The sequence below is a fragment of the uncultured Mobiluncus sp. genome (assembly GCF_963511525.1).
GTDB lineage: Bacteria > Actinomycetota > Actinomycetes > Actinomycetales > Actinomycetaceae > Mobiluncus.
The window spans coordinates 1-57671 of record NZ_CAUPIY010000004.1 but is presented as its reverse complement, the minus strand read 5'-3'; the positions used below and the strand labels follow the sequence as shown (position 1 = coordinate 57671).

Genomic DNA, 57671 nt, shown 5'->3' with positions numbered 1-57671 from the left:
CCTGCAAGACATCGCCGAGGCTCTGACCACCAACGAGACTTCATTTTTCCGTGATGTCACCCCGTTTAAGGGTTTGACGGAATCCGTAGTTCCCAGCCTGGCCGAGGCCGGTCACCGCAACCTCTCGATTTGGTCCGCGGCTTGTTCCACCGGTCAGGAACCCTATTCCATTGCGATGAGTCTGTTAGAGATGGATCAGGCTCCGAATTTTTCCATCGTCGCTACTGACATTTCGCGGGCAGTGTTAGCCAAGGCCAGGCAGGGTTTCTATACCCAACTGGAGGTGAACCGTGGCTTGCCGGCGCCTATGCTGGTGCGCTACTTTGCCCGCGAGGGCGCCAACTGGGTTATTAGTCCGTCGCTGCGGTCGCGGATTAACTTCCAGGAACACAATCTTTTGTCGACCCCGCCCAAGGGCGGTCCTTTCCATATCGTGTTTATTCGCAATGTGTTGATTTATTTCGACATCAACACAAAGCGAGAAGTTTTGCGTCGTGTGGCGCATTCTATGGTGCCTGGCGGATATCTGTTCCTGGGCGCGGCAGAAACCACGATGGGGATGGATCCCGTATGGGAGCGCATGACGTTGACAAAAGGTGCGGTATACAAATTGAAAGGGGGCGGGAAATGAAAGCATTAGTCGTTGACGATTCCCGTGCTATGCGCAAAATTATCGGCGGTATCCTGCGCCGTGAAGGCTTTGAAATCCTGGAAGCCGCAGATGGTGAACAGGCCATGGAAGTCTTGCACGACCCCGCCACGGGACGCGTCGACTTGGCGACAATCGACTGGAATATGCCGGTGATGAACGGGTTGGATTTGGTGGTGAATATCCGCGCGGAAAAGGAACTGCGCAATATCACCCTGATGATGGTAACCACCGAGTCGGAGCACTCACAGATTGTGCGTGCTTTGGCGGCCGGGGCGCACGAGTACCTCATCAAACCTTTTACTCCCGAAGCGGTCAACGAAAAGCTCATGCTGTTGGGCTTGGGAACTTGAGGAACTTTCAAAGCCCCGCGGGACAGCCGGTGAAACCGAGACCCCGGAGTCTTTCGCCAGTAAGGAACACAAGGAGAAATAATGGATCAGGAAGTTCGGGAAGCGGTGCTGAACATCGCTAACGATGTCTTTTATGCTCTGATTGATAAACATGAAGGCACTGTGATCGAGTGGCTCGATGAAATCGAGCCCTTTCAGAATCCGGTTTATGCCTGGGTGGATTCACAAGGGGATAAGCAGCTGCGCGTCATGCTAGAGATGGAAGATTCCACGGCAAAGGACCTGACCAGGGCCATGTACAGACTGGGTGAAACCGATGAGGTCACCGAGGAAGATCAGCAGGACGCTTTTGGGGAAATCGTCAATGTTATTGGTGGAAACATGAAATCTATTGTGGAAGATTCCGGAAACCTGATTCTTCCACAGGTTAGAAAGGAAAAACCGGTAGAACCAGAATCGCCTTTAATTAGCGTAAACCTCTACTGGAAAAGCAAATTCCTGGTAGTCTCAATTAGTGACCTTAATGCCACTCGGGATGCGGCATAAGGGCGAACACGGAGGTAATCGATGCGTATTATTGTTGCAGACGATTCGCGAGTGATGCGACAGATTGTGGTGCGTACCCTGCGCCAAGCAGGATTTGATTGGGAAGTTATGGAAGCTGAGGATGGCGCCCAGGCTTTGCAGTTGGCACTATCGGAATCCCCTGATTTGGTTCTTTCTGACTGGAATATGCCGAATATGCTGGGTATTGAGATGCTGCAGCAGCTGCGGGCGACCGGGTCAAAGATTCCGGTCGGGTTCGTGACTTCCGAGGGTTCCCCTCAGATGCGGGAAATCGCACAACAGGCGGGTGCAAACTTCCTGATTCAAAAACCTTTTGATGCCGCCACGTTCAAGTCGATTTTAGGAGCGTTTAACCGATGAGTGCCACCCCTTTGCCTACTGGAAAAGAAATCCGTGACCTGTTTGAAATGCTGTTGGGGCGAACCGTTGAGCTGTCCCCGGACTATGAAATTTTGAAGCCTGATGAGGAATTCGGTTGCTGCGTGGCGTTCTTTAATGATGCTATGGACAACGTGTGCGCCGCCTGCATTATGGATCTCGATTTGTGCGCTTATGCCGGTGCCGCACTCCAGCTGATTCCCGCTGCCGGCGCGCAAGACGAAATCAACAACGGCATTCTCTCTGACAGCTACATTGAGAATGTCTACGAGATCCTCAACATTTTCTCTGGCCTGTTGAACAAGGAAGGTGCCCCGCACGTCACCATCGGGTTGATGTATACCCCTGGCGAGGAACTGCCAGCTAACGAGTACAAGATGGTTACCTCCTACGTGGAGCGCCGCGATTCCATCCTCGACATCGAAGGCTACGGCAAGGGCCGCTTCGGCGTCTTGTGCTTTAACTAGCTTTCGCCGCTGGGATTTTCCCGGCGTTAATCCTATTAATTCGGTTCGGTGTGCCATATATGGCACACCGAAGCGTTTAAATCGGTTTTATTGCGGGTTATCCGAGGAATTTAGGGGCTGTTTGTTACCGGGTTTCGGGGTGTGCGGAGATTATAGGGGGAGAATAGCCGGGTAGCTGCCAATAATGGCAGCTACCCGGCTATTCTCCACCTTTAGGCACAACCCAGCTAGTATCCCCCGATTTTTTCGGCCGTCTATACCCAGATTTTGCCGACGTCTACATACTCGCCACCAGCCCTCGCGGCAAAATCTAGGCTAGACGAACCCCCGCAGAGTGGTTTGAGGGGGCTGGCGCTTGTGTGAAAGAATGAACGCATGGCTGATTTTGTAGCTCCAGATTATGTTCCCAGTGACGTTCTCGAGCACCCAGTGACTGAGATTCCAGACATTCCCGGGTGGAAAAAGGCAGCGGCAGGCAAAGTCCGGGAAATCTTTATTCCCGAAGACGCCGCCGGGATTTCGACCGCAGACCGTTTGATGTTGGTGGCGACCGACCGGATTTCGGCTTACGACTTTATCCTCGACACCCCGATTCCCGGTAAGGGCGCGGTGCTGACCCAACTGTCTCGCTGGTGGTTTAACCAGCTTAACGGCCTGGTCAACACCCATTACCTGGGAGTTGACGTGCCGGCGGAGGTCGCAGGGCGGGCGATGATTACCCGACGGTTGGAAATGTATCCGGTCGAATGCGTGGCTCGCGGCTACCTGACCGGTTCGGGGTTGGCTGAATATAAGCAATCCGGCGCGGTGTGTGGCATTGCCCTGCCACCGGGATTGCGCGAGGCCTCGAAACTGTCCGAACCGATTTTCACTCCCGCTATCAAGGCTGAACTGGGCGAACACGATGAAAATGTTTCCGCCTCCCGCATTGCCCAGCTGCACGGTCGGGCGGTAGCAAAGAACCTGACGGACCTGACCCTGCAGATTTACCGCAAAGCCGCCGAAATCGCGGCTGAACGCGGGATTATCCTGGCGGACACGAAGTTTGAATTCGGGGCGCTGCCCGGACACTACGTCCACGGCGACACCCTCGATGACGCCGCCGCGTCTTTCGTGCTGGGCGACGAAGTCATCACCCCGGACTCCTCCCGTTTCTGGCCCGCGGATGCCTGGGTGGAAGGCCAGGTCACCCCCAGTTTCGACAAACAGTATGTGCGGGACTGGCTGACGGGTCCCCAGTCCGGGTGGGATCGTCACGGCGACGCCAAGCCTCCGGCTTTGCCTCCCGAGGTGGTCCAGCGCACCAGCGAACGCTACTTGGAGGCTTACCGGATTCTGACCGGCCAGCCCCTTATCTAAAACTCTGAAACGCTTGCCGGAATCCCGGAAAGCCCCCTATCCACGGAAAAAAGGAAGAAAAATGGGAAAAATCGTTGTTGAGGTTATGGTGAAACCAGAGATTCTCGACCCGCAGGGCAAAGCCATTAAAGGCTCGCTGGCCCGGCTGGGAATCGACAACTTTGTGGACGTGCGCCAGGGCAAACGCTTCACCTTGGACACCGCTGGTGACGTCACCGAAGCGGACCTTGAGGCAGCTCGCCAGGCCGCGCAAACCCTGCTGTCCAACCCGATTATCGAGGACGTTGTGGCTGTCAAAGCCGTCACGGAGGCGCAAGCATGAGCGCAAAAGTTGGGGTCGTGACGTTCCCGGGGACCCTCGACGACCAGGACGCGCGCCGGGCGGTGCGTTTGGCTGGCGCCACGCCGGTTCGGTTGTGGCACCAAGACGCGGACTTGCACGGGGTTGACGCCATCGTCTTGGCGGGCGGGTTTTCGTACGGGGACTATCTGCGGTGCGGCGCGATTGCGCGTTTTGCCCCGGTGATGGAGTCAATCGTCGAGGCCGCCGGTCGGGGTATGCCGGTGTTGGGGATTTGTAACGGGTTTCAGGTGCTGACCGAGGCCCATCTGCTGGATGGGGCTCTGATGCGTAACGAGCATAAAAAGTTCATCTGCCGCGACCAGGTGCTGCGAGTTGAAAACAATCACACGGCTTGGACCAGCGCTTTCAGCGCGGGCGAAGAAATCCTTATTCCTCTGAAAAACGGGGAGGGCAATTTCCGGGCCGACCCACACACCGTGGAGCGCCTCGAGGGCGAGGGCCAGGTCGTGTTCCGCTACGCCGGTCCGTTGGGCAACCCCAATGGTTCGCTCAACGACATTGCCGGGATTACGAATGCACAAGGTAACGTGGTCGGCTTGATGCCGCACCCGGAGCACGCCGTGGAGCCGGGTTTCGGTCCCACCCCCGGTCAGGATAATCGGATCGGCACTGACGGCCTCAAGTTCTTTACTTCCGCCATTAGCTCAGTGCTGGTCTAAGCGAAGGCGCGGTGTGAGGACACTCAAAAAACCGCACCGCCAAACCCCCAAATCAACTAATAAAGGAAACCACTCATGACGACTTATGACACTGTTGAAAATGCCCAACAGACCCCCGACGAGCCGCAAGATTACCGGGCTTTAGGGCTGAAAGACGGGGAATACGCGCATATCAAAGAGATTCTGGGACGCCGACCCACCGCGGCGGAACTGGCGATGTATTCCGTCATGTGGTCCGAACACTGCTCGTATAAATCCTCAAAAAAGCACCTGAAGGAACAGTTCGGCGCGAAGACCACCGCGGAAATGAAGAAACACCTGCTGGTCGGCATGGGCCAAAACGCGGGGGTTATCGACATCGGGGACGACTATGCGGTGACGTTTAAGGTTGAGTCGCATAACCACCCCTCTTTTGTGGAGCCGTATCAGGGCGCTGCTACCGGGGTTGGCGGTATCGTGCGTGACATCATGGCGATGGGCGCGCGCCCGGTGGCGGTCATGGACCAGATGCGTTTCGGGTCAGTAGACCACCCCGACACGGCTCGCGTGGTGCACGGCGTGGTCGCGGGCGTGGGCGGCTACGGCAACTGCCTGGGACTGCCCAACATCGGCGGCGAAACCGAGTTTGACCCCAGCTACCAAGGAAACCCGCTGGTCAACGCCTTGTGCGTGGGGGTGCTGCGTCACCAGGACATTCACCTGGCGAACGCGACCGGTGTGGGTAACCACGTGGTGCTGTTCGGGGCGCGCACCGGCGGGGACGGCATCGGCGGGGCCTCCATCCTCGCGTCCGAGTCTTTCGAGGACGGTATGCCCACGAAGCGTCCCAGTGTCCAGGTCGGCGACCCGTTCATGGAAAAAGTCCTGATTGAATGCTGTTTGGACCTGTTTGACGCCGGCGTGGTGGAGGCGATTCAAGACCTCGGCGCGGCGGGGATTTCTTGCGCGACCTCGGAACTGGCCGCCAACGGAGATTCGGGAATGCATGTGGACCTGGAGAAAGTCCTGCTGCGCGACCCGACTCTGACCGCTGGGGAAATCCTCATGAGCGAATCCCAGGAACGCATGATGGCCATCGTCTCCCAAAGCCACCTCAGCGAGTTTGAGGACATTGTCCGCAAGTGGGACGTGGAATACGCCGTGATTGGCACGGTGACCGGGGACGGACGCTTGACCGTGGACCATCACGGCCAACGCATCGTGGACGTGGACCCGAAAACTGTCGCCATTGATTCCCCCGTGTATGACCGGCCTTATGCGAAACCGGCTTGGCAAGACGCCTTGAACGCAAACACGGTACTGGAAGCGATGGCGCGTGACGAACTGGCGATGCCGGGGGACACCGACGTGGCGAAACTGCGCCAAGAAATCCTTGACGTGTGCGTGACCAGCCCGAACGCGGCAGCAAAGTCCTGGGTCACCGACCAATATGACCGTTACGTGCGCGGCAACACCGCACTGTCCCAGCCTGATGATGCCGGGGTCATCCGCGTGGTCGAAGAAACCGGGCGCGGGGTGGCGCTGTCTACGGACGCGAACGGGTGGTACACGAAACTCGATCCCTACGTAGGGGCCCAGCAGGCGCTGGCGGAGGCTTACCGCAACGTGTGTACCGTCGGGGCGCGTCCGGTAGCGATTACAGACTGCCTGAACTTTGGTAACCCCGAGGATCCGGACGCGATGTGGCAACTGGTGACGGCGATGACGGGTCTGGCTGACGGCTGCGTCACCCTGAAAGTGCCGGTGACCGGCGGTAATGTGTCGCTCTACAACTCGTCAGGAGACACGATGAGCCAGCCGGATTCTTCCATCAACCCGACCCCGGTGGTGGGGATGCTGGGGTTGATGGACTCGGTGACGCGGGTGGTGCCCGCCGGTTTCGTGGGCCAGGGTCAGCCGATTGTGCTGTTCGGCGCCAAAACGGCCGCGGAGCTGGACGGTTCGGCGTGGGCTCGGTTCCACGGTCATTTCGGTGGGCGTCCGCCGGTGGTGGATTTCGCTGCGGAACAGGCCTTGGGAGAAGTTTTGATTTCCGGCGCGAAACGTGCGTCTCACCTGGGGGCGCACGACCTCTCGAACGGCGGTTTGGCCCAGGCTCTGGTGGATATGGCATGCCGTTTCGAAACCGGAGCACGCCTGGATTTGCGCCAGTTGGAGGCCGAAACCGGGCTGGGCGCCACCGCGCTGCTGTTCAGTGAAACTCAGGCGCGAGCCGTGGCTTGTGTCCGCGAGGATCAGATAGACGCGGTGTGCCACTGGGCCGAGGCGGCCGGTGTCGGCGTGTGGCAAATCGGCGAAAGCGGCGGATCCGACCTGTCGATTACCCTCTCGCAGGGCGAAGTGCGTTTCTCGGTCAGGGAACTGGCCGACGCCAGCGCCCAGGTTCTGCCCAACCTGTTTGAGTGAGCCGTGCCGAGGGGTTATAACCGCGTAAGCCTGCATATTTTGCGGCTTTCGCATAGAATTACCACGTCAGCGGTAAGTGCTGACTCTAAGTCCAGAGGAGATAAACGATGGCGATTTTGACTATTGGTGATGAGTTCCCGGAGTACGACTTTCAGGCCGTAGTGGGCGGTGTACTCTCTGAGCTGCCCGTGAACAAGGAAGAAGACTACTTCACTCGGGTGCGCTCCGCTGACGTGCCGAAGGGCCAGTGGCGCCTGTTTATCATGTGGCCCAAGGACTTCACTTTTGTGTGCCCCACCGAGCTGGCCGGAATTGCCGGAGTGTACGAAGACCTGCAGGACCGCCACTGTGACGTGGTGGCGGTGAACACTGACTCCGAGTACGTCCACTTGGCTTGGCGCTCCAAGGACGAGCTGCTGAAAAACGTGCCGTTCCCGCTGGCCAGCGACCTGAGTCAAGAATTCGTGAAAGCTGTCGGGGTGTTGAACCGCGATGGCGTGTGCGACCGGGCATCGTACCTGGTCGACCCCGATAATCGGGTGCGTTTCGTCTCGGTCGACGACGGTTCGGTCGGGCGTAACGCTGAGGAGCTGGTGCGTCAGCTCGATGCCTTGCAGTCCGGCGGCTTGACCTCGTGTGGCTGGCATCCGGGCGAACCGACTCTCGATGTGTTCGAAGCGGCCACGAACTTGGTGTCGCTGTCTATCTGATTCTGTCTTCATCTTCATGACCGGGGAACCTCACGGGTTTCCCGGTCATTTTTTTGGTTTCGCGGCGTTCACAAGGGCGGTAGTGCGGCTGGCCCGGAACGTCGCGGAGCGTGTCCAAGATGCGGAACGATTCTTTTGTCAAGTGAGACAGGTGGTATATTTGGCGCAACAAAATTATTTAAACCAAAGGAGCGTAAACTCATGCATCCTAAACTAGAAAAAGTATTACAAGAAACTGATCATCGTAACCCCGGCGAACCGGAGTTCCTCCAGGCCTTGACCGAGGTACTCATCTCGCTGGATCCGATTATCGAACGGCACCCCGAATACGCTGATTACGGCCTGTTGGAGCGTCTGACCGAGCCGGAACGCCAGATTATTTTCCGGGTTCCCTGGGTTGATGACCACGGCGATGTCCAGGTCAACCGCGGCTACCGCGTGGAGTTCAACAGCGCGCTCGGCCCGTACAAGGGCGGCTTGCGTTTCCACAAGTCGGTGAACCGCAACATCATCAAGTTCCTGGGGTTCGAGCAAATCTTTAAGAACGCCTTGACGAACCAGGGTATCGGCGGCGGCAAGGGCGGTTCGGACTTCGACCCGCACGGCAAGTCGGATAACGAAGTCATGCTGTTCTGCCAGTCTTTCATGACCGAGCTCTACCGTCACATTGGCGATAAGACCGACGTTCCTGCTGGTGACATCGGTGTGGGCGGCCGCGAGATTGGCTACCTGTTCGGTCAGTACAAGCGTCTGACCGGCGTGCACGAGGCCGGTGTTTTGACCGGGAAAGGTCTGGGCTGGGGCGGTTCTCTGGTCCGTACCGAGGCGACCGGTTACGGTCAGGTCATGTTCGCCCGCTTCATGGCCGAGGATCGGGGCGAATCCCTGGAAGGCCGGACCTGCGCGGTTTCCGGTTCGGGCAACGTGGCGATCTACGCCATCGAAAAAGCCCAGCAGCTCGGCGCTAAGCCGGTGACCTGTTCGGATTCCAACGGCTGGGTGTATGACAAGGAAGGTATCGACCTGGATTTGCTCAAAGAGATTAAGGAAAAGCGCCGCGGTCGGGTTTCCGATTATGCCGCGCAGCGCCCCAGCGCGGAGTTCCACGATTCCGGTCGGGTTTGGGTCGTTCCCGTTGATGTGGCTCTGCCTGCCGCGACTCAAAACGAAATCGATGAAAACGACGCTCGGACCTTGGTTAAGAACGGCTGCAAGTACGTGGCGGAGGGCGCGAATATGCCCTCGACTCCCGAGGCTATTGATATCTTCCAGGCTGCTCCCGGAGTTTCCTACGCTCCGGGCAAGGCCGCTAACGCCGGTGGCGTGGGGACTTCCGCTTTCGAGATGGAACAGAACGCCTCGCGTTCCCACTGGTCTTTCGAGTATGCCGAGGAACGTTTGGAAGCCATGATGCGCGACATTCACACCGACTGCTTGGCCACCGCTGAGGATTACGGCAAGCCCGGCGACTACGTTTACGGTGCGAACATCACCGGTTTCCGCCGCGTTGCTGACGCCATGCTGGCTCACGGCGTCATCTGATTTTCGCCTGACGGGTATATCTTCGGGGGCATTGTCGCTTAGGGGCGCTCGCGAGAGGCGGAAGGGGGAGGGCCCCCGCGCTCCTCACCCCCAAGTTGCCGAGGTAAAAATCCCGATGAATCGCCGCTTATACTAAAAAAACTGCTCGGTATGCCGTATGGCATACCGAGCAGTTTAAACCGGTTTCACAGATTCTGAGCTGGTTTTGGCCAAATTATCCAAGGCGAAATTGATTTATAAGGTGGGATATGGGCAGTAGCTGCCATTATTGGCAGCTACTGCCCATATCTCCCTAGTTAGCCACACCCGCGCGGGGTATTGAGCTAATTTTCCAGCGTCGGGTTACAGGTTTTTCAGTTGAGCCAGGGCGGCCGCGGGGGATAGGTCCGAGGGGAAGTTGAATCCGGCGCGGGGCGACAGCGTCATGCCCTCCCAGATGACGGGCCCATCGACAGAGGTAGAGCGCTTGTACTGCTGGGTCAGGAAGCGGCGGTAAAACACTTCCAGCCATTTCAGTACTTCCTCGCGGGTAAAGTAGCGGCCCTCGTTTGACCAGTCGCCCGCGGAGTCTTTCGTGTCCCCGGCATCATGGCACTTATCCGCGGTGTCCTGACACGTACACCCCTCTGGTTTGGTAAACGCCGCCAGCGCCAGGAACCCGACCAGATCCGGTCCGGCTCCGCGCAGCGTGTGGTACAGGAAGAAATCGTGCAACAGGTACGGCCCGATTGACCCCTCGGTGGTCTGGTGTTGAGCCGTCCCGCCGCTCTCGTGATCCGGAATCAGCTCCGGGGTGACATCGGTGGCGATGATGGATTCCACCGCGTCCAGCAGACCCGCGGGGTCGGCGACCAACTCGCGCTCGATGAGCACTTCGGTGGCCTCGCGAATCAGATCGGGCATCATCGACTTGGGCACGCCGCAGTTCACCGAATAGTGGCTCATGTGGTCCCCGACTCCGTAAGTCGTCCACCCCAGCGCACTTTCGGACAAATCCCCGGTCCCCAGCACGAATCCGCGGCGCTGATTGGCCAGCCGGAACAGGTAATCGCTGCGCAGCCCGGCTTGGACGTTTTCAAACGTGACGTCATAGACCGCCTCGCCGTATCCGGCGGGGTGTCCCATCGTCTTCAGCATCTCGGTCGCAGAAGGCCGGATGTCGATAAGTTCGCAGCCCACCCCGATGGCGTCGGCCAGTTTTTGGGCGTTGCCTTTCGTGTGTTCCGAAGTGGCGAAACCCGGCAGGGTAAAAGTGAGGATATCCGCCTTGAAATCTGCACTGTCGCGGGTGTTTTCAAGGTGCTCCGCCGACTCATGCGCTCTCGCGCTGTGGCGCGTGGCTTTAGCCGCCGTTGCGACCAACAGGGCCAGCGTAGAGTCCAGACCGCCGGAAATCCCCAAAACAATGTTCGAATCCCCCAATGCCTGCAAGCGCCGTACCAGGGCATCGCGCTGTATATCGAAGGCTTCGCGCAGGTCAGCCCGGTAGCGCCGGTCCGTCACGGGAACCAGGGGACGCTGCGCGGGCGGCTCCAGCAGGGGAATCTCGGTGTCCAAATCCAGCGCCACCTCGAAGTTTCCGTATCCGGTCAGCTCGGTATAGCCCGGGCCGGTGTAGCGCACCGCCCGTGCCAGTTCCGGCAGCACGATGTCAGCCAGGGTCAAACCGGCACTGCTCAGGTGCGTTTCCGCAGCCAGGACCTGACCATCGGCGGCTATAAATCCGCTGGCGCTGTAAGCCCCGTCAGTGGAGGATTCGCCGTGGGAGCCAATCGTTTGCACGACTGCCAGGTGCAGGTCACGAGAGAGGGTGCGAGCCGCGCGGTGCAGGTGACGGGTGGAGCCGACCGTGTGCGCCGGTGCGGCCAGGTGGGCGATGACGGTGGCGGTCGGCAAGGAATTGCCTGACATGGCCGCGCCGAAAGAATTGCAGGTATAAAAGCTCACCGGAGCCGGATTGTCGGCTACGGCCAGCCGGTTCAGCGAGCCTACCACCGGCAAAATATGCAGGCCCGGCAGGTTTGTGGCCGAAAATCCCCAGCTCTGGTCCAGGTCGTCGTGAGCCTCTCCGCCCCAAATAGACACGGCCCGCGACACCCCGCCGAGCCTGGCCCCGACGATGATGACTATCGAAAGGTCCGCGGTCTGGGTCGCAATCCAATGCAGCGCCGAAACGGTGGCGTTGGCGACCGCGGTGTTCGCTCCCCAATCCCCGAGGGTGACGCCGGTCAGGCAGTCTTGGGGGAACACCACCAGGGCGGCGTGTTGGGCGGCGGCGGCCCGAGCCAATTCGACGATTTGGCGGGCATTGGCGTGGGGGTCTCCCAGCTGGATAGTAAAAGTCGCGCTGGCTACGCGCGCGATTCCGTGAGCATAGATGTTATCCATGAAACCAGTTTAGTCGCCCCGTGCCGCCCGCGGTCCTATCCGCCGTTCCACCAATCCACCAATCCACCAATCCACCAATCCGCCCCCGGCCGCACGTACCGGCACTCCGCGGTTCACCCCGACTGACCCAGATATTGGCACATACCCCCACTTTGGCCGCGCATTCCGCTTAGAATTAACCCGAAAGGGGTACGCGATGGAACACCTAGTACGGAAAACTGCGATAAAACTGGCTGATGGCCGCGATTTGTTCTATTTTGATGATTCTGAGCCCTATGTTTCCGGGCGGGCCACTCGCCGCAGCGACGATCCGCGTCCGCTGCCGCCTCGGTTTGAGTCGGTGGACGGAACGGCGGTGTCGGGCCCGATTATGCGCCGCGACCCGTTGACGGGGGATTGGATTCCGATGGCGGCTCACCGCATGAACCGCACTTTCCTGCCGCCCGCCGACGCCAACCCGCTCGGGCCGGCGCGTCCGGGCGCGACCTACCAAGACGGCGAAATCCCGGACACCGACTATGACGTGGTGGTTTTTGAAAACCGTTTCCCTTCCCTGCTGGAAGTTCCCGGCGCAAACAACGCCGAAACCCACCCAGATGGACAGGACTTGTTCCGCGAGCGTCCCGCCAACGGGCGTTGCGAAGTCGTGTGTTTCGGCCCGGATTTGCACACGAACTTGGTTTCGATGGGGCCGCACCGGATGCGAACGGTCATTGAGGCCTGGGCGGACCGCACCGCCGCGCTGTCGGCGTTGCCCCAGATAAAACAGGTTTTCGTGTTTGAAAATCACGGCGAGGACATCGGGGTCACCCTGTCTCACCCGCATGGGCAAATCTATGCTTACCCTTACCTGACGCCGAAGACCGCGGCGATGTTGCGCCAGGCGCGGGCTTTGGCGGATAAAACCGGCGACCCCGAGGCGAACCTCATCGCTTCGGTGCGGGACGCAGAAGTCCGGGCGGGCACGCGCCTGGTCGCAGAAAACGCTCACTGGGTGCTCTATGTTCCGGTTGCGGCGCGTTGGCCCCTCGAGTTTCACCTGGTGCCGCGGCGAATCGTGCCGGATTTTGCGGCTCTGGACGCGGCTCAGCGTGAGTCGCTGGCCGACATTTACCTAAAGATGATGATTGTGGCGAACCATTTTCATCGCGAGCCGGCTCGCGGCGAGGACGCGCAACCGGGGCCATATTTGCCGGTCAACTATATTTCGGCGTGGCATCAAGCGCCGGTGTCGCCCGCGGACGGTCGCGTTCAGCTGGGCCTGCACTGCGAGTTCTTCTCTTTCTTGCGCGCGCCGGGCAAACTGAAATACCTGGCGGGTTCCGAATCTGGCATGGGTGCCTGGATTTCCGACACGACCCCGGAACGGATTGCCACCCGCGCCCGCCAGGCGGCTCACGAGTGCGTGGAACTGGACGCTTTTGCGGGCCTGGATTACCCCACGACTTTCCACTAGACCCCCACTCCCGCCCCCGGTACCCGTCCGAACGGTAAACCAAGTCAACCGCCCTTCTGAACTTAATCCGAAATCCACACCATGAAACGAGGCAAATCATGAGCGACGCCACCCCCGCCACCCCCGCCAATCCGGGCAACACCCCGGCCACCCCGGACCAATCCCAGCCGCTATTCATGAACCCCTACACGTTAGAACAGGGCCGGACCCGCGCCGCCGGCTTGTTTTGGAAAACGTTTGGCGCCGAGCCGGCCGGCGTGTTTCGCGCGCCGGGGCGGGTCAATGTCATCGGGGAACACACGGATTACAACGGCGGAGTCGCGCTGCCGATGGCTCTGCCTCACGCGACCTATGCCGCGATGAGCCCGCGCCCGGACCGCCGGTTACGCCTCATTTCGGCCCAGTTTGACCCGGACAGCGAGGCTCTGGAACTGGACTTGGACGAGTTTTCCCACGGTTTGACCGATGCGATTCCCGAGGACGGTTCGCGCCTGGTGCGCGGCCCGGCGGCTTATGTGGGCGGCACGATTTTGAGTCTGGAGGACGTGTTGGAACGCCCGGGGGCGGCGACCGGTTTCGATATTGCGGTGGATTCCTGCGTGCCGCTAGGGTCGGGGCTGTCCTCGTCGGCGGCGCTGGAGTGTGCCGTGGCGGTCGGGGTTGACGCGCTGTGCGGTTTCGGCTTGGCTGATTCTATTCCAGGCCGCCACCAGCTGGTTGATGCGGGTCGGCGGGCGGAAAACTTCTATGTCGGAGCGCCCACCGGCGGGCTGGACCAGGCGGCGGCGCTGCTGAGCCACCCCAACCAGGTGTTCCTGTTGGATTGCCGGACTTTTGAGACGATAGATTTCCCGTTTGCGCTGGCCCAAGCGGGGATGGAGCTGCTGGTCATCGATACGCGGGCGCGTCACGATTTGGCTGACGGCCAATATGCGGCGCGCCGTCAGACATGCGAGATTGCGGCCGCGGCGATGGGCGTGGAGTTCCTGGGCGAACTGGCCGGGGTGCTGCAGCCCTCTGATTTCGACCGACCGCTGGAAAACCCTGATATTGCCACGATTTTGCCGCGTTTGTCCAAGCGTCTGGGCGAGGGCGAGGCGGCGGCGGAGGTGTTTCGCCGGGCTCGCCATGTGCTCACCGAAATCGTGCGGACCCGCAACTTTGCCTACGAGTTGATGCGTCCCACGGTGGATTGGCGCAAACTGGGCCGGATGATGAGCGAGTCTCACGAGTCTCTGCGCGTGGACTACGAGGTCAGCTGCCCGGAGTTGGATTTGGCGGTGCAGGCGGCGATGCAGGCCGGCGCGTTGGGGGCGCGTATGACAGGCGGAGGTTTCGGCGGCTGTGCTATCGCTCTGGTTGACCTGGATGACGTGGATCGGGTTGCTAGTGCTGTGACTGCCGCCTTTAGTCAGGCTGGTTGGCAAGCGCCGGCGTTCTTGGTCGGCGAGCCTTCCGCTGCCGCCAGCCAAGTTTAGTTCGCTGTCGGCTGTCACAAGCCCGGACAGCGAAAAGGCCGGCCCTGCAAAAGGACCGGCCCTACGCGTCTGTGGTGTTTTAGTTCATCAACAACTTTTGAGCGGCAGCGGTGCTGATGCTTTGCGCCGCAGTCGCGGCTTGCGGTGCTGCGGCGATAGCGGACTTCGCGTCCCTCGCGGCCGCGCCAGCCTGGTCGGGAGTCATGGCCGGTCCGCCCAGTTCGTCCAGGTTGCCGGTCAGGGAGTTGAACAGCCCGCCCAGCGCGAAGGTTTGCGCCGCGATTTGAATCTTGGCGTGGGACACCAGCAAATCAGCGCGTTCCACGGATTTCATCGAGGTGTCCTTGTCGTCCAGGTTGATGGCCGCGATTCCGCGTCCGCCGGTGGCCAGCAGGGAGGCCAGGTCGCGCAAATCCGGGGAGCCGACCGAAACGGTCACGCCCGCGCCGTGCGCGCCAGGGGCGATGGAAAAGTCGGTGCCGTCCAGGACGGTTTCGCCCTGGTAGCGAGCCCCGTGCAGGGTCTGATCCAGTTTCGCCAGTCCGTCAGCCAACGCCAAGCGGGCGGAGGGGTCGGATTTACCGGCGGCAACTACGCTGTGAATCCACTCGAGATGTTTCGCGGCGGTATCCAGGTTTTCGTTGGCGACACGCAAAACTTCCACCCCGCGCTGGGCGGCGTTCAGTGTCTGGTGGGTCTGGCCGACTTTGGCCGCCAGCGGGTTCGCCCGCAAATCCAAGGAATCCACGCGGCTGGGCGCAGCGGCTTGCTGGAGCGACTCGGCTTTCTGAGCCGCAGCGCTCTGTGCTGCCTGCTGCATCGCCAGCAGGCTGGCATTGGTATTGGTGGTGAGTTGAACAACCATGATGGCCTTCCTTAGCGTGTATCGTCGTTCCGGTTAATCCTGGGACATAAAGTTTGTTTTTGGTGACCCGCCTGGTCACCAAGCTGTTGAATCAATGATAACATCCTGAAAGCAACCTGGGAATAGAAAGATTTTATATTCGTGGCAAAGAAGATTTCTGACACGGTCGGTCGGACCGCGGTTTTCGCTTGGATTTCCGGGGTTTGCGGCGTTCCCGAGGTCGGTTCCGGCGAGCCTGCGCTCTCGCCGTGGTCCCCGGATTTGATAGGACATTTGCCTGAGTTGAGTGCGTCAGTGCCCCGGGCCACGGTGGCGACCGCGGTTCGGTTTACCCTGCAGCTGTTGGAGGCGCGAGCGCCGGGCCAGGCGGTGGAAGTGCGGGTTCCGCCGTTCGGGGCGGTGCAGATTCTGCCGGGGACGACGCATCGGCGCGGGACCCCGCCGGCGGTTATTGAGATGCCTGCCGAGGTGTGGCTGGCGTTGGCGGTCGGGGGTTTGCCCTGGTCGATGGCGATTTCACAAGGGTTGGTGGCGGCTTCGGGGAATCGTGCGGACTTGGGGGAGCTGTTGCCGCTGCGGATCTAAACCGCCGCGCACGCCCCCACGCCCCCGCTCGTCCCCAAAAAGGGCGACGGAACTACCTTGTGCAGTGTGAGCGGCGAGAACGCCCGCAACGATGAGAGTGCGCCAGCAAAGAAAAGGGCGTCGCGCGGGGAAACTCGCCCCCAAGAATCGGTGGCAGCGGCCAGGTTAGGACAGTAACCGCAGAGCGGAAGACATCGCCGTGTTCGCTTGGGCGGTGAAAGCGGCGGCGCCGGATTGAGCCAGTTGCGCTACCGTGTTGGCGACCAGGTTCTGAGCCAGAGCGGGGGTACCGCCGATGGCAGCGCCCAACAGCTTGGAGCTGGAGTTCATCGCGTCTACGGTCGAGGCGGTCGCGTCGCTCAAACCGGTGCGGACCTGGGCGACCGCGCCTTGGGCGATGTCTAAGCTCTGCGAGACTGAGGGGTTGGCGTCGCGGATAGCGTTCGGGGTGGCCAACAGGCCGGCGAAGTCCTGGAGTCCCAAGCCCTCGGTGTTGAAACCTTTGCCGTTGGGCAGGGTGGCGTCGATGGTGACGCGGGCGGAATCGCCGACGGTGAAAGTGGCGCGGAACCGGCCGTCCAGCGTCTTGTGACCGGCGAAAGATTCGTCGTCGACCAGGCTGTCCAGGCGGTGGGCCAAGGTCCCGAAGGCTTCGGTCAGTTCGGCGCGCCGGGTGCCAGTCAGGGATTCGTTCGACAGTTCCGTCACGATGGTTTTCATGCCGGCGAGGACTTCATCGGTTTTGCCCAAGGATTCATTGACCGCGTTGGCAGTGGTGACCGCGGCTTGGGCGGTCTGGGATTTAAAGTTTTCGGTGGCGACTTCCGCGCGAGTGTTGGAAGTGGGGGAAACTTGGACTTCATCGCCGAAACCGTCAATCTTCCCGGAATCAGCGTTGACCTGCGTGGTTGCGGGGGCAACCGGAGCAGCCTTGGCGGCTCCCCGTAGGGCGTCCAGACCGGCACTCAGCCCGGAGGTTCCCTGGTGCGCGGCGGCGAGTTCTTTGGAGGTCGCGGCATTATTCCACGGGGTAATCAGGTTGTTCGCCTGGTAATTGCCCAAACCATTCAGCTGCATCTACGACTCCAATATAGATTTGTTCGGCTTTACTAGCCTCGGTGACTTACACCTAACATGTTCGGCAGTTTTCGTCGCCGTATTAGAAATTTTATGGAGCATTTGCGCAGGAAATCGCCATTTCAGGGAATTGTTAGGACAATTAGACTCGGCGTGTTGCCTTGACCTTTGCTAACGCTAACCGGTAGTGGGAAAAATTACCGCCTGGTAAGGAACGAAATTATTGCAAATTCAAGGAAAACTCGGTTTTATTTCAGCCATTTTCCAGGCGCGAGCGACCCTGTTTTACCCCTCGCGCCAGGCGGCTTTTGGGAGTACAGTTTTATACAGATTCTATAAGCTTTATTGACCTTTTCATGGTTAAGTTTCACCGAGGAGTTTGCGATGTCTCAATCAGCGAAAGGAATGGGAATCAAGGTCAGCGCGGGCGGGCCGTACCTGGTGACCGGCGGGGTGCCGTTGCGAGAGGCGCGGATTCACCCCGAGGGGCCGGGCTACACCTGGGATCCGGGGCGTGACTTGCCCCAAGGCGAAACCTATGCCCTGTGCCGCTGCGGATTGTCCTTTGACAAGCCGTTTTGTGACGGTTCGCATCATCAGGCGGACTTTGTGGGGACGGAAACGGCCAATCACCAGCCCTATACCGAACGCATCGACATTGTGGAAGGTCCCCAGCTGCGCATGGGCGACGACGGACGCTGCGCTTACGCTCGGTTTTGTCACGGCCCTGCCGGGGACGCGTGGACGCAGGTCGCCGCGGCGCAAACTCCGGCTCAGGTGGCGGCGGCCACCAAAGTGATTGACGAATGCCCGGCCGGCCGCTTGACGCGCTTGGATTCCCAGGGCGCTGTGCAGGAACCGGACTTGGAGCCGCTGGTGGTCGTCACCCAAGACCCCCAAAATGAGTGCTCCGCCGGAATCTACGTCCAGGGCGGGATCCCGTTGACGGACGCGAACGGGCAGACTTACCCGGTTCAAAATCGCTACGTGCTGTGCCGCTGTGACGACTCCAAGAACGCCCCGTTTTGTGATGCCAGCCACGTGAACATCGTCTTTGACGACGGGCATATCAACGGCTGAAGCCGGGCGGATGAATCGTGGGTTGGCGGGTCTGAAACGTACTGCTTGTTGTCGTGGCCTGCTGGTAGGTCGACCGCGGCCAACAGACAGAGCCCGATATCACGGCTGGTGACCGCCCTGGTGCGCCGGGTCTGCGCGGGGCGAACGGGTACCTTGGGGTGCGCATCGCTGGGCGGGCGCTACACCGAACCGGCCGACGCTTTGCGCTTCCAAATCGGCGCGAACGCCACCGACATGGACACCATCGCCGTCACCTTCGTTGACGTGGTTGACATTGCCCACGCGCAACTCGGCTACATCCCCCAGGACGCCAATCACGAAGCCTTCCGCAAGGCCATCGGAAACATTCACACCCAGATTACGACCATATCCAGTGCCCGCGGCGAACTCGGTGCCATCCAGGCCCGCTTCGAACACACGATTAACAACCTGAACGTGATGGCGGAAAATTATGCAGCAACGAGCTCCCGAATTAAGGACGCCGACATGCCAGCCGAAGCCGTCAACTTCATGCGTGTCCGCATTTTGTCCCAATCTTCCAACGCGATGTTGACCCATTCCATCAACAACCCCCGTGGCGTTCTGGCCCTGCTCAACGCCGCCTGACGCGCGCCACGTTTCCCCGCCTCACGCATAACCCGCCCCGATTTTTCCGTTCAATAGCAGCGATAATCCTGCGGATTACCGCGCAACCTCCTGGGGTTCGGTAATGCTAGAGCAAGCTCTGGATTACACTCGCCCTGCGTCGTTGTCCCCTTGGTTGCGTTCTCGGGTTGGTGCTGGTTTTTAGGTTCCCGCACACAACAGAAACACATGATTGATTTAATTCCTGTTTTTGTGCTTCTTTGGAGAGTATTTGTACCTATTCTTTCGGAGCAAATGCTCAAGTCCATTGTTTCCGTTTTACTAACGCGCTTGTTGGACGGCGCTGCGAACCAGTTTGTAGTGCGGGGTGTTCCTTGTTTGCCGGCTTGGGTAGCGCACGACTTTGCTAGTGATATGGCACCGGTTTTTCGACGAATTTGCGCACTTAGTCGCGGCACTTGCAGATTTCTTACGTTGGGGCTGCTTGGTCTCGGCGGGGGTGATTTGTCCTTTTTCCTTGTGTATATTGGCCTCAGGTGGCAATCCGATGCTATTAGTAAATAACCCTTGAATTAATCGTTCAAGTACCCTAGTATTAATCCATGAAACGCCGCGACTTGCTGAAACGCCTTGCCGATATCGCAAGCCGCAAAGGCGAATCGCTGGAACTCGAAGAAGGCGGCAACCACACCAAAGTCCGCATAGGGCAATGGTCCGAGCCAATCCCGCGCCACCGCGAAATCCAGGAACACCTTGCTAAGGGCATTATCAGGAGGGCAAGCCGATGACCGTAAAAACCCCAAAAACCTCGAAAACCCAGAAGATGACCGACATCACCGCCCATGCTATCCGTGAAAACGGCTGGTGGGTGGCCGACTTCACTTGCGATGGCAAGGAATACGGCACACAGGCGAAGCGCCTGGATCAGCTGGTGGACATGGTCAAGGACGCTTCAGCCCTGATGACCGGCCGCCCGGAAGACACTTTCGATGTCCACATCGTTGTCGACATGGCTGAATACATTAGCGAAGTTGAAAAATATAAAGAGGCTGCCGCGCAAGCCCGCGATGCCGAGGCGAAAGTTGCCGCCGCTTCGCGTTCCGCGGTCGCAAAACTGAAAAAGGCCAACCTCGGCGTGCGCGACATAGCCACTTTGATGGGGGTCAGCCCTCAGCGCGTGTCCCAACTTGCCCATGCCTAAGGCGTGTCCTCCTGTTCAATAGGCCTTTTGGGTGCATTCCCCGGGCGGGCGGCATTTGTCCGGTCATTTGTACAAGCCGAACTGGGCTATTCACATTTCCCCCACCACCCCTTACACTAAATTTTGCGGTGTAATTTCGGGAAAACCGAAATCCGCCCCGCCCGAGGGCAAGGAATGTTCCTCGGTGATGGGTTGACGCTAGGCGTTTGGCCCCTCAGAAATGACCCCAAGGATGGTGGGAGCGATGACCACGTTAATTGTGGATGGATACTCCGTCGCCATGTCGCCAGGCATGTCAGCGGCGGGTTTTTCTGCGCCCGGCGCCGGCTCTTCTAATCAGTCTGGCGCCTCCGAACTCCCCTCGCCCAGCTCGGAACCCAGCTACGCACCCTCGATTGATACTTCCGGTATGCCCTCTCACCTGGCTTATGCCGTGAACAGTTTCGTGTCCAGCGATGGTGGTGCGGCGCCGATTCGCACCAGTTATGCAGCTGGCTCCGCGTCGAGCCCTCGAGACAGTTTGATGCCACGAAGCCGGATTTCTGGGGAAGCTGTGGGTTTGTCAAAGTTTTCCTCCCCGCCACCCTCCAGTTCCAAAAATGTGCGAGCGGGAGCCGCCCAATCTATCCAAACCAACACTATGGCTCTAAACGCCTACCGAAATGTGTTTTCGGCCCAGCAGATCCTGAACCAGTCCCTGCAGCGACTCTCGACGGGACGCCGGATCAATACGGCAGCTGACGATGCGGCCGGATTGGGAGTTGCGGAAAGTGTTAAATCCCAAGTGTTGGGCACCAAACAGGCGGTCCGTAATGCTCAGGACGGCATTTCGCTGGTGCAAACGGCCGATGGGGTATTGGGAACCGTGCACAGTTTGTTGCAGCGGATGCGAGTCCTCGCGGTGCAGGGCGCAAATGCTAGTAATACCGATGCAAACAGTACCTCTATAGCTGGCGAGATGGACGCGCTGCGCCAAGAAATCGGGCGTATCGGCCAGGCTACCGAAGCGATGGGCCGGAAAATTTTGGGAGGCCGCTACACCGAGCCAGCCGACGCCCTGCGTTTTCAGATTGGAGCGGGGGCGACCGAATTTGACACCATCGCGATTACTTTTGTGGACGTGGTGGACATCGCCCGTGCCCAACTGGGTCAGATTCCTCAGGATGCCGGCGCTAACGCTTTCCGGGAAGCCATCACGAACATTGACGACCAAATCGAGGTCATCTCTGGGGCGCGAGCCAGCCTGGGAGCGGTGCAAAACCGTTTTGAATCCACCATAGACTATCTCAATGTCTCGGTGGAAAACTTGTCTTCTGCCCACGGTCGCATGCAGGATGCGGACATGGCGGTGGAAACCATGAACTATATGCGAGGCCGGATCCTGAGCCAATCTTCCAACGCGGTGTTGTCCCAGGCGCTGTCTGCTCCCCGCGGAGTTTTGACGCTGCTCAGCGCAGCTTAGCCTCAGTCCGCGGTGAACTGTGCCGGTCGTCATTACCCTATTGAAACGAAAATGTCAGCTAAATCGGGAATTTCCCTTGATTGTGCGAACAATTGCAGTAAAATTAAATACTGGAATGAGTTTTCCTAAAGTTTCTTGTCTGCCATCCGATTGAGGGGTTTGTCAGACAGGAAGTCTGGCGCAAGGCTACCAGGACGGTAAAATGCCGGCTGGTCTAATCAGGAGGATTTTAAAATGGCTTTGTCTATTAATCAGAACATCATGGCTATGAATAGCTACCGTAATTTGTCGGCTACTCAGGGTGGCTTGGCGAAGTCTTTGGAGAAGTTGTCTTCGGGTTTCCGTGTTAACCGGGCGGCGGATGACGCTGCTGGTTTGGGGATTTCTGAGGGTCTGCGTTCTCAGGTTCGTGGTAATGGTCAGGCTGTGCGTAACGCTCAGGATGGTATCTCTTTGGTGCAGACTGCTGAGGGTGCGTTGAACGAGGTGCACGATATGCTCCAGCGTATGCGTGTGCTGGCGGTTCAGGGTGCTAACGGTACGAACAGTGAAGCGAACAAGGGTTCCATTAACGAGGAACTGACCGCTCTGTCCGAGGAAATCGGTCGTATTGGTAAGGTGACTGACTTCAACGGCTTGAAACTGCTCGACGGTGATCACACGGTTACCTTCCAGGTTGGTGCTAACGCTACTGCGGATGACACCATCGCGGTGAAGAGTCAGAACATCAGTGGATACAAGGATGACCTGAATGGCAAGATTACTGCTGCTAAGGACAACAAGACCTATCAGGCTCTGATTACGGAGCTGGATAAGAAGATTGCTGATGCTTCGACTAAGCGTGGTTCGTTCGGTGCGGTGCAGAATCGTTTCGAGCATACGATTAACAACCTGAATGTGGCTGTTGAGAACTTGGCTGCTTCTGAGTCTCGTATCCGTGATACTGATATGGCTGCTGAGATGATGCAGTTTACTCGTGGACAGATTCTGTCTCAGGCTGGTACTGCGATGCTGGCGCAAGCCAACCAGGTTCCCCAGGGTGTGCTCTCCCTGCTGCGCTAAGTTTATAGCGCTAGTTTGAGAGGCACGGCTGGCTGTAACCCGGCTCTAGCTTACAGGGACCCCCGCTCTCGCGGGGGTCCCCCCATTTAACCTGTCCTCGGAATTGACAGGTCAATTTGTGAATTTTTCTAAACTTTTTGTGAATGTGTCCGATAATAGTGTTTGTCGGACAGGAAGTCTGGCGCAAGGCTACCAGGCGGTGTGTTGCCGGCTGGTCTAATCAGGAGGATTTTAAAATGGCTTTGTCTATTAATCAGAACATCATGGCTATGAATAGCTACCGTAATTTGTCGGCTACTCAGGGTGGCTTGGCGAAGTCTTTGGAGAAGTTGTCTTCGGGTTTCCGTGTTAACCGGGCGGCGGATGACGCTGCTGGTTTGGGGATTTCTGAGGGTCTGCGTTCTCAGGTTCGTGGTAATGGTCAGGCTGTGCGTAACGCTCAGGATGGTATCTCTTTGGTGCAGACTGCTGAGGGTGCGTTGAACGAGGTGCACGATATGCTCCAGCGTATGCGTGTGCTGGCGGTTCAGGGTGCTAACGGTACGAACAGTGAAAAGAACATGAGTTCCATTAACGAGGAACTGACTGCGCTGACCGAGGAAATCGACCGTATTTCCAAGGTGACCGACTTCAACGGCTTGAAACTGCTTGATGGCTCCGTTAAGAAAGGGGTTGTCTTCCAGGTTGGTGCTAACGCCACTGAGAATGACACCATCAAGGTGGACGGCCAGGACATCAGTAAGTACAAGGAAGACTTGGCCAAATTGATTTCCAAGCCGGGACAGAACGCTGGTGATCCTGCTGAACCGGTTGCTAAGGATAACGCTTCCTATCAGGCTCTGATTACGGAGCTGGATAAGAAGATTGCTGATGCTTCGACTAAGCGTGGTTCGTTCGGTGCGGTGCAGAATCGTTTCGAGCATACGATTAACAACCTGAATGTGGCTGTTGAGAACTTGGCTGCTTCTGAGTCTCGTATCCGTGATACTGATATGGCTGCTGAGATGATGCAGTTTACTCGTGGACAGATTTTGTCTCAGGCTGGTACTGCGATGCTGGCGCAAGCCAACCAGGTTCCCCAGAGTGTGCTCTCCTTGCTGCGCTAATCTTAGCGTAGCGGTACGGTGGAGTTTCGCCGGAAACAATCCACTGGATTGTTTCTTATCGGCTCCACGCACTGACGTGGTGGCTCATGCGCCTTCGGCGCTGCCATCACGGGCCGTAACCCGGCTCTAGCTTACAGGGACCCCCGCACCCGCGGGGGTCCCCCCATTTAACCCACCCACTAACCCACGCCTAGCCCGTACGTGTTGCGGGTCTGCCGCTCCCGCCACCCCTGCTTGCGCCGCAGCCTGCCGTTCTGTTGCGGTGTAGCCTTATCTTCCTTGCCCATTGCTTTTATGGAGTCGGCTCTGCCCGTTTTGCTGCGGGTTTGTTGCTTGGGGACGCTCGCGAGAGGCGGAAGGGTGCCCCCTCGCGTTTTGCGCGACTATTGTCGCAAAACGCTCACCAGCCTCTCGCTTTTACGCCCCTCGCCGCTCCTCACCCCGCCGCCGCCCCGGCCTTGTGCCCCCGCTAGCCAATACTGCTGGGTATCGCAAAACCTCAATAATACTCTTGTGTTATATAACTCAGAGGTTATATAATTGTGCTGTGTGGGAAATCGAAGTGAGCCTGATTGAAGAATGGCTGCTCGGGCTGTAATCCCCAGACTACGATTTGGTCTTGGCGGCGCTGGAAATCCTTGAATCCGAGGGGCCAACTTTAGGCAGGCCCCTGGTGGATTCAATCGCACATTCACAAATTAAGAATCTCAAAGAACTGCGTCCAGGTTCCTCCGGTCGGACGGAAATCCGGATTCTGTTCGTTTTTGATCCCTCGCGCAAGGCGGTCATGCTGGTCGCCGGGGACAAATCTGGCAGTTGGAATGAATGGTATAAGCGAAATATTCCTTTGGCTCAGCGCCGGTATCGGGACTATTTGAATCAGCAAAAAGACGTGAGGTGAGAGTGATGACGACTCTGGACGAATTAAAAGCGAAGCGGCAACCGAACCGGGAGGCTGTGGAATCGCACAAACAGCGGATGTTGGCGCAGACGCGGGCCTACCGTTTGCGCGAGCTACGCGAGGAAAATGCCATGACGCAAGCGCAGCTGGCGCAGAAGCTCGAAGTCAACCAGGCCCGGGTTTCCTCTATCGAGCGGGGGAACCTGGCTCAGACCCAGGTCAGCACGTTGCAGCGTTATGTGGCCGCTTTGGGTGGCAAGCTCCAGCTCGTCGCCCAGTTTGGGGACGAGTCCGTGCGGATTGCCTGAATTCGGTGGCATCACGCCGGGATTGGGCGCGTTAATCCTATTAATTTGGCTCGGTGTGCCATATATGGCACACCGAGCCGTTTAAATAGGTTTTATTGCGGTTCACAAGGGCGTTGCGGCAGGTGTGCTGTAAGTCGCAGGGGCGTTGTGTCCCGGGTGTGGTTTTCCCGGGTTTTGGTTGTTGATTTTGGTGCGGGGTCGTCGCTTGGGGGCGCTCGCGAGAGGCGGAAGGGGGAGTGCCCCCTCGCGTTTTGCGCGACTATTGTCGCAAAACGCCCACCCCCCAGCCTCTCGCTGAGTCGCCCCCGCCGCTCCTCACCCCGCCAACCCCCGCACCGGCCTTGTGACCCAGAGTCTACGCGAACCGACCCCACCCGCACCGGCCTTATGCCCCCGCGAGTCGCCCGCACCGCCCTTGTGACCCCACCGCCCCCGCACCGGTCTTGTGACCCCGCCGACCCCGCCAGCGCCAAAACCCCGCGCCGGCGGGGCGAATCGGTAAGATAAAAACGTAAGGAACAAAACGGCTCAGGGGAGGCCCGGTGCAAATCAAGCAAACACTGGCACATATGACCGCGGGGGTTGCGCTGGCGGCGCTGGCGGCAACCGGGCTGGCGGCGTGTTCCAGCCCCGCGACCTCGGACCAAAGCCTGAATAAACCGGGGAACTCAACCGATACCCTAATCAACGCGGCGGCGACCGAACCGGAGCGATCCCTGATTCCGGCCGATTCCTCGTATTCATCGGGAGCTACGTTCGTCAGCCTGCTGTTTTCCGGCTTGTCCTACCTGAACCCGGACGGAACCATCGTAAATGAGCTGGCCACCGCGGTGGTGCCGAACCCGGACTGCACAGAGTACGACATCCAAATCCGCTCGGGCGAAGTGTTTTCCGACGGCACCAAGCTGAAATCTGACAACTTCATTCGGGCTTGGAACGACGCCGCCAGAGCCTCCAATCGGCGCCTGAAAGCGGGGCTGTTCGCGCCTATCGAGGGCTTTTCCGCCACGGCGAACCAAGACTTGACCGGCCTGCAGCGCCTGAGCGACATGCACTTCAAAGTCCACCTGACCCAGCCGACCTGCGATTTTCCGATGCGTTTGACCGACCCGGCGTTTGTGCCGCTGCCGGATTCCGCCTTTGACTCGGCCGGCAACGTGACTTCGGGGTTTGGCGAAAACCCCTACGGCTACGGGCCGTACATGCTGGCGCGGGAGGGCGCCTGGGAACACGGCATTCAGCTGACTTTGGTGCCCAACACCCGCTATCACGGACCGCGCCAAGCCCAAAACTCCGGACTGGCTTTCAAGTTCTACCACGACCCGGACCAAGCCTACGAGGACCTGACCAGCGGCGCTTTGGACATTGACGAGGAACTGCCGGACAGCGCGAAAGACAGTTTCACCGAACAGCTCCAGGATCGCACGCTCACCGTGTCCTCGGCGCACGTGAAATTCCTGGCCATCCCCTCCAGCGGGCATTTCGCGCTAAACACCGACGAGGGTAGGCTGCGCCGCGCCGCCGTGTCCCAAGCCATCAACCGCGAGGACATCGTTAAACGTTTCTTTAACGGCACCAGGGAGGTCGCCACTGATTTCGTGACCCCCACCCTTGCGGGTCACACCGCGAAGCTACCGGGTAACGAGGTGCTGACCTATCGGCCTGACGTCGCCCGAAGCTTGTGGGACCAAGCAAACCAGATTTCGCCCTGGACAGAGGGAGACACCTTTACCATCGCTCGGCCCGATAACGGGTTGAATGCCTGGATTGATGTGGCTTTGGGGACCATCGGGTCGACTTTGGGGATTCACACCGCGGGCAAGTCTTACCTCGATCAGCGCGCCATTGATATGGCCGTGACCCGCGGCGATATCGACTCGGCTTTTCTGGTGGATTGGCAGTCGCCCTATCCGGGGATGCATTCCTACCTGCAGCCGTGGTTTGCCACCGGGGGTTATGCCAACAGTATTGGGTATTCCGCCCCGGATTTCGATGCGGCTCTGAATCACGCGCGCGGCGTGAGCGAGGACGCGGCGGCCAACCGAGAATATCAGCACGCCGAGGCGATACTGCTGCGTGACCTGCCGGTTTTGCCGCTGTGGCACGCGAAGTCCCTGATTGGGTGGTCCCCCCAGGTTAAGGACGTGGAGTCGAACTGGCGGGGCAGCGTGCAGTATTGGAAAGTCGCCGAGAATTAGGCGCTGGAGCCGCGCCAAAAGATGCCAAACAAGTGGCGTAATCTTAGGTCAGGGGATAAACTAAAAGCTGACTAATCGTGACTTCAAGGAGGGACTCGGGCTATGGGCCGTGGCCGCCAAAAAGCTAAGCAGCAAAAGGTCGCACGCCGACTGAAATATGAGACTCCGGAAATGGATCTCGAGGCGCTGCAGCGGGAACTATCAGGCAAGTCCGGTGAGGATTCGTGGGACGATGATCCCTACGCTAAATACGCTGAACCCGATTACGATAAGTGGGCTGATTACGCTGACGACGACCCTGACCAGGGCGATGATGGCGGAGACGCCGCGTGAAGCCGGGGTTGCCCATCTTCGGTAATGCTGCAATGACCTGCTCCGCTGACTTGGCTCGACACGACTCTGACGATAGACCGCACGATGAGTGCGGTGTTTTTGGTGTCTGGGCACCGGGCGAGGAAGTCGCGCGCCTGACCTATTTCGGCATTTATGCCCTGCAGCACCGCGGTCAGGAATCGGCCGGTATCGCCGCTTCGGACGGGTCCAAGATTTTGGTTTACAAGGACATGGGATTGGTTTCTCAGGTGTTCAAAGACCGGGACTTGGCGTCCTTGCAAGGTCACCTCGCGTTGGGTCACGTTCGCTATTCGACCGCCGGGATGTCCTCTTGGCAAAACGCCCAACCAACGCTGGGTCCCACCGCTTTCGGAACCCTCGCGATGGCGCACAACGGGAACCTTGTGAACACCCGGGGTCTGCTGGAAGAACTGCTGCCCGCGGAGGGGAAACCGACCTCCGGCCCGGTGAGCCCCGACGAAAAACCCGTGGCCCCCGGAACGTCCGCCACCGGCCCTTTTGCGTCCCGAAAATTGGAGGAATCGGCTGCCCAAACCGTCGCTGACGTGAAAGAGCAAAAGGCTCACGGCCTGCAGGATTCCTCGTCAGACACGATGCTGCTGATGAAGCTCATTGAGTCCGTGTCCACCCAGGCTGTTTCGATTGGCGGCGAGCCGCCGCTGTTGAGCGTCATGCGGGAAATCCTGCCGAAGCTGGACGGCGCGTATTCCCTGGCATTCATTGATGAAACCACGCTTTATGCGGCTCGCGATCCGCAGGGGATTCGGCCCCTGGTGCTGGGACGGCTGCCGAACGGCTGGGTGGTCGCCTCCGAAACCGCCGCGCTGGACATAGTTGGCGCGACTTTTGTGCGTGAAATCGCTCCCGGAGAGTTGATTGCCATCAACGAAAACGGGGTTCATTCCGAAGTTTTTGCCCCGGCTCGGCCCGCGGGCTGCGTGTTTGAATACGTGTACCTGGCCCGACCGGACACCACCATTGCGCGGCGCTCCATCGCCGCTGCACGCCGTTCGATGGGGGCCGCCTTGGCTCGCGAACATCCGGTCGAGGCTGACCTGGTCATGGCGACCCCGGATTCCGGGACGCCGGCCGCTATCGGCTACGCTGAGGAATCCGGGATTCCGTTCGGGCAAGGCCTGGTGAAGAACGCCTACGTGGGCCGGACTTTCATCCAGCCGACCCAAGCCATGCGCCAGATGGGGATTCGCCTGAAACTCAACCCGCTGCGTTCCGTCATTGAAGGCAAACGCCTGATTGTGGTCGATGATTCCATCGTCCGGGGCAACACGCAGCGGGCCGTCATCCAGATGTTGCGCGCGGCTGGCGCCGCCGAGGTCCACGTGCGGATTTCCAGCCCGCCGGTCATGTGGCCGTGCTACTACGGGATTGATTTCGCCACCCGCGCCGAACTCATCGCCACCGGTATGGATATTCCTGAAATTTGCCGTTCCATCGGGGCGGATACCTTGGGCTACCTGTCCTATGAGTCCATGGTCGAGGCTACCGGCCAGCCTGAAAATGAGCTGTGTACCGCGTGCTTCTCCGGGCGATACCCCACCCGTTTGGCGGACCTGGAGACCGCGGGAGCCCTCCCGCCGGGAGTGACCTTTTGTGGGGGAAAGGAGTGACCGGCATGAATTTTGGCGATGTTCCAGCCGAAAACACCACCGCGAACAGCGCTAACGCCTACGCGCGCGCCGGAGTGGACACCCAAGCTGGCGACCGGGCGGTGGAACTGATGAAAACCGCGGTGCAAGCCACCCAAGGGCCGGAAGTCTTGGGCGGCACCGGCGGGTTCGCGGGCCTCTATGATGCCGCGGCCGCGGGGATGACCACCATGCGCCGCCCGCTGTTGGCGACGTCTACCGACGGGGTCGGCACCAAGATTGAGCTGGCCAAAGCGATGCGGATTTATGACACTATCGGTCAAGACCTGGTGGGAATGGTCGTTGACGACCTCACCCCGGCTGGGGTGCGGCCCCTGTTCATGACCGATTACATTGCCTGTGGTCGGGTCGTCCCCCAGATGATTGCGGCCGTGGTCGAAGGCATCGCCCGGGCTTGCCAGGCAGTGAACTGCGCGCTGGTGGCGGGCGAGACGGCCGAACACCCCGGTGTCTTGGGGGTTGAGGATTTTGATGTGGCCGGAGCGGCGACCGGAGTAGTGGACGCGCCTCGATTGCTGGGACCACAGCGGGTTTGTGCCGGGGACCTGGTGGTGGGTTTTGCTTCCAGTGGCTTGCATTCCAACGGGTATTCCCTGGTGCGCCGGATTGTGACTGACGCGAGGGTGGATTGGGATTCTTCGATTCCTCAGTCTTACGGGGTGGCGGCGCCGAGCGGTTCGCCGTTTGCCGAAGCTGCTGACTATACCCTGGGCCTGGCCTGTCTGGAACCGACCCGGTTGTATTCCAAGCTGTGTTTGGAGCTGGAAGATTCTGGCTGGCTCGCTGCCCGCCAAGCTGGCGATTTTGCCGGGGAACTGGACGGAAACCGGGTTCACGCGTTTGCTCACGTGACCGGTGGCGGTTTGGCCGCGAATCTGTGCCGGGTCATTCCCGCTGGGCTACACGCGGTGGTGGACCGTGCGACTTGGCAGGTGCCGGGGATTTTCCGCTACCTGATGGATTTGGGCGGGGTGGACGTGACCAGCGCCGAGGACACCTGGAACCTCGGAGTGGGCATGGTGGCTATCGTGCACCCTGATTTCGTGCCCGCCACGATGATGGCGGCACAGGTCGCCGGCATGGAGTCTTTTGTCATGGGACGTGTCAGTGATGGCGTTCCCGCAGGTGAGCGCCAGATTTCGGGGACTAAAGGGGTTGCCGGAGGAACCGTGGCGATGCTCGGTGAATACCGGTTTTGAATCCCGGCAACCAGGAGTGGCGTGATTATAGGGGGAATATAGCCCGATAGCTGCCATTATTGGCAGCTACCCGGCTATTCTCCCCCTTTAGGGACAAAAAATGAAGTTACCGGTGGCGGCGGCGCAGTTTTGCCAGCAACAAAACACCGGCAACCACCCCGGCCGCGATACCCAGTTTCTTTTGCGAATCCACATCGCCTTCCACCGCGTCAGTGAAGGTCACCTTGGCTTGCTGCGCAAAATTCTGGGCTTTCGCTTTCGCTTCTTTGACCTGGTTGGCCGGACGGAGCCGATCCACCAACTGGTCTACGGTCTGACCCATATCGGAGCGGGCGGTTTCAATCTGACGCTCGATTTCCTCCGGGCTACCGTTAAACTCTTTTTTCTCTGCGATGTTTTCGCTCATTTTTCCGCTCCTAAATCCGGGCGCTTGATGGCTGCCTTCAGCGTCGCAACGTCGCGCTTAACGTGCTTTTGGGGTTCCGGGATGTTTTCTTTGGCGCGTTTCACCGCGGACAGCCCGATCAGAACCAAAATCGCGGTCAACACCAGCAAAACCGCCGCGGTGAGCAAAGCGCCCCACGCAGCGAAACCAGTCAGCGCCGTAAACCCATAGAACATTGCTTTAATCAAATAACCCAGCATGAACAGGGCCAACACGCCAGCTGCCGCCAGCATTCCCGCCGCCAAACCAAACCGAGACCCGGCGGCCTTGGCCTGGGCTTTCATCAACGCGACCTCAGCCCTGAACAGGTCAGAAATCTGGGTAGAAAATCGCGCAAACAGCGCCCCCAGAGATAATTTCGGTTCTTCTATAGCCATAAGGGCCTCCTCGTCGACGTCACTTAAAACCTAGTTTACTATTTTCACAAAATCTGCGTTTAGGAAGCGAGAGTCGCCATGAGCGCCGGGGTTCGCAAAATTTTTCGCGCCGGCCACGCCGCCGCCAAAACCGCCAAAACAACAGCCGCCGCGACAAAACTGAGCTGGCCCAGCACTGGGATTCCCCACTCTCCCAGACCGAAGTCACGCAGCAGCCAGCGCCACAGCATGCCGATAACCAGCCCGGAAATCCACCCCAGCCCTGCTCCCAGTAGCGCCAGGAAAAATGCCTCCCACCGCAGCGAAGCCCGCACTTCCCGCGGGGTTAGCCCCAGCACCCGCAGCAGGGCAAAACTCTGGCGCCGTTCTACCATCGCCAGCGCCAAAGTGTTCACAATCCCCAAAATGGCGATGATGATTGATAGCCCGAGCAGCGCATACATCAGCCACAGCACTTGTGTGGTGGTTTGCGACAGGGCGTGGGACAGCTCCACCGGAGTAAAGACCCGGTATACAAAGAACGGGTTGAGGCTGTGCTCGATCTGGTTTTTTGCCTGACGGATTTCAGCCGGGGTGGGTGCGGCATTCTCGCTCTGAAGGTTCACAAAAATGTACTGGTAGGTCAGGGTTTCGGGGGCCGCCGCTTGGCGCAGATACTGTGGATCGAGGAAAATCGCCGCGTTCAGCAGGGTGGAGCGGACTATTCCGGCGACTTTGGTGGAGTAAATCCCGCGGGGACCCGTCACCGTAATCGCGTCCCCGACCTTCCACCCTTCTCGGGCGGCGTCACGGGCGTTCACCAGGGCTTGGCCGTTTGCCAGTCCCTCCACGTCACCGGCCTTGACCTGCAGGGAGACGAGGTTCTTGGCTTCGTCCGCGGTGATACCGGCGGCAGTGAGCGACCGCGTGGGATCTTGTTCGAGGCGCACCAGCATCGTGGTGCTAAAGATATTGGCGTTGGCGAAGCGTACTCCGTCCACTTTCCGCAGCGCGGCGAGGGCTTTCTCAATGTTCGTGGACGGCTGCAGTGAGGCCACGACCAGGTCGGAATGGACTTCTGAAACGACCCCGGCCTGTAGGGACTTGCGGGCGGAATCGGCCAGGATGCCGCCGGTGGTGGCGATGGCTATGCCGATGACCAGGGCGGCTGCCCCCAGGGAGGTGCGGCGGGGGTAGCGGCGCAGGTTACGCAACGCAAAATGTGCCGGCAAGCGGTGCAAGCGCTTAAACAATGCGGCAAAAATCCACAGGAATGGGCGCAGCAGGACTGGAGTCAGCCACAGCACGCCACACAATCCCAACAGTGAAGCCGCCAGGGCCAGCACTGTCGCCCGCGTCCCCACTCCCGACTGGGACGCCTCCACCAGCGCCCCGGCACCGAGGCCAACGGCCACGAACAGGACCACCAACCCGAAAATCGTGGCGCGGCGCAGACGGCTTTTCGGGGCGGGAGCGCTGGCAGCCAGAGCATCCAGCGGGGGCATGCGCCCGGCGCGCCGCGCCGGAATCAAGCAGGCCACCACGGTAATCAGGACTCCCAGAGCCACAATCGCCAGCGCCCGCACGAGCCCCAACGGCACACCGGAAGTGAACACCCACCCTTGTGCAGTGAGAATTTGCCGGGCACCCAGCACCAGCGCCAGCCCTACGCACTCGCCCAAAATGGACCCGACCAGCCCAATCAGCAGGGCTTCGCCGGTCACCAGCAGCTGCAGCGACCGGGGAGTGTAGCCCGCAGCGCGCAGCATTCCGAGCATCCGATAGCGGGAAGTAACCAGAATCCCGAAAGTGTTGGCAATCAGGAAGGCGCCCGCCAGCAACGCCAGCGCCACAAACGCCTGGGCCAGCAGGTTCACCAGTCCGACCGTGCGGGCCACGGCCGCGGACTGCTGTGCGCGCAGCGCGGCACCCGTCAAAATGACAGCATCGGGACCGACCGCGTCTTGGACGCGTTCTTTGACATTGTCGGGGTCGGCCACGGGCGCCACATGGATGCCGATGAGCTTAATTTTGCCGGTGGGGGAAAACCAGGTTTTCGCGTCCTTACCGTCCACGAAAGCCAAGGTGGCGGTGCCGAGCGAGGCTTTGAACTGGGCCAGGCCCACGACTTTCAGGCGGTGGGTCGCTCCGGCCCAAATCAGGGTGGCGGTTTGGCCGGTTTTCAGTCCGGCCCGTCGCGCCGTGTTCACTTCCAGCATGACCTCTTTCGGTCCTTGCGGCAGGCGTCCCGAGGTGACTTCCGGGCCGGGCGGATAGGGAAAAACGCCGCGCACCAGAGTCGGGGTGAGCCCTATCGAAACGGGGCGTTTGTCCTGATTCAACAGGACAGCCTGCCCCTCAAAGCGGGGTGCAGCGTGGGCGACCCCGTCGACCGCTTCGATAATCGGCACAAGTTCGTCGCTGATGTTGCCGCGCGCCTCCAGGTCTCCCGCGGGGGCGTCTTTCGTGGGGGGCGCCACGGCATAGAGGTCCCCGGACAGCGTCGCGGTGACGGAGGACTTGGCCGCGTCCGTCATCAGGTCGGTTATCCCCAAAGTGGCGGTCAAGAACGTGATGCCCAGCACGACGGCGAACACGGTGGGGAAAAAGCGGTAGCCGCGGCGGGTGATTTCGCGCCAAATGAGTTTCCACATGGCGTTTACCGGCCTTTAGGAGGGTATCTCAAAGATTGGGTGCGCCAGTTCGGGGTCGGGGTTTCCGGCGCGGCCGAGCCGGGGGTCGTGGGGTTCGTGGGGATTGAGGGGGTTGGCGAGCCGGGGGCAGAAGCGCGGGAAGTGTCAGTGGCGTCCGGCGCGGCTGGGGTGGACGGGGTGGATGGGGCTGACGAGACTGACGAGACTGACGGGCCGGAGGTGCGTCCGAGGTTTCGCAGTTCGTCCTGCAAAGTCGCCGAACGAGCTCCTGCCTGGGCTAACATGGCGTCTGCCCGGGCAATGAGCAGTTCTTGGTCGGGGGTCTTCCCATGGCTGGGCAAGCTCGGGCTGCCGCCGTAGGGAGTTGATGTAGCGGCGGTGCGCCGTGTCCGCAGCGGGGGCGTCGGTTCTGAGGTGCGTGAGGCGCGCGGCGCGGGAGATCCCTGCAGGGTTTCCGTGGCGTCATTAATCGCCGCTCCCGAAGCTGCCAGGAGCTTCTCCGCCTGCTCAATCATGGCCAACAGTTCGCTCTTGCCTTCAGCTTCGGCCAAGTGAGGGTCGATGGCGGGTCGGCGCGACCGGCGCGGTCCTTCATAAGTGCGGGAAGTGGCGGGTTCCGGTCTCGGTGTAGGTTCGGGAAGGGGTTCCGGGGCAGTTGTCGCAGCGGGCGTGGGTTGCGACTCGGGTTGGCGCGCGAACGTGTCCGGAGCCATTAACGGGGTTTCTGGCTCATAGGTTCGCCGAGTCTCCGGGAGGGGTTCAAAAGTCGGTTCCGGCGCGGCCGGCGGTTCGGGCTGCGGTGTGTGCCGAACGGTAGCCCGCACCCCGGTAGGGGACATCGTGTCGTCTCGCGCGGCGAATCTATCAGGAGAATCAGGGCGCGCCGGCGCGGGTTCGTCCGGGCTCGCTTGGAGTGATTCGGGGGTAAACGATTCGGAAAGAATCCGGGACGAAGCCGAACTGGGCACTAGCGTGGGGGTATTGCCCGCCCAGGCGTTCGTGGCGGGCGGCGCGACCGGCAGCGGGACTGGCGGTGCAACTGGCGCAGTTGCATCTGTGGGAAGCACCGGCGGCGCAGCCGGTGTGGGCGTATTCGCTGCGATACCTCCCAGAATCGGACGGCGCGACAGGGGAGACGCCACCAAGTCCCCTTCACCATCAACAGTGGGCGCGGGCTGGTCCGTAAAATCGAACGGATTGAACCCGGTATCACCAAAATCAGCAGCCGGGGTGTCAAAGCTACCAGAGGAGTCGGAGCGAGCGGCTGCCAACTCGGCAGACCCGGAAATCACGGAATCAAAGTCGCTGCGCCCCTGGGCGGCAAAACCCTCGCCACCGGCTACATTATCCTGAGCCTCCGGGGGATTGGCGGACAAAGCCGACAGCGGCTGACCCAACAAATCATTAGTGTCGTCCGGGGAGGCAGGCTGCGCCACGGACATACTGGGCCACTTGAAATCGCCGCGGGCCAGGGAATCTGCCAGTTCGTTCGGTTCGGGGTTGGCCTCGGCGATGCCCAGGTCGGCAAAAGTCAGGGCGGTATCGCGCCGACGCCGCGTCGGGGGAGGCGGTGCGGGTACAGACGCCGGTCTGGGCTTGGGGGCATCTGCAATCGGGAACGCGCTTTGCAAGTAAGGAGAAATCGGGGAGGTCTGCTCTGTACCCGATGCCGATTTTGGCAAAACCGCGGCATCATCCGTGGGTGATTTGGCCTGTTCAAACTCGGTTTCCGCCTCGATTTTTGGCAAACTCACGACGCCGGTCAAATCGTTTTCCGAGGCTGGCGAATACACGTCTCGCAAAGCCGCGGGAGCGCCCAGCTGCCCCGCGCGTTTCCGAGCTTGGCGCACGTCACCGAGATTTTGCTCCGCTTCGAGGATCGCCTCGCGGGTCGGGTTCGTCAGTTGGGCGACGATTTGGCCGTCAAATAGGAACAGCACCCGGTCAGCGTATTTCGCGGCGTCCGGTTCATGGGTGACCATGATGACTGACTGTTCCCAGTCGCGCGCGGCTGCCCGCAAGAACGAAAGTACCTGAGCCGATGACGCCGAATCGAGGTTCCCGGTCGGCTCATCAGCGAAAACGACCTCCGGAGCGGGCAGTAACGCGCGAGCACAAGCGACCTTTTGCTGTTGACCCCCGCTCAGCTCGGAGGGAAAGGCGCTCAGTCGCGATTCCAAATCCAGCTCTTTGACCAGCGTTTTCAACCGGCGCCGATCCGGTGACTGGCGGCGCACCATCGCCGACAACTCGATATTTTCCGCGACAGTCAACGTGGGTACCAGGTTAAACGCCTGAAAGATAAACCCAATATTTTCGCGGCGAAACCGGGTCAGCTCCGCGGCATCCAGCTGGGACAGGTCGCGACCGGCGACCGTGACTGTCCCGGATTGAAACGAATCCAACCCCGCCAAAATGTGCAGCAAAGAGGATTTCCCAGACCCGGAAGGCCCCATAATGGCGGTGAACTGGGCGCGGGGAAAATCCACGTCCACGTTATCCAAAGCCGTAACGGCACGCTCCGTATCAGCCTGACCATAAATTTTAGTCAGACCGCGGACGCTGATGAGGGGATTTGAAACCGGAGAAAGCGTGGTGGAAAATCTCGGTGATGCCGCAGGGGATTGATTGACCAAGTTTCGCCTCCTTTCTCTGCATTCTTTCATATTTACCGCCAAGGTGCCGGTTTCCACGCCCAAAGAAAATCCAACACAATACCAAAGATCGATGCGCGCTCAGCGAGCGAGCGGAAGGCGGAACCATACGGCCTTGTGACAATTTTACAAAATGCTATGAACTGGCAAAACACCCCACGCGGTAACGAAAAATGGTCGGACAAGGTTTTTTCACGTTGCGTGGGTCACCGTCTACAATGGCAGGATGCCCGGAAAACCGCGAAAACCCGTTCCCGCGCCCCTAATTTTCTTTACCGAGGGTGTCATTCAGTATGTCGGTGCCGGTTTCGCGGTGACGTTGTTTGCCCTGATGGGACCTCTAACGGTGGCTTGGCTGCGGACTGTATTTGCCGCCGTACTGATGCTGGCGTGGCGCCGGCCTTGGGGAAAACGGGCGCTCACCCCCAGCGGTTATGTTTGGTCCTGCCTGTTTGGGACGGCCCTGGTCTGCATGAATATGACCTTTTACGAGGCGATAGCCCGGCTTCCCCTGGGCACCACCGTTTCCGTGGAGTTCTTGGGGCCGGTTATTTTCGCGGCTATCGGCATCGCCGGCTGGCTGGGCAAGTTCTCGGTTCTATTGGCGTTTTCCGGCGTGGTCATGATTGGCGGGCTGGGCCTGGACATGAGCAATCCGACCGACCGGTTGGGCTTGTTTTGGGCGCTGGTCGCCGGGGGAATGTGGGTCGCCTATATGGCTTTGGGTCGCAAAGTTGCGGTTTTGGGTCGGGGCATCGATTCCCTCTCAGTAGGTTTGATATTTGGTTCGTTCCTGCAGCTGCCCCTGGCCTGGCCAGACATTCACGTGGCGTTCAGTTCGTGGTCTGTTTTCGGCCTAGCCCTGCTGATGAGCCTGTGTTCCTCCTTTGTGCCTTACATTCTGGAACTGGTCGTGCTGCGTGATGTTTCCGCCGCTATTTTCGCGCTGCTCTCCGCGCTGCTGCCGGTGACGTCCCTGCTGGTGGGCGTGTTTATGCTGCGGCAGTTTCCGAGTTGGGCGGAAGTGGGCGGTCTGATTTTGGTGTCGGTCGCGGTGGCTCTGACCTATCGGCGCGAACCCGCCGATTCAGCCCTGCCCTCCCAGAGCGAGTCGGCGGACTAGACTAGGCTTATGACCGGTTTTTCACAGCGTTTGCAAGCTCTCTCCCAGCGGGTCGCCGCAGCAGCCGCGGACGCGGGTCGCGACGTCGGGTCAGTTCGAATCCTTCCGGTCAGCAAAACCCATCCGGTTGCGGACCTGCGTGAAGCTCTCGAAGCGGGAGTGCGCGAATTCGGGGAAAATAAACCCCAGGAACTGGCCGCGAAAGCTGCGGAACTGGGCGCGAACCTGGGCTTGTGCGCTGACGGGAACGGTGAAAGCCCCCGTTGGGTCCAAATCGGCAACCTCCAACGCAACAAAGCCAAACTCATCGTCGCTCACGGCGCGGAACTGCAGTCCCTGGATTCGGCGAAGCTGGCGCAAACCCTGAACCGGCTGCTTGACCAGGCGGGACGAACCCTGGAAGTGATGATTGAAGTCAACACTTCCGGGGAGGAAGCAAAACACGGGGTCGCCCCGGAGGAAACCCTGGAGCTCGCGCGGTTGGTGATTGACCAGCCCCAACTGCACCTCATCGGTTTGATGACGGTGGCGGCGCGCGTGGACCAGGTCGGGGAGCATGGCGTTTTTGAGATGTTTTCCCAGCTCGCGGGGTTGCGAGAGGCCGTGTCGGGGCTGCCCGGAGGTGCGGATTGTCGGGAATTGTCGATGGGCATGAGCGGGGATTTCGAGTTGGCCATTGCGGCGGGCTCCACGTGTGTGCGGGTCGGTTCGGCCCTGTTTGGTCCCCGAGATTACGCGCCAAAGCCTGTCCAGTGACGGAAAACTGCAGATTTTTGGGATAATGTCCACGTGAAGCGTCCCAGTTTGAAACCACGCCAGCCTTCTGACGCGGAAAAGCCGACCCCGCGCGGCTCGGCGACACCAAACGCTTCTGCCCGAAAACCCGGGAAAGTCGGGGGAAACCGGAAAGTTGGGAGAACCGGGAAAACAGTAGACCCGGCCTTGTCCCCATCGAAAGTCACGCCGCGAAACCCCGCTGTGGAATCCCCGGGCTCGACCCGTATCGCGCGCCTGTTGACGCTGGCGGCCGTAGCGCTGGCCGTGTTCCTGGTGGTGTTCTCACCGCTGCGTTCCTGGATGGATCAGCAGCAGCAGGCTCGCTCGCTGGCAGCCCAGATTGCCCAGGTCAAAGCGCAAAACGCCGAGCTGGAAGCGGAAATCAAACGCTATAAAGACCCCGAATATATTTCTCGCCAAGCCCGCGAACGCCTGGGATACGTGAAACCCGGCGAGATTACCTATGTCGTAGTTGATCCTCCCGGCGCGAAAAAAGCCCAGCTGACCAGCGGCTGGACCGATAAAGACACGAACGATTTGCCGTGGTTCCGCCAGATTGTCGCCGGATTGGAAGTCGCCGGAGCTGCTCCCGCGCCGGAAACCGCCCCGGGCGCGAAACCGGAAATTGGAGCGAACACGACTAAACCGTCCTCGGCACCCGGCAAAATCGCCCCGGAACCGACCCCGAAATCCTCGAACGCCCCGGCCCACAACTGAACGCCGACCGTAAACTGAAAAAGGAGCCCTTGTGATTACACCCGCTAGCCCGGAGGATTTGCGCATCATTGCAGCTCAACTGGGGCGCGTCCCGCGGGGGGTGCTGGGGGTCGCCGCTCGGTGCGGGGATGTGTCGCCTGGCGCCAGCCCTGCCGGTCATGAGGGGGGTGTTCCTGCTGGTCATCCGGCGGTCATTGCGAGTGCCCCGCGCCTGCCTGGCGGCGAGCCGTTTCCCACGTTCTATTACCTGACCTGCCCGGCGGCGGTCGCGGCTGTGTCGCACCTGGAGGCAAACGGGGTCATGCGCGAGGCCGAAGCCCTGCTGGAGGCAGACCCGCAGATAGCGGCCACTTATGCCCGCGCTCATGAGCTTTATATTCGCGAGCGCACCCGGGCGGGCGAAGCCGCCGGAATCGGGGAAGTCCCTGAAATCGCGGGCGTGTCGGCCGGAGGAATGCCTCACCGGGTCAAGTGTTTTCACGCCCTGCTCGGACACGCTTTGGCGGCGGGTCGGGGGGTAAACCCCATCGGGGATTGGGTGTTGGATCGGCTGGGGGAGTTGCCGGCGAGTGACCCGCATCGCTGGACGCCCGCGACTTGTGCCTGGAGATTGGGCGAAACTGCTGGGGAAGGGAGTAGGTAATGCGTTTGGCGGCGATTGATTGTGGAACTCACTCGATTCGTTTGCTGATTAGTGAGGTTGACCCCCAGTCCGGGGCGATGGCTGACGTAATGCGGCTGAATCGGATTGTGGGCTTGGGCGAAGGGGTGGACCGGACCGGGCATCTCAGTGAAGCCGCGCTGGAGCGGACTTTTGCGGCGGTCGAGGAATACGCCGGTTACGTGCGCCGGGAGGACGTCCAGCGGATTCGAATGGTGGCGACTTCCGCTTCGCGCGATGCGGATAATTTTTCGCAGTTTAGCGCCGGAGTGCAGGCGCGGCTGGGGATTACGCCGGAGGTCATTTCGGGACAAGTCGAGGCCACGTTGGGATTCGCCGGGACACTTTCAGCGCACCGCGACATTGCCAGTCCGGCCCTGACCGTAGACATCGGGGGAGGTTCCACCGAGTTTGCGTTTGGTCAGGCCAAACCCGATACCGGCCAGTTTGACCAGGTCACGGCCGCGGTGTCGATGAATATGGGTTCCACGCGGGTCACCGAGCGTTATCTGCGACCCGCCGAGGATGCGCGAGGGGTGCCCAGCGAGGACGCTATCAGCCAAGCTGGACAGTTTGTAGATTCCCTGATTGCCCAAGCTGGCGCCAGTGTGCCGTTGGAGCGCGCCCGCGAGGTAGTCGGGGTGGCCGGTTCGGTCACGACTTTGACGGCCTTGGAGTTGGGGTTGGACAGTTACGAACCGGACAAAATCAACGGGGCCGTGCTGGATTCTGGCGCGCTGCGGGAACGCGCCCGGCGTTTGATTCGGATGCCGCACGCGGAAAAAGCCCAGTTGGGGCCCATGCACCCGCAGCGGGTGCGCCAGATTGCCGGCGGAGTCCTGGTGTGGGAGCGGATTCTCGCTTGGTTGGAGGCTCATCCGGCCCCCGGTTCCGGCACTGGTCGCTTTGATTCCGGGACAGTGCCTGCCGGTGCACCCCGCGGCGTATTCCCGGTTCGGACTTCTGAAAACGATATCCTCGATGGGATTATTTTGTCCCAGATTCCCTGAATTCCGGGTCTGTTTTCTGACTTTGGTGTGTGTCTCAGTTCTGCGGGGCGTTCGCTCGGGGGCGCTCGCGAGAGGCGGAAGGGGGAGTACCCCCTCGCGTTTTGCGCGACTATTGTCGCAAAACGCTCACCCCCCAGCCTCTCGCTGAGTCGCCCCCCACGCTCCTCGCCCCGCCAGCCAAAATTCCCGCGGACGCTATCACATTCCGCAGGGGTACGCCCCGCTCCCCGCAGGGATGAAATAGCGTCACTAATGGTGGGACCACCCACTTCAGGCTGCGCTACCAACCTGCCAAAATTCCGGTGTCGATAACCTGATTTCAGCGCTATTCAGTCGTAAAACCTCCCCTAGGTTTCGGGGTGTGCGTGGTTAAAGGTGAAAATAGGGTCGTAGCTGCCAATAATGGCAGCTACGACCCAAATCCCACCTTATATTCGCAACCCAGGCAGGTATCTCAAATCTCGGGCAGTTTGTTGAGGCTAGTTTTGCGGATTTGGATTCTGGGTGGGGTCGGTCGGATTAGCTTGGTCTGGAATATTCGGCCCGAAGGACTGCGGTTGACCAAACTGGGTCTGGCCAGGCTGATTTGGTTGAATCGGCTGGGTCGGGGTACCCGGCTGGGCAAAGGGGTTTGCCGGTTGGGCTTGTCCCGGTTGCCCAGGTTGTGGCTGTCCGGGTTGAGTGAAAGGCTGAGGTTGGCCGGGTTGAGTGGGCTGTCCCACACCAGGTTGTGGCTGACCAGGTACGGGCTGCCCCGGGACCGGCTGCATGGGCTGGCCAACACCCGGTTGTACGGGTTGCCCCGGCTGCCCGTAGTTCATCGGCTGGCCGAATTGGTTAGCTGGAATAGACTTGGCCTTGCTCTTTTTCACCAGCACCACGATGAGAATGACGATGCCGGCAATTATCAAAATCCCAAAAATAGCCATCCCCACGAGGAACGTGGTGATTCCTGCCGCCACTGATTTCCCGGCATCGGTGAGGTCGGTGTCCGGGTCGTATTCGGAATCAGCCTTATCGCCGCCGTTTCCGCCAGGGATTCCAGGGGAGGACACAACCTTAACCTCGCTGCCGAGATCGGTCAGATCCAGCGTCACAGTGTCTCCCTTGAAATCAACGGGTTGCCCGTCCACGGTGGCTGTTTTGATGCCGTGGGGCATCTGGATAATCAGGTTCATGGTGATTGAATCCATACCGTACTCGCTCATATCACCAGCATCGCTCAGTTCTGATTTCAGCTTGTCGACGTCCTCTTTGGGCAGGGTCAGAACCAGGTCATCGCCCTCTTTTTTCAGGTTCTCGCTTGAATTGAGACTCTGTTCCTGGGGCATAATAATCTCGCATTTCATATCCCCGCCGGTACTCAAATCTTTGACCGTGGCCCCGTCTTCATTTTCCATATCCGCGAGATCCTGGCAGGTCACTTCCTCGCCGTCGCTCATGGAGGAGAGCATGTCCTTTTCGCCTTCGCTCATCGCCACGATGACCGAAGGCTCAATGGTGTTCTCATCGATGACTTTCAGTTTGACGTCCATTTCGCAGCCGCTCAACGCCACCAGCGCGATTGCTGCGATGCCCGCCACCAGGCTTTTCTTGCGCAAACTCCGCATTTGTTTGCCTTTCTAGGTTTCCGGGAAACGACCCAACGCCGATTCCTCACTTCGAAAATATCAGATGCGCTCGATGCCGAACATACCCTTTTGGGTTATTTTCTTTCCCAAGTCCGCGGGGTCGGGTGGATGCACAAGGGCGGGGCGGACTGTCCTCACTCGTGGGCGTGTGACCGGCGGAAAGCTAGTCGCAGTTGCAAAGCGATAGCGCCGAGGACAATGGACAGTGCGGTGCCCATGACCACGCCGATGGAACCGGCTTGGGTCAGCAAATCGTCTCCACGGAAAGACAGATGCGAAATCAGCAACGCCACCGTGAAACCAATCCCCGCCACCAGCGAAATCGGAACCATATCGCCCATGGTCACGCCTTTTTCCAAGTGCAGGGGAGTGAACTTTTCCATCACGAACACGGAACCGGAGATTCCCAGCAATTTCCCGAAAGGCAACGCCAACATGACCGCCACAGCCACGGGGTTGGCCAGCATATTGAGCGCCCCGCCGGGGGTGTCCACGATGTCCACGCCAGCGGCAAAGAAAGCAAAGAACGGTACCGCAAACGCGGCCGAAACCGGGTTCACTTTCATAGAAATCTGTTCCACCAGGTTGTGGACTTCCCAATCGCGCTTGTCAGCGGGCACGACCATGCCCAAAACTACTCCGGCGATAGTGGCGTGAATACCGGAAACCAGCATGAAGTACCAGGTCAGCACCCCCAGGGGAATCAGGAAGTACCAGTGACCTTTCCGCTTGTGACAGAGGAACCCGAACAGGGCGGCACACGCCGCCATCGGCAACAGGAAAGCGAGATTCAGGTTAGAGCCATAGAACACGGCGATGACGATAATCCCGCCCAAGTCGTCGGCTACAGCCAGGGTCAACAGGAATGTCCTGGCTCCGTTGGGCAGGCCGCGGCCAAAAATCTGCAAAATCGCGACCGCGAAAGCAATATCCGTAGCGGTCGGAATGGCCCAGCCGTGCCAAGCTCCAGAGCCGGTGATGGCGGTGACGGCCACGTAAACCAGGGCGGGCCCGGCCATGCCAAAGGCGGCGGCGATAATCGGCATCGCCGCGGTTCGTGGATCGTGCAGGGCGCCGTGGGTGAACTCTTCCTTCAGTTCCAACCCGACCGTGAAAAAGAAAATCGCCAGGATACCGTCGCGCGCCCACTCTTCAATAGGCATGGACAGGTGCAGTTTTTGCAGCACCGACAGGGTGTCAGCGGCGGCGGCCTGCGCCAAGCCGGGGTCGGGCACAAACTGTGCCACCGCCTGATACCCCTCACGGAAAGGCGTGTTGGCACAAACCAGAGCGATAATGGCGGCGATAATCAGAATCATGCCCCCGACGATGTCGTCGGAAACAAACCGGGCGAACCGCTGCTGAGCGCTGAGTCGTTCTTCACCAGCTTGAACCGCCGCGTCGTAATCTTCCGGGGACGGACCGGCTAGGTCTGGCTCGCCGAAAAGGCCCTTGTTGAGATTTTCGTTTTCTTTATCATTGCTTGGCACTTCGTTGTCCATATTCAAAGTGTAGGGTCGATTTGAGTAAATCCCCAAATGAATGGATGATTAACCAGACTGAAAAATGTACGCGCCCCCGTAGCCCAATGGTAGAGGCAGCTGACTTAAAATCAGTTCAGTGTCGGTTCGAATCCGACCGGGGGTACAGTTTTTCGCCTGTCCGGCGGGTTTACGCGGAAACGAGGCCGTTTTCGTAGGCAAAAATGACGGCTTGCACTCGGTCGCGGGCACCGATTTTGTTTAAGATATTGCCCACGTGGGTTTTCACCGTGGTCATCGAAATGAACAGTTGCGTGGCGATTTCCTGATTGGTGAGTCCTTGGGCGATAAGGGTGAGGACTTCGGTTTCCCGGTCAGTCAGGCTTGCCAGCAGGGCTTGATCGACCAGATTCGCGTCCACGTCGCCGTCCTGGTCGCCGGGCAGCTGGGGAGCAAACATTTCCAGCATCCGTTTCGTCACGCGCGGGGAAATCGTGGCGTCCCCATGGGCGACATTGCGGATAGCACCGATGAGTTCCTCTGGTTTGGCATCTTTCAACAGGAATCCGCTGGCTCCGGCCCGCAACGCCGCGAAAGCGTATTCGTCCAGGTCAAAAGTGGTGAGGATGAGGACTTTCACATTCGGGTTGCTGGCAACAATTTCCGAGGTCGCCTCAATACCGTTCATATTGGGCATCCGCACGTCCATCAGCACCACGTTCGGCGCGGTCGCTTTGACCATCTGTAGGGCGGTTTTGCCGTCTGCCGCTTCGCCCACCACCGTGATGTCGTCCGCCGCCTCCAGCACCATCCGAAACCCCATGCGGATTAGGGATTGGTCGTCGACCAGCAACACTTTGATGGCTTCACTAGGCGTGGACGGCGCGGACTGTCCAGTCTGTCCAGTTTCGTTTTCGTTTTCACTCACGTTTACATTGTCCCCTAAAAATTGCTTAAAAGTTGTTTACGCGGGCATAACCCAGCCCTCGGACTTCGGCGCTTCGGCCTGCCACTGCAAGGTCGCTTCCACTCGCCACCCTCCGGGGGTGGGACCAGCCTGAACGTGACCGTCATAGACCGCAGCGCGCTCGCGCATTCCAATCAGTCCCTTCCCGCCTCCGGGGTTAATCCCCGCCAGGGAAGTGGCGTTAAACACGACGATGCGAATGCCGTTGTCCCGCACTTGTAAATCGACCTCAACTGCGGTGGAAGCGGGAGCGTGACGCAAAATGTTAGTCAAAGACTCTTGCACGATCCGATAAATCGTCAGTTGCAGCGGACCGTCAGATGGCACTTCGTCCCCGGTGTAACGGTAGGTAATCGGCAGGCCGGCCGCCCGGAACTGGGCAATAAGTCCATCCATTTCCGCCAAATCCGGGGAAGGGGTGAAGCGGACTTCCTCGGGCGAGGACGTTTGGGCGTCTGGGGAGGCATTCGGGTCAAGGTTCTGGGGCACTTCGGTGGGTTGGCGCAGCACTCCCACCAGGCGGCGGGTGTCCGCCAGCGCCGCCCGTCCGGTTTCGCTCATATTGCGCAAGGCTTCTTTGGCGAGCTCGGGATTTTTGTCAATTGCGGCGGTGGCGCCGTCACTCATCGCAATCAATACCGTCAGCGAATGGGCCACAATATCGTGCATTTCCCGAGCAATCCGGGCGCGTTCGTCAGCCACCGCAATCTGTTCGGACTGCTCGCGTTCCAGCTCCAACTGCCGGTTGCGTAACGTCAACTCGTCCACCCGGTCGCGTCCCAGCTGGACAATGCGTGCCAACATCATGGCCACCACCATCAGCAGGGTAATCACCAGTGCCATCATGCCGCGGGCGGCCATGTTTTCCTGTGGTTCCAGGAAACCCGCTTGGACCACCACCAGAATGCCGACCCCGAACAGCACCACGAACGTGACCAGCAGCAGCATGTTTGACACGACTCCGCGCAGGGTTTGACGCCGGGCGGGGTCGGTTTTGCCACCGGGGTTGTTGGGTTTCTGGCTTTCAGTCACCAACCTATTGTGACACAGCTGGTTTTTGCCGGCCTCGCGACAGGGCTGCGCCCCGGAAAATCACCCCGCAGCAGGAGGACTGCGCCGTGGCAAAACCGCGGAAATCCGCTACGATAAAACTGTTGAGACAATAAGGAGCGACATGAGCAACCCAGTGTTTACCCGCAACAAAGTTTTTACCGAGCGCACCCCGGGAGGTTACCCGGCTATGCCCGGCTACCAGGTCGGCGGCGGGGCGACTCAAACCTATCCCGGCGATGCTCCTCACGTGAGCTACGCGCCGGAACAACCCCAGCAGTTCCCCACCCCGCAAGGCCAGGAACAGTACGGCACGGTCTCTGCCGGCCGTCCCGTCACTATGGACGACGTTTTGATTAAGACAGTGCTGACCTTCGGGACCCTCCTGCTTTTCGGAGCAGGGGCTTGGATGTTGACCGCATCCAATCCGGGTCTGGGCATGAACGTGGCGTTTACCTCGATGATTGTGGCCTTGGTGTTGGGGCTGGTGAACTCCTTTAAGCGTCGTCCTTCCCCGGTTCTGATTTTGGGTTACGCCGCTTTTGAAGGCCTCATGCTGGGCGGCATTTCCAGCCTGTTCGCCACACTTTACGACGGCGTGGTGATGAAAGCTATCGCGGCGACCCTGGTTACCACCCTGGTGATGCTGGTGCTGTTCAAGACCAAGGTGGTGCGCAACTCCCCGACCTTGATGCGGGTCGTCATGGTCGGTATGTTCTCGATTTTTGTGTTCTACCTGGGCAACCTGGTGGTCAGCCTCATCAATCCGGCCTGGTCTTTCTACGGTCCGAACGCCCCGACCATCGGCGGTTTCCCCCTGTGGATTATCGTCAGCCTCATCGCAATCGGTCTAGCAGCGTTCTCGCTGGTCACGGACTTTGACTACATCGTTACTGCGGTTGATAACGGGGCGCCCCAGGAGACCGCCTGGACGGCCGCTTTTGGCTTGATGGTGACCCTGGTCTGGCTCTACATTGAGTTCCTGCGGATTTTTGCCTACTTTGCGTCCGATAACTAGGTTCGTGTCCCGGAGTTCCAGGAGTTTCCGGCCCGGGCACGAAGCGGTTTCGCGTTTCCCGCGGGGAGGGTTCTCCTGGCCCGCCCTCAGAAGCTAGACTTAGAGAAAACGACTCACGGAATCGAGAGTAATGACTGTCAACATTCGCCCACCTGAGGTTCAGGATGCCGCCGGCATGGGGGTGGCCCACGCCCGTATGTGGTTGGCGAACTATGGCGAATTTATTGACGAAAAATACCGTTACCGCTTTGACGAGCCAACTTTGGTCGGTCAATGGCACAACCTGTTGACCTCGGATCCGGCAGGCCGCCGCATCGCTATTGCGGTCGAACACGGTCGGGTGGTCGGTATCGCTATGACGGTGCAGACGGTACGCAACGAGCATGTGGCCCCGCCCGCTCGGGAACGGGAAGTGTCCATGCACTACCTAATGCCTGAATATCAGGGGCAAGGCTTGGGGCGGCGCTTGTTGGAATACGTGGTCGGACCGCAGGAGCCAGCCCAACTGTGGCTGCCTTCGGGGTATCCGGGAGAAAAACGGGCCCACCGGTTTTACCGCCGGGCCGGGTTCCTCTCGGACGGGGCGATGACCGGCCGTGAGGTCAACTACGGGCTGACCTTGAACCGGATGGTGCGCTGAGAGTTTTTCTTTTCCCCCGGCTCCCGCTCGCCTCGCCGTGCTGCGACGTTCCTGGTAGGGTCGCGACCAGATTGTGAAAACCTCAGAAAACAAACAACCGAAAACGGAAGTGCGATGGAAAAAAAACCGTTATTGAACGCCGGAGCCGAGTTTAGACGCGGGTGGTGGCGTGAGGTCATTTCCCGGCGGGATACGCAAAATCGGGTTCCTAACTATGACGGACTGGAACCGACCGCTCCGCCCGAGGTGGAAAACGGCCCGAACTCAGCTTATGCGGTGTCGTGGCGGATTCGGGTGGCGGCCAGTTGGGCGTGGCGTTTCCTGGTCATCGTCGCGGCGCTGGGCCTGATTCTGTACGGGATCACGAAAGTTTCCATCATTTTTGTTCCCCTGGCAGTGGCGTTGCTGTTGACGTTGCTGTTGGAGCCGATGCATTTCCGGTTGCAAAAGTGGCATGTTCCCAAGACCCTGTCTGCGGCCATTTCCCTGGTGGTGGGTGTAGGGCTGGTTGTGGCGATGATTTGGATTGCGACCTCCCAGCTGGCTCACGGCGCGCCCGCCCTGCTGGCGAAAGCCGGAGGCGGCTTCGATAAGGCCTTGGCGTGGTTGAGTGACGGCCCTCTGGCATTGGATCAGGCGCAAATCGATAAATATATTAAAGAGTTGACCACCCAGCTCACAGCCTTTGTCACCAAGTATTCTTCCTCGATTGCGTCCTCGGCGCTGTCGGTGACTTCCTCGGTCGCCAGCGTGGTCACCACCATCTTGATTTCGTTGTTCTGCCTGTTCTTTTTCCTCAAGGACGGTCGCCAGATTTGGATTTGGTTGATTCGGATGCTGCCGGTTCCTGCTCGCGAGCCGGTTCACGAGGCGGCTATTCGGGGTTGGACCACCTTGAATGGCTACATCAGGGCGCAGGCGCTGGTGGCTTTGGTGGATTCCGTGTTCATTTCCATCGGTGCGGCGGTTCTGGGCGCGGGATCTATGACTATCCCGCTGGCTTTGCTCATTTTCATCGGTTCTTTTGTGCCGATTGTTGGTGCGGTCACCACCGGGGCTATAGCCGTGCTGATTCTGCTGTTGGATAAAGGTTTCATGGCGGCCGTCATCATGCTGATTGTGATTTTGGCGGTGCAACAGATTGAGTCCAACGTGCTGCAGCCGATGCTGATGTCCAATGCGGTCAGCCTGCACCCGCTGGCGGTGTTGCTGGGTGTGACGGCAGGAACCTTCCTGGCTGGAATCATCGGAGCATTGCTGGTGGTACCGGTCATTGCGTTCTTTAATACCGTGTTCCTGTATCTGACCGGGCACGATTCGATGCCGGAGCTGGCTACCCGCCACGATCGCATCGGCGGAGCCCCCGGGACAGTTCACGCCCAGGTCGCCGCGTCCTATATCGGCGGCTCTAAGAAAGACACCGCGAAAGTTATGGAATCCCAGGAACTTTCCCGACAGCAGGCCAGTGCAGCGGCTTTGCCCCCGACGGACGGCTCGCCCGGCCAGGCTGGTGACACCCCGGCCTCGTCGGACACCCCGGCTGGTGAAGACCGAGCTGCTGCGGACAGCCCGGCCACCCAGACTGGTGACCCCTCTGCAGCAAACCCCGACAACCCGGCTTTTCCCGAAAAACCTCTCCCGTAACCTCGCCCCACCCCGCAACAGCGTCAGCCCAGCGCGGAAAACGGCGGCGAAAATTCGCTGCCTTTTTCAAATGCTTTCCCATGCCTGTATGTAACAGGAGTAAAAACGTGAGATGATAGGGGAAGTTGAGCCTGGCAGGCTGGGCTCGCAAACGTCCCGACGATTGAGGTTGCAATGTCGCTGTTTGAGTATGACCAAGGTCACCTGATTCCGGCCCAGTTTGGCCATCCCGTAGGGCCGGAAGCCCAAGGGGAGATTCTGGATTCGGTTCGCCGTCAGGTTCTCGAAGTCATTGCTCGCCCGCTTTTTCCCGTGACCTGGAACGATATGACTGTGTCGCCGGTGTCCGGGATGCCCGGAGAATTTGCGGAACCTGGGGTGTCACAAGGGTCGGGGGTCCCCGGCGCGGACGGGACGGATTCTGGTTTTCCCCAAGAGTCCCCGCGTTTGACCGCTTTGGACGGTTCCGGTCAGGTCGTGCTGGTCGAAGTGGTGAATCGGCTGGATTCCAGTAGTTTGATTGCTTCTTTGGCCCGGCTGGGGGCGGTGTCGAACCTGGGGTGGAACGATTTAGCTGCCGCCTATCCCGGCGGAGTTAGCGCTTTTCGTTCCGGTTGGACCCAGTTTCGTGATGCCATGCCCCCGAACTTGGCGGCGGGACCGCGCTTGATTTTGGTTGCCACCGAAATTGACCCGGATGTGCGCCCGGCCCTGGATGCGTTGACCCCCTCTGGACTGGAAGTCCATCATGTCAGCGTGCGCGAGATGTCCAACGGGCGCCGCTTCCTGGATGTACAGCGGGTCGCATCCTCGCTGTTCAGCCACGATACGAACTTGTTGGCGGGTCGGGGAGCCCGCATTCCCGCGATTACTTCCTCCGCCGATGCGGATATGCAAAACGCGGAATCTGTAGTGCCAGAGGCGGCTCCCAGTTCGGAAGAGGTGCCGAGCGTGGGCTTCGCCGACCTGGCGACCCCGATGGCGTCCGCTCCGGTTTCTGAGGCGGCTGCGCCCGATAACGTGACTGCCGGTCCGGCGCCCGCAGTGCCTGCCCCGGCACCGGCTGCAACCCCGGAACCTGCGGTATCCGGCCTTGAGACCGCGGCGGAAAGTCCGGCTCCAGTTGATGAACCGGCGCTGCAAACCGGGTCGATTTCACGCCACTCCATTATGGAGGCCGCCCGGTCTTCCTCAGTATCCCCGCTGGCTGCAGGGGAGGACGAGGAGCCTGTGGAGTCGCTGTTTACCACTCATCACGGTAGCGTCGCGGAAAAGGACGCCCCGTCCTTTGCGGACATTATTTCCGGAGTTGACGCCGAGGAACCTCAACCGCCCCATCATTCACACCGGGCTGCCGCCAGTGAACAGACCCTGGAGGCCGAAGCGCAGGCGCAGGCCGAGAATGAGCCGGCGCAACCTGAGGAACCCGCGCAATTTGAGCAACCCGAGGAACCCGGGGAACCTGAGCAAATGGAGCAGCCCGCCGAGTTCGCTGGCGCGGCAAGCGTCGGTACCGAGACCTGGGGAACACCGGAAACCCCGGAAGTGACGGAAACAGCGGAAGCGGTGGAAATCTCGGAGGTTCCCGGCGCGGATCAGCCTGAGGCAAGCGACCTGCTGAACCGTGACGCCGCCGGTCTCGGGGTGATTGCCCAGGTGACCGGCGAGGATACGCCACTCATTGCCCTGGTGAACTTTGACGGAAGTGCGACCCAAGTCAGCGCCACCCTGGCAGAGCGCGGGGTCATTATCCTGGAAGGCCGCGAATTTGATAATCCCACCGAGGCGGCTCGGGTGCTCGGCCAAGAGGTCGATGGCTGGGAGTTCTGGCACTTGGGCTTCATCGATGGCCCGACCCTCGCTGAAGCTCAAGCTGAAATCAACGCTGAAATCGAGCGCAACCGCTAATTCCCATTCCGAGAAATAATCCCGTGCGGGGCTTTAATCCTATTAATTCGGCTCGGTGTGCCATATATGGCACACCGAGCCGTTTAAATACGTTTTATTCTCATTTTTCGATGCGCGCGTGGATTATAAGGGGAGAATAGCCGGGTAGCTGCCAATAATGGCAGCTACCCGGCTATTCTCCACCTTTAGGCACGACCCGGCGAGTATCTTCGGATTCTCCCTGCCAGCTATCCTTGGATTTCCGGGGTGTTTTTCCGGTGCCTTTTGGCTGATTCTGCGCGGACCGCGCTGGGGGCTAGGCTTCGACGCGGGCGCTGGGGCCCAGCAGCAGGCGCGCCAAGTGAATCCCGTGGCTGCCGGCCAGCTGCTCCGCTTGGGTGCGGCAGCTGAAGCCGTCAGCCAGGAAAATCGCGTCCGGGTGTGCGCGCAGGGCGGGCAGCAAAGCGTGTTCCGCAATCTGTTTCGACACCTCGACGTGTTCCATGCCGAAATTGCCCGCCATGCCGCAGCAGCCCGCCAGTTCCACAACATCCGCCCCGGTGTCCGCCAGCAACTTGCGGTCGGTCTCCCAACCCAAGACGCTGTAGTGGTGGCAATGCGGCTGGGCGACAACCTGTACGCCTCGCAAATCTGGCAGCTGCCACACGTCCGGGTTGGGCGCGGTGTCCGGGTCGCTGAGCAGCTCCGCTAAAGTGCGCGTGGCCTGGGCAATCGCGTGGGCGCGCGGGTCGTCGGGCAGCAAACGTTCCAGGTCATCGCGCAGGGTCGCGGTACAGGACGGCTCCACGCCGACAATCGGAATCCCGTTGACCGCCAGCGGCCCCAGAATCTGGCACAAGCGCCGCATATTGCGCCGAGCCTTGTCCAGCTGGCCGGTCGTCACGTAAGTCAGCCCGCAGCAGGCTTGGGGCGGTACATACACCTGGTATCCCGCCGTTTCCAGCAACTCCACCACGGCCTCGGCACCATCGGGGGCAATCCCCTCCGAGAAAGAATCCGCCCACACCGCCACCCACGGTTTAGTCTCGGGAGCGGGCTGGCTGTCCTCGCTCGCCGTCGAGGCGATGGCATTGACCTGCCCCGTAGTCTCCGGCGGCTGTTCCGTATTGGGGGTCACAAGCCCGTTCGTGTCAATTTCTGGTTCGGTTGAGTTTCCTCCGTGGCGCCGCTCCCAATCCCGGAACGACTCGGGGTGAAAATGCGCCATCTGACGGCGTGGATCCAGCCCGAACATCCCAAACACCAGACGGCGAATCCAAGCCACCCCGAAGACGCTGTTGGCCAGGCTCGCCCCGCCGGGTATTCGGCGCGCCAAACGCAGCCAGCCTGGCAGCCGCCCCAATAGGTAATGCGAACGCGGCCGCAAACTCCGGCGATAGGCCCGATACAGTGACTCGGACTTGTACGCCGCCATGTCAATCCCGGTCGGGCAGGCCGCGGAACAGGCCTTACACGCTAAACATAAGTCCAGAGCCCGCAACAGGTTCGGGTCGCGAAAATCCCGAATGAGCGAGCCATTCGTGACTTCTTGCAGCACCCGGGCGCGCCCGCGCGTGGCATCTTGCTCCTGGCCGGTAGCCAGGTAGCTGGGACACATCCAAGCGCCGGTGAGGTGGTCCATTGCCAAACATTTGCCAACGCCGGTGCAGCGATGCACGGCCGCGGTAAAGTCCGTGTCTTTCGGAAAAGTAAAGCCCCGACCGGGAAGGGCGGGAATGACTTCGGCCCCCGCCAGACGCAGGTTCGCGTCCAGCGGATCAGGATCCACCAACACCCCCGGATTCATCAAACCCCGCGGGTCAAACAAGGCTTTGACCTGCTTAAACAAACGAATCAGCGCGGGGGAATACATCCGCGGCAACAATTCGGAGCGGGCTCGGCCATCCCCGTGCTCGCCCGAAAGCGAACCGTGATGCTTCCCCACCAAGTCTGCGGCGCGCTCCAGGAACTCCCGAGAACGTCCTTGGTCAGCCTCGGCTCCCAACGGTAGGTTCAACCGCACGTGCAGGCAGCCGTCCCCGAGGTGCCCATAAAGCATCCCGTCCACGTCCATTTCCCGCATCAAATCAGTGAAATCTCGCAGGTATGCCGCTAGGTTTTGGGGCGGAACCGCTGCGTCCTCCCAGCCCGGCCAGGCCGGATCGTTGCCGGTGCCGTCCGGGTTCAAGGGGGTACGCCCGCCAAGCCCGGCTCCATCAGCGCGAATCCGCCAAAGTTTCGTGGCTTGCGTGGAGGGGGGCAGCACGAGGGTGGCGCGGGTGTTAGCGGCTTGGGCCAGGTCCTGGGCCCGAGCCAGGGTCGTCTCCAAGTCCTCGGTGGCGCTGCCCATCTCTACCAGCAGCCAAGCGTTACCCTCCGGCAATTCGGGCAGCTCGCCAACCCCCGGCTTGTGCGCCAGAGTGTAAACCAGACGCGAATCCATGCCCTCCACCGCGAGGGGCGAAAAGTCGTTAATCAGCGGCACGTCAGCGGCGGCGGCAATTATGTCGGGGTATCCCAGCACCACCAGTACCGGCGCGGCCGGCACCGGCACCAAGCGCAGGGTGGCGCGCAGCACGCTGACCAAAGTTCCCTCGCTGCCAACCAGGAATTTCGCCAGGTCACGCCCATTTTCCGGCAGCAGGTGTTCCAGGGAATAGCCCGAAACTTGTCGGTGAAAGCGCCCGCATTCCGTGCGAATCACGGCCAGGTTTTCATCAACTAAACGCTGCAAACCCGGCACCACATCCAGCGCGCCTTCACCCGAGGCGGCGTGAAATTCCCGCCCGAAACCGTCGATAACATCCATCGAAATGACATTGTCGGCCACGCGCCCCCAGGCTTGAGCGTGCGGGCCGCAGGCATTATTACCAATCGAACCCCCAACGGTGGCTCGCGTCCAGGTGGACGGGTCGGGCCCAAATCGCAGACTAAAGGGCGCTCCGGCCTCCTGAATAGAGGCGAGCACCACCCCCGGTTCCACCGTAATCTGGCGCGCGGAAGGGGCCAGGGACAAAATCCGGTTGCAGTGGTGAGATGTATCAATGACCAGGCCGGGCCCGATGGAGTTGCCGGAACATGAGGTTCCCCGCCCGCGCATCGTCAGGGGCACGCCAGCGGACAGGGCTTCCAAAATCGTATCGTGTAGCTCGTCAAGGTTTTCCGGTTGGGCAATCCGGTCGGGCACGATGCGATAGTTTGAGGCGTCCGATGCATAAATGGCCCGGTTCAGGGAGTCTTGGAGGTATTTCACCATGGCCCTAGTTTATGTTACTTTTCCCGGTCTCCTGGCTATCCGTGGGCTTACTCAGAGCCTTTTTCAAAATCCCCAACCCGATAGGAATGACTGAAACCGCGATGATGATGACGGCGATGAGCTCCACGTTGTTGCGGATAAAGGGCACCCCTCCGAGCGAAATACCGGCGACGATGAACACGCCGGTCCAGGCAATACTGCCGATGACGTTCCACAGGGTGAAGTGCGCCCAGCCGTAGCGGCCTATTCCGGCCGCGATGGGCACGAAAGTGCGCACGAAGGGGACGAAACGGCCCAACACCACCGCCGGTCCACCCCACTTGCGAAAGAACACTTGGGCAGTCTGCAAATATTCGGTTTTCAGCACCCGCGCGTCGGGTTTAAAGAACCGTTCGCCGAACAGCAGCCCGAACCAGTAGCCGACCTGGGCGCCGGCTATCGCCGCCACAATTAGCACGAACAGAACCACGGCGAGGTTCACTGGCATCCGGTCTTGGAGCAGCCCCAACGCGAATAGCATCGAATCGCCGGGCAACACCGGGAACAGCACTCCTGACTCGATGAACACGATGAGGGCGACGATGGCCACCATCCACACCCCGTAAGCCGAGATGAGGTGTTCCAACAGGGCGCCGGGGTCTTTCAGCCAATCCAGCAAATTCGCAGTGAAAACCATGGTTCCAATCTTAATTAATGCCGATAGTTGAGGATTCAGACCTCAAGGGCAAACGGGCGGTTATTGCAGCGCCCACGCCACGTCCTGGTCGGGTAGCGCGCCGGTGCCGCCCACGACAACACCGTGGGAGCCGGTAGAGGTCCACAATTCCTTCAAAAAGGCGGGTTTAGACCCGGCCGGGGGCACCAGCACAAGTTTCGCACCCTGCTTGACGGTGTAAGCTCCGGCTGACAGGGCGTCGGGGAAGTTCCGTCCCGACACCATCACTAGGCCGTTTACGTTGCGTCCCAGGTCAAGGCCGGTGGCGAGGCTGCGGGCGGTGTCGTAACGGTCCGCCCCGGTATAGGTCGCGCCAGGATTGATGCCCGCCGAGGCGACGGCAGACTGCGCCGGGCCGCCAACCGTGATGATTTTAGTGCTGGTCAGAAGGGGGGTCAGGTAGCTTTGCGTAGCGGGGGGCAAGCTGGCTCTGCTGGAGAGCACCAGGGAGGCTCGCATCGCTCCGGCCGCGGCTCCGGCTGCCAGAGCATCAGGAAAGTTGATGCCGTCAGCCACCAAGACTGCGCTGGGTGCGCCTCCCAGAGAATCGCGATATTGCGCGACTTTCACGGCGGTTTCAAAACGATCCGCGCCGATGAGCTCGACCAATTCCAGACCTTTGGCCTGAATCGCCGCCCGGTCGGCAGCGCTCAGCCCCACGGTTCCGCCCACGCGCACCACCCGGCGTAGCCCGAATTTATTCAAGGCTTTCACGGCTTGGGGGTCCAGGTGGTCGCGGGAGTTCGACAAAACCAGCGCGGAGCTGGTGACCCCGGACAGCTGGGTCGCGGCCAAACCGTCAGCGGCAATCAAACCGGTGGTGATAATCAGCGTTTCCACGTTGGGTGAAGCCTCGGCAATCATCCCCGAAGTCTCCATCCGGTCGGCGCCGCTGACCCGCATAATATGGGGCGGTAGCTGTTTAAAGGGCAAATCAGCGCCACTCACACCGCGCACCGGCACCCCTAAACTCATCAGCCAGGGCGCGAAAAGCGACATCGGCGAAGCGGAGTTGAACAGCAACTGTTCGGTGTTGTCCGTGAAAGCCGTATGGGATTTCGAGCTGGTGATGCCGACCACTTCGCCGGCAGCGTTGTACAGGGGACCGCCGGAGTCTCCTTTATCTACCGCCATCGGCACGGTGGCGAGGATGTTGCCACCAGGGGGAATCTGGAAACGCTGGGCAGTACGGGCATCCAAAGTGTTGACGTTGGCGCAGTAGTTTCCTTTGCCGCCAATCATCCGAGAGACGCTGTCGATAGTGCCAGATTCTTCAATGATGTAGTTCTGCCCGCAAATATACAGGGGGGTGCTGGGGGGCTGAACCGCCGCGCTGACCGGGGCAATGGGATGATTCGCCGGGGTGGTCACCACCAGCGCCACATCGCCCTGCGTGGTCGTGTCCCAGGTCACTCCGGTGGCGAGGGGCGAGGCCCCCGGAACGTGAGAGTTGGTTGAGTAAATCCGCGCCGGCCCTTGGGGCAAGTTCCTAAAGCAGTGAGCCGCGGTCAGCACCATGTTGGGCGCGACCCAAACCCCAGAACACAGGGACGCCATTCCGTCCGGGCCTGGTCCGATAACCAGCTGGACGGTGGTCTGGTGCGGGTCAGGAAGCTGTCCGGCCTGGGTGAAGCCAGTTTCTGGGGAGTTCATAAGCGGTGTCGCGCGGTCTGGCTGGTCAGCAGGGGTGGGCGGGAGAAGCTGGTGAACCTTGGTTGGCGGGTAACCTGACGGAGTGTCGCCGGTTCCGGCGCGCGCAGGCGCGACCGGACCGATACCAACGAGTGCGAAAACTAACATAAAGAGTGCCGGAACCCATAGGGCGCGGCGCAGCGGGAGACCAGGGAACATAAAGTCAATTATCAACCCTTGACGTGGATTTATCCAACCATAGAGGTTTCGTGACAGGACAAAAACCGAGTTCTATTCCGGGTGCGGATTTATCGCGGTCTAGGTACATTAGATGTATGTATGTCAAGCTCGCTCGTTTTTTAGCCCTCAGACCGAAGCGGGTTCTGGCATTTTGGATTTTGGTGGTTATCGCCACTGCGCTCAGCGCGATTACTGGCTTTGGAAACCCCCTGTGGAACCGTCTCATTTCTGACGTTCCCCAGGCGACCCCTTCGGAGTCTCACACCGGTCAAGTCATGGTGGAAAGTCACCAGACTGCGGCCTATTCCGTGATGGCCTACGTTTCCGGGGTCGATTTACGCTCAGAGCTGGAGCAGGCACCAAAGCTGGCAAGTCAGCTCGATGAAATGAAGGCTCAGGCTGAGGATCAGGGGGATAAAGCCAAGAAACTCGGTGATGAAGCGAAAGCCGCTGGAGATCCGGCTCAGGCTTTAGCCGATGAGGCGCGAGCCCTCGGGGCAAAAGCCACCGAGCTGGGTAATCGTGCCACCAGCTTGGGGAACCAAGCCAAAGCTCTGGGACACGATGCGCAGGTCTTGGGGGCACAGGCGCAGGATTTGAAGTCTCAAGCGGAGGCGGCTGGGGCGCGGGCTCAGGCGGCGGGCGCGAAGGCGCAGGAGTTGAAGTCTCAGGCGGAGGCGGCCGGGG

50 protein-coding genes, 1 tRNA gene and 1 pseudogene (1 of these 52 running past the window's edge) are annotated in these 57671 nt (G+C 60.0%); 38 read left to right on the top strand and 14 right to left on the bottom strand.

What is annotated here, in order from left to right; genetic code table 11:
• The 11 genes from RQ935_RS04255 to gdhA all read left to right on the top strand — a co-directional run.
• On the top strand, window positions 1-631 hold the 3' portion of the coding sequence (locus tag RQ935_RS04255; RefSeq protein ID WP_282920910.1) for a protein-glutamate O-methyltransferase CheR. It extends 194 nt beyond the left edge of the window; the window shows 631 of its 825 coding nt (coding positions 195-825); its start codon lies beyond the left edge, outside the window; the stop codon is at window positions 629-631.
• Window positions 628-1002, top strand: a complete 375-nt coding sequence (locus RQ935_RS04250; RefSeq protein ID WP_282920911.1) for a response regulator — start codon at window positions 628-630, stop codon at window positions 1000-1002. The genes RQ935_RS04255 and RQ935_RS04250 overlap by 4 nt, the downstream gene beginning before the upstream one ends.
• A gap of 81 nt (window positions 1003-1083) precedes the next feature.
• Window positions 1084-1548, top strand: a complete 465-nt coding sequence (locus tag RQ935_RS04245) for a chemotaxis protein CheX (protein WP_311497353.1) — start codon at window positions 1084-1086, stop codon at window positions 1546-1548.
• A 21-nt stretch (window positions 1549-1569) separates the two neighbouring features.
• Entirely contained in the window at window positions 1570-1929 is a 360-nt protein-coding gene (locus RQ935_RS04240; protein WP_004007547.1) for a response regulator, read from the top strand.
• The gene (locus RQ935_RS04235; RefSeq protein ID WP_311497352.1) at window positions 1926-2414 is read left to right on the top strand and encodes a hypothetical protein; all 489 of its coding nucleotides are present in this window, start codon (window positions 1926-1928) and stop codon (window positions 2412-2414) included. The genes RQ935_RS04240 and RQ935_RS04235 overlap by 4 nt, the downstream gene beginning before the upstream one ends.
• 375 nt (window positions 2415-2789) lie before the next feature.
• Complete coding sequence (locus tag RQ935_RS04230) at window positions 2790-3773, top strand: phosphoribosylaminoimidazolesuccinocarboxamide synthase (RefSeq protein WP_299294740.1); 984 nt, start codon at window positions 2790-2792, stop codon at window positions 3771-3773.
• A 61-nt stretch (window positions 3774-3834) separates the two neighbouring features.
• Entirely contained in the window at window positions 3835-4095 is a 261-nt protein-coding gene (gene purS / locus RQ935_RS04225) for a phosphoribosylformylglycinamidine synthase subunit PurS (protein ID WP_297723137.1), read from the top strand.
• Window positions 4092-4796, top strand: a complete 705-nt coding sequence (gene purQ / locus RQ935_RS04220; RefSeq protein ID WP_308536646.1) for a phosphoribosylformylglycinamidine synthase subunit PurQ — start codon at window positions 4092-4094, stop codon at window positions 4794-4796. Before purS ends, purQ begins: the two co-directional genes overlap by 4 nt.
• A gap of 75 nt (window positions 4797-4871) precedes the next feature.
• The gene (purL, locus tag RQ935_RS04215; protein WP_311497351.1) at window positions 4872-7202 is read left to right on the top strand and encodes a phosphoribosylformylglycinamidine synthase subunit PurL; all 2331 of its coding nucleotides are present in this window, start codon (window positions 4872-4874) and stop codon (window positions 7200-7202) included.
• A gap of 107 nt (window positions 7203-7309) precedes the next feature.
• Window positions 7310-7912 (top strand): redoxin domain-containing protein, encoded by a 603-nt coding sequence (locus tag RQ935_RS04210; protein ID WP_311497350.1) that lies wholly within the window; start codon window positions 7310-7312, stop codon window positions 7910-7912.
• Between the two features lie 201 nt (window positions 7913-8113).
• The gene (gene gdhA, locus RQ935_RS04205; RefSeq protein ID WP_299294747.1) at window positions 8114-9454 is read left to right on the top strand and encodes an NADP-specific glutamate dehydrogenase; all 1341 of its coding nucleotides are present in this window, start codon (window positions 8114-8116) and stop codon (window positions 9452-9454) included.
• 342 nt (window positions 9455-9796) lie between these two features.
• On the opposite strand, the gene RQ935_RS04200 is transcribed toward gdhA, so the two are convergent.
• Window positions 9797-11842 (bottom strand): NAD(+) synthase, encoded by a 2046-nt coding sequence (locus RQ935_RS04200; RefSeq protein ID WP_311497349.1) that lies wholly within the window; start codon window positions 11840-11842, stop codon window positions 9797-9799.
• A gap of 196 nt (window positions 11843-12038) precedes the next feature.
• On the opposite strand from RQ935_RS04200, the gene galT reads away from it, so the two are divergent.
• Both galT and galK read left to right on the top strand, forming a co-directional pair.
• Complete coding sequence (gene galT, locus RQ935_RS04195; protein ID WP_311497348.1) at window positions 12039-13298, top strand: galactose-1-phosphate uridylyltransferase; 1260 nt, start codon at window positions 12039-12041, stop codon at window positions 13296-13298.
• A 98-nt stretch (window positions 13299-13396) separates the two neighbouring features.
• Window positions 13397-14776 carry a galactokinase gene (galK, locus tag RQ935_RS04190; protein WP_311497347.1) on the top strand — a complete coding sequence of 460 codons (1380 nt, stop codon included), beginning with the start codon at window positions 13397-13399 and terminating at the stop codon, window positions 14774-14776.
• A 79-nt stretch (window positions 14777-14855) separates the two neighbouring features.
• Here the strand turns inward: galK and RQ935_RS04185 are convergent, their stop codons facing one another.
• On the bottom strand, window positions 14856-15641 hold the full coding sequence (locus RQ935_RS04185) for a hypothetical protein (RefSeq protein WP_311497346.1): 786 nt from the start codon (window positions 15639-15641) through the stop codon (window positions 14856-14858).
• 261 nt (window positions 15642-15902) lie between these two features.
• On the opposite strand from RQ935_RS04185, the gene RQ935_RS04180 reads away from it, so the two are divergent.
• Entirely contained in the window at window positions 15903-16226 is a 324-nt protein-coding gene (locus RQ935_RS04180) for a sterol carrier family protein (RefSeq protein ID WP_399532031.1), read from the top strand.
• 165 nt (window positions 16227-16391) lie between these two features.
• Here the strand turns inward: RQ935_RS04180 and RQ935_RS04175 are convergent, their stop codons facing one another.
• Window positions 16392-17303 carry a hypothetical protein gene (locus RQ935_RS04175; protein ID WP_311497344.1) on the bottom strand — a complete coding sequence of 304 codons (912 nt, stop codon included), beginning with the start codon at window positions 17301-17303 and terminating at the stop codon, window positions 16392-16394.
• A gap of 384 nt (window positions 17304-17687) precedes the next feature.
• Between RQ935_RS04175 and RQ935_RS04170 the strand changes: the two genes are divergently transcribed.
• The 13 genes from RQ935_RS04170 to purM all read left to right on the top strand — a co-directional run bounded on the left by RQ935_RS04170 (window position 17688) and on the right by purM (window position 30426).
• Window positions 17688-18383 carry a CDGSH iron-sulfur domain-containing protein gene (locus tag RQ935_RS04170; protein WP_311497343.1) on the top strand — a complete coding sequence of 232 codons (696 nt, stop codon included), beginning with the start codon at window positions 17688-17690 and terminating at the stop codon, window positions 18381-18383.
• 45 nt (window positions 18384-18428) lie between these two features.
• Window positions 18429-18989, top strand: a complete 561-nt coding sequence (locus RQ935_RS04165; protein WP_311497342.1) for a flagellin — start codon at window positions 18429-18431, stop codon at window positions 18987-18989.
• A gap of 581 nt (window positions 18990-19570) precedes the next feature.
• Entirely contained in the window at window positions 19571-19756 is a 186-nt protein-coding gene (locus RQ935_RS04160) for a hypothetical protein (RefSeq protein ID WP_036324903.1), read from the top strand.
• Window positions 19753-20169 carry a hypothetical protein gene (locus tag RQ935_RS04155; protein WP_295028718.1) on the top strand — a complete coding sequence of 139 codons (417 nt, stop codon included), beginning with the start codon at window positions 19753-19755 and terminating at the stop codon, window positions 20167-20169. Before RQ935_RS04160 ends, RQ935_RS04155 begins: the two co-directional genes overlap by 4 nt.
• A 244-nt stretch (window positions 20170-20413) precedes the next feature.
• Window positions 20414-21631: a flagellin gene (locus tag RQ935_RS04150; protein WP_311497341.1), complete on the top strand. Its 1218-nt coding sequence runs from the start codon at window positions 20414-20416 to the stop codon at window positions 21629-21631.
• 234 nt (window positions 21632-21865) lie between these two features.
• On the top strand, window positions 21866-22693 hold the full coding sequence (locus RQ935_RS04145; protein WP_311497340.1) for a flagellin: 828 nt from the start codon (window positions 21866-21868) through the stop codon (window positions 22691-22693).
• A gap of 236 nt (window positions 22694-22929) precedes the next feature.
• Window positions 22930-23799, top strand: a complete 870-nt coding sequence (locus tag RQ935_RS04140) for a flagellin (RefSeq protein WP_311497339.1) — start codon at window positions 22930-22932, stop codon at window positions 23797-23799.
• Window positions 23800-24412: 613 nt separating this feature from the next.
• A complete protein-coding gene (locus RQ935_RS04135) occupies window positions 24413-24700 on the top strand; it encodes a type II toxin-antitoxin system RelE/ParE family toxin (RefSeq protein WP_311497338.1) in 288 nt (95 codons plus the stop codon).
• A 5-nt stretch (window positions 24701-24705) separates the two neighbouring features.
• Entirely contained in the window at window positions 24706-25008 is a 303-nt protein-coding gene (locus RQ935_RS04130) for a helix-turn-helix domain-containing protein (protein ID WP_311497337.1), read from the top strand.
• Between the two features lie 542 nt (window positions 25009-25550).
• Complete coding sequence (locus RQ935_RS04125; protein WP_311497336.1) at window positions 25551-27206, top strand: ABC transporter substrate-binding protein; 1656 nt, start codon at window positions 25551-25553, stop codon at window positions 27204-27206.
• Window positions 27207-27308: 102 nt separating this feature from the next.
• The gene (locus RQ935_RS04120) at window positions 27309-27539 is read left to right on the top strand and encodes a DUF3073 domain-containing protein (RefSeq protein WP_299293929.1); all 231 of its coding nucleotides are present in this window, start codon (window positions 27309-27311) and stop codon (window positions 27537-27539) included.
• Window positions 27536-29188, top strand: a complete 1653-nt coding sequence (gene purF, locus RQ935_RS04115) for an amidophosphoribosyltransferase (protein ID WP_311497335.1) — start codon at window positions 27536-27538, stop codon at window positions 29186-29188. Before RQ935_RS04120 ends, purF begins: the two co-directional genes overlap by 4 nt.
• Window positions 29189-29193: 5 nt before the next feature.
• A complete protein-coding gene (purM, locus tag RQ935_RS04110) occupies window positions 29194-30426 on the top strand; it encodes a phosphoribosylformylglycinamidine cyclo-ligase (protein ID WP_311497334.1) in 1233 nt (410 codons plus the stop codon).
• A 106-nt stretch (window positions 30427-30532) separates the two neighbouring features.
• On the opposite strand, the gene RQ935_RS04105 is transcribed toward purM, so the two are convergent.
• The 4 genes from RQ935_RS04105 to RQ935_RS04090 are packed head-to-tail and all read right to left on the bottom strand — an operon-like array spanning window position 30533 to window position 36517.
• Complete coding sequence (locus tag RQ935_RS04105; protein WP_311497333.1) at window positions 30533-30832, bottom strand: DUF3618 domain-containing protein; 300 nt, start codon at window positions 30830-30832, stop codon at window positions 30533-30535.
• Window positions 30829-31248 carry a phage holin family protein gene (locus RQ935_RS04100; protein ID WP_308536565.1) on the bottom strand — a complete coding sequence of 140 codons (420 nt, stop codon included), beginning with the start codon at window positions 31246-31248 and terminating at the stop codon, window positions 30829-30831. The genes RQ935_RS04105 and RQ935_RS04100 overlap by 4 nt, the downstream gene beginning before the upstream one ends.
• 59 nt (window positions 31249-31307) lie before the next feature.
• Complete coding sequence (locus RQ935_RS04095) at window positions 31308-33881, bottom strand: FtsX-like permease family protein (RefSeq protein ID WP_311497332.1); 2574 nt, start codon at window positions 33879-33881, stop codon at window positions 31308-31310.
• A 5-nt stretch (window positions 33882-33886) separates the two neighbouring features.
• Window positions 33887-36517, bottom strand: a complete 2631-nt coding sequence (locus RQ935_RS04090) for an ATP-binding cassette domain-containing protein (RefSeq protein WP_311497331.1) — start codon at window positions 36515-36517, stop codon at window positions 33887-33889.
• Window positions 36518-36761: 244 nt separating this feature from the next.
• Here RQ935_RS04090 and RQ935_RS04085 point away from each other — a divergent pair, with 244 nt between their 5' ends.
• The 5 genes from RQ935_RS04085 to RQ935_RS04065 are packed head-to-tail and all read left to right on the top strand — an operon-like array spanning window position 36762 to window position 40823.
• Window positions 36762-37658, top strand: a complete 897-nt coding sequence (locus RQ935_RS04085) for an EamA family transporter (protein WP_311497330.1) — start codon at window positions 36762-36764, stop codon at window positions 37656-37658.
• A gap of 9 nt (window positions 37659-37667) precedes the next feature.
• The gene (locus RQ935_RS04080; protein WP_311497329.1) at window positions 37668-38414 is read left to right on the top strand and encodes a YggS family pyridoxal phosphate-dependent enzyme; all 747 of its coding nucleotides are present in this window, start codon (window positions 37668-37670) and stop codon (window positions 38412-38414) included.
• A 33-nt stretch (window positions 38415-38447) separates the two neighbouring features.
• Window positions 38448-39152: a septum formation initiator family protein gene (locus RQ935_RS04075; protein WP_311497328.1), complete on the top strand. Its 705-nt coding sequence runs from the start codon at window positions 38448-38450 to the stop codon at window positions 39150-39152.
• 31 nt (window positions 39153-39183) lie between these two features.
• Window positions 39184-39795, top strand: a complete 612-nt coding sequence (locus RQ935_RS04070) for a DUF501 domain-containing protein (RefSeq protein ID WP_311497327.1) — start codon at window positions 39184-39186, stop codon at window positions 39793-39795.
• A complete protein-coding gene (locus tag RQ935_RS04065) occupies window positions 39795-40823 on the top strand; it encodes a phosphatase (RefSeq protein ID WP_311497326.1) in 1029 nt (342 codons plus the stop codon). Before RQ935_RS04070 ends, RQ935_RS04065 begins: the two co-directional genes overlap by 1 nt.
• Before the next feature lie 479 nt (window positions 40824-41302).
• Here the strand turns inward: RQ935_RS04065 and RQ935_RS04060 are convergent, their stop codons facing one another.
• Together RQ935_RS04060 and nhaA are read right to left on the bottom strand one after the other, a co-directional pair.
• A complete protein-coding gene (locus RQ935_RS04060; RefSeq protein WP_311497325.1) occupies window positions 41303-42433 on the bottom strand; it encodes a hypothetical protein in 1131 nt (376 codons plus the stop codon).
• Window positions 42434-42588: 155 nt separating this feature from the next.
• The gene (gene nhaA / locus RQ935_RS04055; RefSeq protein WP_311497324.1) at window positions 42589-43956 is read right to left on the bottom strand and encodes a Na+/H+ antiporter NhaA; all 1368 of its coding nucleotides are present in this window, start codon (window positions 43954-43956) and stop codon (window positions 42589-42591) included.
• Window positions 43957-44028: 72 nt separating this feature from the next.
• On the opposite strand from nhaA, the gene RQ935_RS04050 reads away from it, so the two are divergent.
• Window positions 44029-44101, top strand: a tRNA-Leu gene (locus RQ935_RS04050).
• A 24-nt stretch (window positions 44102-44125) separates the two neighbouring features.
• Here the strand turns inward: RQ935_RS04050 and RQ935_RS04045 are convergent.
• Complete coding sequence (locus RQ935_RS04045; RefSeq protein ID WP_311497323.1) at window positions 44126-44863, bottom strand: response regulator transcription factor; 738 nt, start codon at window positions 44861-44863, stop codon at window positions 44126-44128.
• Window positions 44864-44899: 36 nt separating this feature from the next.
• The gene (locus RQ935_RS04040) at window positions 44900-45859 is read right to left on the bottom strand and encodes a sensor histidine kinase (protein WP_399532029.1); all 960 of its coding nucleotides are present in this window, start codon (window positions 45857-45859) and stop codon (window positions 44900-44902) included.
• A gap of 217 nt (window positions 45860-46076) precedes the next feature.
• Between RQ935_RS04040 and RQ935_RS04035 the strand changes: the two genes are divergently transcribed.
• The 4 genes from RQ935_RS04035 (at window position 46077) to RQ935_RS04020 (ending at window position 51162) form a co-directional block, all read left to right on the top strand.
• Entirely contained in the window at window positions 46077-46970 is an 894-nt protein-coding gene (locus RQ935_RS04035; RefSeq protein ID WP_311497322.1) for a Bax inhibitor-1/YccA family protein, read from the top strand.
• 130 nt (window positions 46971-47100) lie between these two features.
• Window positions 47101-47610, top strand: coding sequence for a GNAT family N-acetyltransferase (locus RQ935_RS04030; RefSeq protein WP_308535141.1), 510 nt, complete (start codon window positions 47101-47103; stop codon window positions 47608-47610).
• A gap of 114 nt (window positions 47611-47724) precedes the next feature.
• Window positions 47725-49254: an AI-2E family transporter gene (locus RQ935_RS04025; protein WP_311497321.1), complete on the top strand. Its 1530-nt coding sequence runs from the start codon at window positions 47725-47727 to the stop codon at window positions 49252-49254.
• Between the two features lie 174 nt (window positions 49255-49428).
• Window positions 49429-51162 carry a cell surface protein gene (locus RQ935_RS04020; RefSeq protein WP_311497320.1) on the top strand — a complete coding sequence of 578 codons (1734 nt, stop codon included), beginning with the start codon at window positions 49429-49431 and terminating at the stop codon, window positions 51160-51162.
• Window positions 51163-51457: 295 nt separating this feature from the next.
• Here RQ935_RS04020 and RQ935_RS04015 read toward each other — a convergent pair whose 3' ends face one another.
• The 3 genes from RQ935_RS04015 to RQ935_RS04005 are packed head-to-tail and all read right to left on the bottom strand — an operon-like array spanning window position 51458 to window position 56912.
• The gene (locus RQ935_RS04015) at window positions 51458-54397 is read right to left on the bottom strand and encodes an FAD-binding and (Fe-S)-binding domain-containing protein (protein ID WP_311497319.1); all 2940 of its coding nucleotides are present in this window, start codon (window positions 54395-54397) and stop codon (window positions 51458-51460) included.
• Window positions 54398-54401: 4 nt separating this feature from the next.
• A complete protein-coding gene (locus RQ935_RS04010) occupies window positions 54402-55073 on the bottom strand; it encodes a VTT domain-containing protein (RefSeq protein ID WP_311497318.1) in 672 nt (223 codons plus the stop codon).
• 60 nt (window positions 55074-55133) lie between these two features.
• Window positions 55134-56912 (bottom strand): cell wall-binding repeat-containing protein, encoded by a 1779-nt coding sequence (locus RQ935_RS04005; protein ID WP_311497317.1) that lies wholly within the window; start codon window positions 56910-56912, stop codon window positions 55134-55136.
• 167 nt (window positions 56913-57079) lie between these two features.
• Between RQ935_RS04005 and RQ935_RS04000 the strand changes: the two are divergent.
• Window positions 57080-57671 (top strand): annotated as a pseudogene (locus RQ935_RS04000) (RND transporter); the annotation flags it as partial.

Coding starts and splice junctions, on each gene's coding strand:
- RQ935_RS04035 (WP_311497322.1), top strand. CDS start 46,077: ATGAGCAACCCAGTGTTTACCCGCAACAAAGTTTTTACCGAGCGCACC.
- RQ935_RS04140 (WP_311497339.1), top strand. CDS start 22,930: ATGGCTTTGTCTATTAATCAGAACATCATGGCTATGAATAGCTACCGT.
- RQ935_RS04170 (WP_311497343.1), top strand. CDS start 17,688: ATGTCTCAATCAGCGAAAGGAATGGGAATCAAGGTCAGCGCGGGCGGG.
- RQ935_RS04245 (WP_311497353.1), top strand. CDS start 1,084: ATGGATCAGGAAGTTCGGGAAGCGGTGCTGAACATCGCTAACGATGTC.
- RQ935_RS04235 (WP_311497352.1), top strand. CDS start 1,926: ATGAGTGCCACCCCTTTGCCTACTGGAAAAGAAATCCGTGACCTGTTT.
- purQ (WP_308536646.1), top strand. CDS start 4,092: ATGAGCGCAAAAGTTGGGGTCGTGACGTTCCCGGGGACCCTCGACGAC.
- RQ935_RS04080 (WP_311497329.1), top strand. CDS start 37,668: ATGACCGGTTTTTCACAGCGTTTGCAAGCTCTCTCCCAGCGGGTCGCC.
- RQ935_RS04210 (WP_311497350.1), top strand. CDS start 7,310: ATGGCGATTTTGACTATTGGTGATGAGTTCCCGGAGTACGACTTTCAG.
- RQ935_RS04095 (WP_311497332.1), bottom strand. CDS start 33,881: ATGTGGAAACTCATTTGGCGCGAAATCACCCGCCGCGGCTACCGCTTT.
- RQ935_RS04160 (WP_036324903.1), top strand. CDS start 19,571: ATGAAACGCCGCGACTTGCTGAAACGCCTTGCCGATATCGCAAGCCGC.
- RQ935_RS04240 (WP_004007547.1), top strand. CDS start 1,570: ATGCGTATTATTGTTGCAGACGATTCGCGAGTGATGCGACAGATTGTG.
- RQ935_RS04025 (WP_311497321.1), top strand. CDS start 47,725: ATGGAAAAAAAACCGTTATTGAACGCCGGAGCCGAGTTTAGACGCGGG.
- purM (WP_311497334.1), top strand. CDS start 29,194: ATGAATTTTGGCGATGTTCCAGCCGAAAACACCACCGCGAACAGCGCT.
- galK (WP_311497347.1), top strand. CDS start 13,397: ATGAGCGACGCCACCCCCGCCACCCCCGCCAATCCGGGCAACACCCCG.
- RQ935_RS04030 (WP_308535141.1), top strand. CDS start 47,101: ATGACTGTCAACATTCGCCCACCTGAGGTTCAGGATGCCGCCGGCATG.
- RQ935_RS04185 (WP_311497346.1), bottom strand. CDS start 15,641: ATGGTTGTTCAACTCACCACCAATACCAATGCCAGCCTGCTGGCGATG.
- gdhA (WP_299294747.1), top strand. CDS start 8,114: ATGCATCCTAAACTAGAAAAAGTATTACAAGAAACTGATCATCGTAAC.
- purS (WP_297723137.1), top strand. CDS start 3,835: ATGGGAAAAATCGTTGTTGAGGTTATGGTGAAACCAGAGATTCTCGAC.
- RQ935_RS04250 (WP_282920911.1), top strand. CDS start 628: ATGAAAGCATTAGTCGTTGACGATTCCCGTGCTATGCGCAAAATTATC.
- RQ935_RS04060 (WP_311497325.1), bottom strand. CDS start 42,433: ATGCGGAGTTTGCGCAAGAAAAGCCTGGTGGCGGGCATCGCAGCAATC.
- RQ935_RS04020 (WP_311497320.1), top strand. CDS start 49,429: ATGTCGCTGTTTGAGTATGACCAAGGTCACCTGATTCCGGCCCAGTTT.
- RQ935_RS04085 (WP_311497330.1), top strand. CDS start 36,762: ATGCCCGGAAAACCGCGAAAACCCGTTCCCGCGCCCCTAATTTTCTTT.
- RQ935_RS04005 (WP_311497317.1), bottom strand. CDS start 56,912: ATGTTAGTTTTCGCACTCGTTGGTATCGGTCCGGTCGCGCCTGCGCGC.
- galT (WP_311497348.1), top strand. CDS start 12,039: ATGGAACACCTAGTACGGAAAACTGCGATAAAACTGGCTGATGGCCGC.
- purL (WP_311497351.1), top strand. CDS start 4,872: ATGACGACTTATGACACTGTTGAAAATGCCCAACAGACCCCCGACGAG.
- RQ935_RS04015 (WP_311497319.1), bottom strand. CDS start 54,397: ATGGTGAAATACCTCCAAGACTCCCTGAACCGGGCCATTTATGCATCG.
- RQ935_RS04065 (WP_311497326.1), top strand. CDS start 39,795: ATGCGTTTGGCGGCGATTGATTGTGGAACTCACTCGATTCGTTTGCTG.
- nhaA (WP_311497324.1), bottom strand. CDS start 43,956: ATGGACAACGAAGTGCCAAGCAATGATAAAGAAAACGAAAATCTCAAC.
- RQ935_RS04230 (WP_299294740.1), top strand. CDS start 2,790: ATGGCTGATTTTGTAGCTCCAGATTATGTTCCCAGTGACGTTCTCGAG.
- RQ935_RS04200 (WP_311497349.1), bottom strand. CDS start 11,842: ATGGATAACATCTATGCTCACGGAATCGCGCGCGTAGCCAGCGCGACT.
- RQ935_RS04175 (WP_311497344.1), bottom strand. CDS start 17,303: ATGCAGCTGAATGGTTTGGGCAATTACCAGGCGAACAACCTGATTACC.
- RQ935_RS04010 (WP_311497318.1), bottom strand. CDS start 55,073: ATGGTTTTCACTGCGAATTTGCTGGATTGGCTGAAAGACCCCGGCGCC.
- RQ935_RS04145 (WP_311497340.1), top strand. CDS start 21,866: ATGGCTTTGTCTATTAATCAGAACATCATGGCTATGAATAGCTACCGT.
- RQ935_RS04150 (WP_311497341.1), top strand. CDS start 20,414: ATGACCACGTTAATTGTGGATGGATACTCCGTCGCCATGTCGCCAGGC.
- RQ935_RS04120 (WP_299293929.1), top strand. CDS start 27,309: ATGGGCCGTGGCCGCCAAAAAGCTAAGCAGCAAAAGGTCGCACGCCGA.
- RQ935_RS04100 (WP_308536565.1), bottom strand. CDS start 31,248: ATGGCTATAGAAGAACCGAAATTATCTCTGGGGGCGCTGTTTGCGCGA.
- RQ935_RS04105 (WP_311497333.1), bottom strand. CDS start 30,832: ATGAGCGAAAACATCGCAGAGAAAAAAGAGTTTAACGGTAGCCCGGAG.
- RQ935_RS04155 (WP_295028718.1), top strand. CDS start 19,753: ATGACCGTAAAAACCCCAAAAACCTCGAAAACCCAGAAGATGACCGAC.
- RQ935_RS04130 (WP_311497337.1), top strand. CDS start 24,706: ATGACGACTCTGGACGAATTAAAAGCGAAGCGGCAACCGAACCGGGAG.